General features: G+C 69.7%; 44 protein-coding genes. 33 read left to right on the forward strand and 11 right to left on the reverse strand.

Features of this window, described 5'->3' with window-relative positions:
• Positions 1-83: 83 nt before the first annotated feature.
• Positions 84-734, reverse strand: coding sequence for a TetR/AcrR family transcriptional regulator (locus tag E3T37_RS06295; protein ID WP_134365960.1), 651 nt, complete (start codon positions 732-734; stop codon positions 84-86).
• Between the two features lie 110 nt (positions 735-844).
• Here E3T37_RS06295 and E3T37_RS06300 point away from each other — a divergent pair, with 110 nt between their 5' ends.
• Genes E3T37_RS06300 through E3T37_RS06320 form a run of 5 tightly spaced genes read left to right on the forward strand, consistent with a single transcriptional unit; the run spans position 845 to position 7,113 of the window.
• Positions 845-2,446 carry a carboxyl transferase domain-containing protein gene (locus tag E3T37_RS06300; RefSeq protein ID WP_134365961.1) on the forward strand — a complete coding sequence of 534 codons (1,602 nt, stop codon included), beginning with the start codon at positions 845-847 and terminating at the stop codon, positions 2,444-2,446.
• 7 nt (positions 2,447-2,453) lie between these two features.
• On the forward strand, positions 2,454-4,535 hold the full coding sequence (locus E3T37_RS06305; protein ID WP_134365962.1) for a biotin carboxylase N-terminal domain-containing protein: 2,082 nt from the start codon (positions 2,454-2,456) through the stop codon (positions 4,533-4,535).
• Positions 4,532-5,698: an acyl-CoA dehydrogenase family protein gene (locus tag E3T37_RS06310; RefSeq protein WP_134365963.1), complete on the forward strand. Its 1,167-nt coding sequence runs from the start codon at positions 4,532-4,534 to the stop codon at positions 5,696-5,698. Before E3T37_RS06305 ends, E3T37_RS06310 begins: the two co-directional genes overlap by 4 nt.
• 9 nt (positions 5,699-5,707) lie before the next feature.
• On the forward strand, positions 5,708-6,268 hold the full coding sequence (locus E3T37_RS06315; RefSeq protein ID WP_134365964.1) for a MaoC family dehydratase: 561 nt from the start codon (positions 5,708-5,710) through the stop codon (positions 6,266-6,268).
• Positions 6,265-7,113: a CoA ester lyase gene (locus tag E3T37_RS06320; RefSeq protein ID WP_134365965.1), complete on the forward strand. Its 849-nt coding sequence runs from the start codon at positions 6,265-6,267 to the stop codon at positions 7,111-7,113. The genes E3T37_RS06315 and E3T37_RS06320 overlap by 4 nt, the downstream gene beginning before the upstream one ends.
• Positions 7,114-7,377: 264 nt before the next feature.
• Here E3T37_RS06320 and E3T37_RS06325 read toward each other — a convergent pair whose 3' ends face one another.
• Positions 7,378-7,881, reverse strand: coding sequence for a glutathione peroxidase (locus E3T37_RS06325; RefSeq protein ID WP_134365966.1), 504 nt, complete (start codon positions 7,879-7,881; stop codon positions 7,378-7,380).
• 281 nt (positions 7,882-8,162) lie between these two features.
• Between E3T37_RS06325 and E3T37_RS06330 the strand changes: the two genes are divergently transcribed.
• Both E3T37_RS06330 and E3T37_RS06335 read left to right on the forward strand, forming a co-directional pair.
• Entirely contained in the window at positions 8,163-9,851 is a 1,689-nt protein-coding gene (locus E3T37_RS06330; protein WP_198415989.1) for a ribonuclease J, read from the forward strand.
• Between the two features lie 89 nt (positions 9,852-9,940).
• Positions 9,941-12,064 (forward strand): transglycosylase domain-containing protein, encoded by a 2,124-nt coding sequence (locus tag E3T37_RS06335; protein ID WP_134365967.1) that lies wholly within the window; start codon positions 9,941-9,943, stop codon positions 12,062-12,064.
• Positions 12,065-12,348: 284 nt separating this feature from the next.
• On the opposite strand, the gene E3T37_RS06340 is transcribed toward E3T37_RS06335, so the two are convergent.
• Together E3T37_RS06340 and E3T37_RS06345 are read right to left on the reverse strand one after the other, a co-directional pair.
• Positions 12,349-13,968 (reverse strand): peptide chain release factor 3, encoded by a 1,620-nt coding sequence (locus E3T37_RS06340; protein WP_134365968.1) that lies wholly within the window; start codon positions 13,966-13,968, stop codon positions 12,349-12,351.
• A gap of 107 nt (positions 13,969-14,075) precedes the next feature.
• Positions 14,076-14,675, reverse strand: coding sequence for a GNAT family N-acetyltransferase (locus tag E3T37_RS06345; RefSeq protein WP_134365969.1), 600 nt, complete (start codon positions 14,673-14,675; stop codon positions 14,076-14,078).
• Between the two features lie 113 nt (positions 14,676-14,788).
• On the opposite strand from E3T37_RS06345, the gene E3T37_RS06350 reads away from it, so the two are divergent.
• From E3T37_RS06350 to E3T37_RS06360, 3 genes are all read left to right on the forward strand, one after another.
• Positions 14,789-15,898 (forward strand): aldo/keto reductase, encoded by a 1,110-nt coding sequence (locus tag E3T37_RS06350; protein WP_241975919.1) that lies wholly within the window; start codon positions 14,789-14,791, stop codon positions 15,896-15,898.
• Between the two features lie 112 nt (positions 15,899-16,010).
• Positions 16,011-17,366 carry a pitrilysin family protein gene (locus E3T37_RS06355; protein ID WP_134365970.1) on the forward strand — a complete coding sequence of 452 codons (1,356 nt, stop codon included), beginning with the start codon at positions 16,011-16,013 and terminating at the stop codon, positions 17,364-17,366.
• Between the two features lie 76 nt (positions 17,367-17,442).
• Positions 17,443-18,045 carry a histidine phosphatase family protein gene (locus tag E3T37_RS06360; protein ID WP_134365971.1) on the forward strand — a complete coding sequence of 201 codons (603 nt, stop codon included), beginning with the start codon at positions 17,443-17,445 and terminating at the stop codon, positions 18,043-18,045.
• A gap of 21 nt (positions 18,046-18,066) precedes the next feature.
• Here the strand turns inward: E3T37_RS06360 and E3T37_RS06365 are convergent, their stop codons facing one another.
• A complete protein-coding gene (locus E3T37_RS06365; protein ID WP_134365972.1) occupies positions 18,067-18,621 on the reverse strand; it encodes a GNAT family N-acetyltransferase in 555 nt (184 codons plus the stop codon).
• A gap of 65 nt (positions 18,622-18,686) precedes the next feature.
• Between E3T37_RS06365 and dapB the strand changes: the two genes are divergently transcribed.
• Entirely contained in the window at positions 18,687-19,553 is an 867-nt protein-coding gene (gene dapB, locus E3T37_RS06370) for a 4-hydroxy-tetrahydrodipicolinate reductase (RefSeq protein ID WP_134365973.1), read from the forward strand.
• Positions 19,550-20,020 (forward strand): hypothetical protein, encoded by a 471-nt coding sequence (locus E3T37_RS06375; RefSeq protein ID WP_134365974.1) that lies wholly within the window; start codon positions 19,550-19,552, stop codon positions 20,018-20,020. Before dapB ends, E3T37_RS06375 begins: the two co-directional genes overlap by 4 nt.
• Positions 20,021-20,203: 183 nt before the next feature.
• On the opposite strand, the gene E3T37_RS06380 is transcribed toward E3T37_RS06375, so the two are convergent.
• The 4 genes from E3T37_RS06380 to E3T37_RS06395 all read right to left on the reverse strand — a co-directional run bounded on the left by E3T37_RS06380 (position 20,204) and on the right by E3T37_RS06395 (position 22,567).
• Positions 20,204-21,094: a TIGR01777 family oxidoreductase gene (locus E3T37_RS06380; RefSeq protein ID WP_134365975.1), complete on the reverse strand. Its 891-nt coding sequence runs from the start codon at positions 21,092-21,094 to the stop codon at positions 20,204-20,206.
• 15 nt (positions 21,095-21,109) lie between these two features.
• Positions 21,110-21,535, reverse strand: a complete 426-nt coding sequence (locus tag E3T37_RS06385; RefSeq protein ID WP_134365976.1) for an OsmC family peroxiredoxin — start codon at positions 21,533-21,535, stop codon at positions 21,110-21,112.
• 89 nt (positions 21,536-21,624) lie between these two features.
• Positions 21,625-22,137, reverse strand: a complete 513-nt coding sequence (locus E3T37_RS06390; protein WP_134365977.1) for a DUF4395 family protein — start codon at positions 22,135-22,137, stop codon at positions 21,625-21,627.
• Entirely contained in the window at positions 22,118-22,567 is a 450-nt protein-coding gene (locus tag E3T37_RS06395) for a thioredoxin family protein (RefSeq protein ID WP_174776167.1), read from the reverse strand. The genes E3T37_RS06390 and E3T37_RS06395 overlap by 20 nt, the downstream gene beginning before the upstream one ends.
• 168 nt (positions 22,568-22,735) lie before the next feature.
• Here E3T37_RS06395 and thyX point away from each other — a divergent pair, with 168 nt between their 5' ends.
• The 13 genes from thyX (at position 22,736) to dapF (ending at position 37,246) form a co-directional block, all read left to right on the forward strand.
• Positions 22,736-23,473: an FAD-dependent thymidylate synthase gene (thyX, locus tag E3T37_RS06400; RefSeq protein ID WP_134365978.1), complete on the forward strand. Its 738-nt coding sequence runs from the start codon at positions 22,736-22,738 to the stop codon at positions 23,471-23,473.
• A gap of 181 nt (positions 23,474-23,654) precedes the next feature.
• Positions 23,655-24,632, forward strand: coding sequence for a 4-hydroxy-tetrahydrodipicolinate synthase (gene dapA / locus E3T37_RS06405; RefSeq protein ID WP_134365979.1), 978 nt, complete (start codon positions 23,655-23,657; stop codon positions 24,630-24,632).
• Positions 24,633-24,660: 28 nt separating this feature from the next.
• Positions 24,661-26,337, forward strand: a complete 1,677-nt coding sequence (locus tag E3T37_RS06410; protein WP_134365980.1) for a ribonuclease J — start codon at positions 24,661-24,663, stop codon at positions 26,335-26,337.
• Positions 26,338-26,471: 134 nt separating this feature from the next.
• On the forward strand, positions 26,472-29,363 hold the full coding sequence (locus E3T37_RS06415; protein WP_134365981.1) for a DNA translocase FtsK: 2,892 nt from the start codon (positions 26,472-26,474) through the stop codon (positions 29,361-29,363).
• 3 nt (positions 29,364-29,366) lie between these two features.
• Positions 29,367-29,981, forward strand: a complete 615-nt coding sequence (gene pgsA, locus E3T37_RS06420) for a CDP-diacylglycerol--glycerol-3-phosphate 3-phosphatidyltransferase (protein ID WP_134365982.1) — start codon at positions 29,367-29,369, stop codon at positions 29,979-29,981.
• Positions 29,974-30,537 (forward strand): CinA family protein, encoded by a 564-nt coding sequence (locus E3T37_RS06425; RefSeq protein ID WP_134365983.1) that lies wholly within the window; start codon positions 29,974-29,976, stop codon positions 30,535-30,537. The genes pgsA and E3T37_RS06425 overlap by 8 nt, the downstream gene beginning before the upstream one ends.
• Before the next feature lie 188 nt (positions 30,538-30,725).
• Positions 30,726-31,031, forward strand: coding sequence for a helix-turn-helix domain-containing protein (locus E3T37_RS06430; protein WP_134365984.1), 306 nt, complete (start codon positions 30,726-30,728; stop codon positions 31,029-31,031).
• A gap of 63 nt (positions 31,032-31,094) precedes the next feature.
• Entirely contained in the window at positions 31,095-31,316 is a 222-nt protein-coding gene (locus tag E3T37_RS06435; protein WP_134365985.1) for a DUF3046 domain-containing protein, read from the forward strand.
• Positions 31,317-31,620: 304 nt separating this feature from the next.
• Complete coding sequence (recA, locus tag E3T37_RS06440; protein WP_134365986.1) at positions 31,621-32,754, forward strand: recombinase RecA; 1,134 nt, start codon at positions 31,621-31,623, stop codon at positions 32,752-32,754.
• A gap of 4 nt (positions 32,755-32,758) precedes the next feature.
• Positions 32,759-33,574: a regulatory protein RecX gene (locus E3T37_RS06445; RefSeq protein ID WP_134365987.1), complete on the forward strand. Its 816-nt coding sequence runs from the start codon at positions 32,759-32,761 to the stop codon at positions 33,572-33,574.
• A gap of 102 nt (positions 33,575-33,676) precedes the next feature.
• Positions 33,677-35,296 (forward strand): tRNA (N6-isopentenyl adenosine(37)-C2)-methylthiotransferase MiaB, encoded by a 1,620-nt coding sequence (gene miaB, locus E3T37_RS06450; RefSeq protein WP_134366002.1) that lies wholly within the window; start codon positions 33,677-33,679, stop codon positions 35,294-35,296.
• 109 nt (positions 35,297-35,405) lie between these two features.
• Positions 35,406-36,353 carry a tRNA (adenosine(37)-N6)-dimethylallyltransferase MiaA gene (gene miaA / locus E3T37_RS06455; RefSeq protein ID WP_134366003.1) on the forward strand — a complete coding sequence of 316 codons (948 nt, stop codon included), beginning with the start codon at positions 35,406-35,408 and terminating at the stop codon, positions 36,351-36,353.
• Between the two features lie 11 nt (positions 36,354-36,364).
• On the forward strand, positions 36,365-37,246 hold the full coding sequence (gene dapF / locus E3T37_RS06460; RefSeq protein ID WP_134365988.1) for a diaminopimelate epimerase: 882 nt from the start codon (positions 36,365-36,367) through the stop codon (positions 37,244-37,246).
• Positions 37,247-37,276: 30 nt separating this feature from the next.
• Here the strand turns inward: dapF and E3T37_RS06465 are convergent, their stop codons facing one another.
• Positions 37,277-37,900, reverse strand: a complete 624-nt coding sequence (locus E3T37_RS06465; protein ID WP_134365989.1) for a class I SAM-dependent methyltransferase — start codon at positions 37,898-37,900, stop codon at positions 37,277-37,279.
• Positions 37,901-37,941: 41 nt separating this feature from the next.
• Here E3T37_RS06465 and hflX point away from each other — a divergent pair, with 41 nt between their 5' ends.
• Positions 37,942-39,480, forward strand: coding sequence for a GTPase HflX (gene hflX, locus E3T37_RS06470; protein ID WP_134365990.1), 1,539 nt, complete (start codon positions 37,942-37,944; stop codon positions 39,478-39,480).
• Between the two features lie 208 nt (positions 39,481-39,688).
• Positions 39,689-40,642 (forward strand): methylenetetrahydrofolate reductase, encoded by a 954-nt coding sequence (locus tag E3T37_RS06475; protein WP_134365991.1) that lies wholly within the window; start codon positions 39,689-39,691, stop codon positions 40,640-40,642.
• Here E3T37_RS06475 and lexA read toward each other — a convergent pair.
• Positions 40,639-41,262, reverse strand: a complete 624-nt coding sequence (gene lexA / locus E3T37_RS06480) for a transcriptional repressor LexA (RefSeq protein WP_241975788.1) — start codon at positions 41,260-41,262, stop codon at positions 40,639-40,641. The two genes, E3T37_RS06475 and lexA, sit on opposite strands and share 4 nt — an antisense overlap.
• Positions 41,263-41,628: 366 nt before the next feature.
• On the opposite strand from lexA, the gene E3T37_RS06485 reads away from it, so the two are divergent.
• The 6 genes from E3T37_RS06485 to E3T37_RS06510 all read left to right on the forward strand — a co-directional run bounded on the left by E3T37_RS06485 (position 41,629) and on the right by E3T37_RS06510 (position 46,088).
• Positions 41,629-42,054 (forward strand): LysM peptidoglycan-binding domain-containing protein, encoded by a 426-nt coding sequence (locus tag E3T37_RS06485; RefSeq protein WP_134365993.1) that lies wholly within the window; start codon positions 41,629-41,631, stop codon positions 42,052-42,054.
• A gap of 22 nt (positions 42,055-42,076) precedes the next feature.
• Entirely contained in the window at positions 42,077-43,156 is a 1,080-nt protein-coding gene (locus E3T37_RS06490; RefSeq protein WP_370292338.1) for a histidinol-phosphate transaminase, read from the forward strand.
• A gap of 27 nt (positions 43,157-43,183) precedes the next feature.
• Positions 43,184-43,807 (forward strand): imidazoleglycerol-phosphate dehydratase HisB, encoded by a 624-nt coding sequence (gene hisB, locus E3T37_RS06495; RefSeq protein ID WP_134365995.1) that lies wholly within the window; start codon positions 43,184-43,186, stop codon positions 43,805-43,807.
• Entirely contained in the window at positions 43,804-44,436 is a 633-nt protein-coding gene (hisH, locus tag E3T37_RS06500; protein ID WP_134365996.1) for an imidazole glycerol phosphate synthase subunit HisH, read from the forward strand. Before hisB ends, hisH begins: the two co-directional genes overlap by 4 nt.
• A 100-nt stretch (positions 44,437-44,536) precedes the next feature.
• Positions 44,537-45,283: a bifunctional 1-(5-phosphoribosyl)-5-((5-phosphoribosylamino)methylideneamino)imidazole-4-carboxamide isomerase/phosphoribosylanthranilate isomerase PriA gene (priA, locus tag E3T37_RS06505; RefSeq protein ID WP_134365997.1), complete on the forward strand. Its 747-nt coding sequence runs from the start codon at positions 44,537-44,539 to the stop codon at positions 45,281-45,283.
• Positions 45,267-46,088 (forward strand): SseB family protein, encoded by an 822-nt coding sequence (locus E3T37_RS06510; RefSeq protein WP_134365998.1) that lies wholly within the window; start codon positions 45,267-45,269, stop codon positions 46,086-46,088. The genes priA and E3T37_RS06510 overlap by 17 nt, the downstream gene beginning before the upstream one ends.
• The last annotated feature ends 70 nt before the right edge of the window (positions 46,089-46,158 follow it).

A 46,158-nucleotide genomic window follows, 5' to 3' on the forward strand; every position in this document is an offset into this window, starting at 1 on the left:
CGGCGTGACACGCGCGCAGCGGCGCAGCACCCGCGAAGCCCGCGGCCGAGCCCACGCGGCTGCGACGTGCGGGCGCGCGCCCCTCAGGACGCGCCCAGCGCCGCCAGCGCCATTTCCTCCAGCAGCGGCCGCACCGCGCCGCTCGGGGAGGCTGGCAGGGTGTGCGGGGTCGAATTGAGCAGACCGAAGGTCGCCTGGGCACGGATGCGCAACAGCGCGGCATCCACCCCCGGATGCACCTGCCCGAGCACCGACACCCACAGCTCCACGTAGGCGCGCTGCAGGGCCCGCACCCGGTGCCGGTCGCCGGTGGCCAGGCTGTCCAGATCCCGGTCCTGCACCCGGATCACGTCGGGGTTCGACAGGGCGAAGTCGGTGTGGAACCGCACCAGCTCGCGCAGGGCCGCCGCGGCATCCGGGGCGCGATCGATCACCTGCCGGCCGCCGGCGACGAGCGTCTCGCTGACCTCCACCAGGAGCGCGGCGAGCACGGCCGGCTTGCCGCTGAAGTGCCGGTACACGGCCGGGCCGCTCACCCCGACGGCCGCCCCGAGATCCTCGATCGAGACCCCGTTGTACCCCGACCGCGCGAACAGGGTCGCGGCCGCCCCCAGCAGCGCCTGCCGCCGGTCGGCCTTGGCGCGGCTGCGCGGCGTCGGCGCGGCTTCGGCTGCGGTCTGAAGCGCACCCTCCGGCGCCGCCTCGGCTCGGCCCTCGCTCGCAACCTCGGGCATCGGCGGTCCTTCCGGCGAACTCTGGACTTCTCAGTTACGAACGGCTAACCTGAATTTTCGGTTAGTAATCACTAACTGTAACGCTCGCACGCTCGAACGGGAAGCTGTCGATGGAGACACTCGTGAGTCGGATCGACGGCGCCGCCGCGGCCGAGAACGCCGCCGCCCAGCGGGAGCTCGTCGCCGACCTGCGCCGCCGCCTCGAGGTCGTGGCGCGCGGCGGCCCGGAGGCCTCCCGGCAGCGCCACCTCGCCCGCGGCAAGCTGCTCCCGCGCGAGCGCATCGACCGCCTCCTCGACGTGGGCAGCCCGTTCCTCGAACTCTGCCCGCTCGCCGCCACCGGCCTCTACGGCGACGAGAGCCCCGGGGCCGGGATCATCACCGGGATCGGCCTGATCCACGGCCGCCACGTGCTCGTCATCTCCAACGACGCCACCGTCAAGGGCGGAACCTACTACCCGATGACGGTCAAGAAGCACCTCCGCGCCCAGGAGGTCGCCTTCGAGAACCGGCTCCCGTGCGTCTACCTGGTCGACTCCGGCGGGGCCTTCCTGCCCCGACAGGACGAGGTCTTCCCAGACAAAGAGCACTTCGGCCGCATCTTCTTCAACCAGGCACGGATGTCCGCGGCCAAGATCCCGCAAATTGCCGCCGTGCTGGGCTCCTGCACCGCCGGCGGCGCCTATGTGCCGGCGATGAGCGACGAGACCGTGATCGTGCGGGGCCAGGGCACCATCTTCCTCGGCGGCCCGCCGCTCGTGAAGGCCGCGATCGGCGAGATCGTCACGGCCGAGGAACTCGGCGGGGGAGACCTGCACGCCCGCACCTCCGGCGTGACCGACCACCTCGCCGAGAACGACGAGCACGCCCTCCAGATCGTGCGCGACATCGTCGCCACCCTGCCTCGCCCGCTCGCCCCGGCCTGGGACATCCTCCCGTCGCGCGCCCCGGTCGCCGACGAGACCGAGCTCTACGCCGCCGTGCCGGTCGACGTGCAGGCCCGCTACGACGTGCACGAGGTGATCGCCCGGCTCGTCGACGGCAGCGAGTTCCACGAATTCAAGCGCGACTACGGCACCACCCTGATCACCGGCTTCGCGCACCTGCACGGGCACCCGGTGGGCATCGTCGCCAACAACGGCGTCCTGTTCTCCGAATCCGCCCTCAAGGGCGCCCACTTCATCGAACTCTGCGATCAGCGCGGCATCCCGCTGATCTTCCTGCAGAACATCTCCGGTTTCATGGTCGGCAAGGACTATGAGGCCGGCGGCATCGCCAAGCACGGCGCCAAGATGGTGACCGCCGTCGCCACCGCCCGGGTGCCCAAGCTCACGGTCGTGATCGGCGGCTCGTTCGGCGCCGGCAACTACTCCATGTGCGGCCGCGCCTACTCTCCGCGCTTCCTCTGGATGTGGCCGGGCAGCCGCATCTCCGTGATGGGCGGCCCGCAGGCCGCCTCCGTGCTCGCCACCGTGAAGCGGGAGCAGCTCGAGGGCGCCGGGCAGGAGTGGGCGGCCGCCGACGAGGCCGCGTTCCGGGCGCCGATCGCCGAGAAGTACGACCACCAGGGCAGTCCCTATTACTCGACCGCCCGGCTCTGGGACGACGGTGTGATCGACCCGGCGGACACCCGCACGGTGCTCGGCCTCGCCCTCGGCGTCGTGTCCCGCGCCCCCCTGCCCGAGACCGCCTTCGGTCTCTTCCGGATGTGAGGACACCATGACAGCCTTCGACACCGTGCTGGTGGCCAACCGCGGCGAAATCGCCTGCCGCATCATCCGCACGCTCCGCACCCTCGGCATCCGTTCGGTCGCCGTGTACAGCGACGCCGACCGCGGCGCCCGGCATGTGATGCTGGCGGATGCCGCGGTGCGGCTCGGTCCGGCCAGCGCCCGGCTGAGCTACCTCGACCAGGATGCCGTCCTGGCCGCCGCCCGGGCCACCGGCGCCCAGGCCATCCACCCCGGTTACGGTTTCCTGAGCGAGAACGTCTCATTCGCGGAGGCCTGCGCCGCGGCGGGCGTCGTGTTCATCGGGCCGAGCGCGCACGCCCTCCGCGTGATGGGCGACAAGATCCGGTCGAAGAACCACGTCGCCGCCTCCGGGGTCAGCGTCATCCCCGGCGTCTCCGTGCCCGGCCAGACCGACGAGCAGCTGATCGGCGCGGCCCCGGGGATCGGCTACCCGATGCTGATCAAACCGTCGGCCGGCGGCGGCGGCAAGGGCATGCACCTGGTCGAGCGCCCCGACGACCTGCCCGCGGCGCTCGTGGCCGCGAGACGGGTCGCGGCGAGCGCGTTCGGCGACGACACCCTCCTGATCGAGCGCTTCGTGCCTGCACCCCGGCACATCGAGGTGCAGGTGCTGGCGGACACGCACGGCCGGGTGATCCACCTCGGCGAGCGCGAGTGCTCGCTGCAGCGCCGGCACCAGAAGGTGATCGAGGAGGCGCCGTCGCCGTTGCTGGACCCGGGCACCCGGGCGCGGATCGGTGAGGCCGCCTGCGCGGCCGCCCGCAGCGTGGGGTACACCGGGGCCGGCACGGTCGAGTTCCTGGTCTCCGACGCGGCCCCGGAGGAGTTCTTCTTCATGGAGATGAACACCCGGCTGCAGGTGGAGCACCCGGTCACAGAGATGGTCACCGGGATCGACCTCGTCGAGTGGCAGCTGCGCGTGGCCGCGGGGGAGGCGCTCGCCCACGCCCAGGCCGACGTGGTGCTGGCCGGCCACGCGATCGAGGCCCGGGTGTACGCCGAGAACCCCGAGCGCGGCTTCCTGCCGGCGACCGGTTGCGTGCTCGCGCTGCGGGAGGCGACCGGCGAGGGCATCCGGGTGGACAGCGCGCTCGTCCCCGGCCTGCGGATCTCCGCCGACTACGACCCCATGCTGGCCAAGGTGATCGCCTGGGGAGCCGACCGGGCCCAGGCGCTCGCCCGGCTCGACCGGGCGCTCGCCGAGACCCTCGTGCTCGGCGTGAGCACCAACCTCGAATACCTGCGGCTGCTCGTGCAGGACCCGGACGTGCAGGCCGGGCGCCTCGACACCGGCCTGATCGAGCGCCGGCTGCCCGGCCTGCCCTTCCGCGGCGTCGACGACCACGTGCTGGTCGCCGCGGCGCTGGTCCTGCACGGGCAGGCCTGGGCGGCGGCGGAGTCGGACGCGATGCCGGCAGCCGACCCGGTCTGGTCCCGGCCGACCGGCTGGCGGATGGGCCCGTCCCGGCCGACCCACTACACCCTGGCCACGAGCGCGATCGACCGGGTCACCGTCGGCGTGCAGGGCTCGCCGAGCGCGGCATCCGTCGTGATCGGTGACCGGATGCCCGTGGCCGCGAGCCTCACCGACGCGAACCGGCCCGGGGCCGTCAGCGTCGAGGTCGACGGGGTGCTGCAGGTGCTCGACATCGTGTCCGACATGGCCCCGGATCTCGGGTCCGGCGGCCGCCGGCTGTGGATCGGCAGCTCGGGTTTCTCGGTCTCGCTTCTGCACCTGACCGGCGCCGAGCTCCAGGCCGAACGGCTGGCCGGCCGCGACCTGGCCCCGGGAGCGGTCAGCCCCGAGGTGCGCTCGCCCATGCCGGGAACCGTCGTCGCCGTGCACGCCGCGACGGGGGACCTCGTCGCCGTGGGGCAGGCCATCCTCACCGTGGAGGCCATGAAGATGGAACACCGCCTCACCGCGCTGATCGCGGGGCTGGTCACCGTCACCTTCAAACCCGGCGACCTGGTCAAGCTCGACCAGGTCGTCGCCACCATCATCAGCCCAGACACCGACAGCCCAGACAGGGGAGCATCATCGTGAGTTCCGAACTGACCCAGGACCAGCAGCGTCTCAGCAACGACGTGCGCGACTTCGCCGATACCGTCGTCGCGCCCGCCGCCTACGAATACGACACCAAACGGAGCCTGCCCTACGGCATCATCGCCCAGATGGGCGAGCTGGGCCTGTTCGGGCTGCCGTTCCCGGTGCAGTACGGCGGCCAGGGCAAGGACTACTTCTCGCTCTGCCTCGCCGTCGAGCAGCTCGCCCGCGTCGACCAGAGCATCGCGGTCACCCTCGAGGCCGGCGTCGGCCTGGGCATTATGCCCGTCTACCGCCGCGGCACCGAGGCGCAGAAGCAGGAATGGGTGCCGCAGCTGGCCGCGGGGCGCGCGCTCGCCGCGTTCGGCCTGACCGAGGCGGATGCCGGCTCCGACGCCGCGGGCACCAAGACCACGGCCGAGCTGGTCGGCGGGCAGTGGGTCATCAACGGTACCAAGCAGTTCATTACCAACTCCGGCTCCGAGATCACCCGGCTGGTCACGGTCACCGCCGTCACGGGGGAGTCCCGGCGGCCCGGCGGCTCGGTCAAGAAGGAGCTCACGGCCATCCTCGTGCCCACCCCGACGCCGGGCTTCACCGCGCTGCCCGCCTACGACAAGGTCGGCTGGCACACCTCCGACACGCACCCGCTCGTGTTCGAGGACGTGCGGGTGCCCGAGGCCAACCTGCTCGGCGAGCGCGGCCGCGGGTTCGCCAACTTCGTGCAGACCCTCGACGAGGGCCGCGTCGCCTTCGCCGCGCTCTGCACCGGTGCGGCGCAGGGCTGCCTGGAGGAGGCCATCCGTTACGCCAACAGCCGCAACGTCTTCGGCAAGTCGATCGGGTCCAACCAGCACATCGCGTTCAAGATCGCACGGATGCAGGCGCGCGTGCACACGGCCCGGCTCGCCTACTATGACGCCGCGCAGAAAATGGTGCACGGGCACCCCTTCAAAATGGAGGCGTCGATTGCCAAGATGGTGGGCAGCGAGGCCGCCATGGACAACGCGCGCGATGCGACGCAGATCTTCGGCGGCTACGGCTTCCTGAACGAGAACCCGGTGGCCCGGCACTACCGCGACTCCAAGGTTCTCGAGCTGGGCGAGGGCACCACCGAGGTGCAGCTGATGGTCATCTCCCGGGCCCTCGGCTTCACCGGATAGGAGGAGGGCATGAACGAGGACGGCTTCAGCGAGGGCGGCGTGCTCGCGGGCGGTGTCACCGACGCCGGCGACAACGACGACGGCCGCGCCGACGAACGGCGCACGATCGAGCAGCGCGGGTTGTACTACGAGGAGTTCGACCTGGCGGCGCGTTACCTGCACCGCCCGGGCCGCACGGTCACCGAGGCCGACAACGTGCTGTTCACCACCCTGACGATGAACACGCAGTCGCTGCACCTGGATGCCGCGTGGGCCGCCACCCAGCCGTTCGGCCGGCGCCTGGTCAACTCGATGTTCACCCTGTCGACCCTGGTCGGCAGTTCTGTGGCGCAGCTGACCCAGGGCACGATCGTCGCGAACCTCGGGTTCGGCGAGGTGACCTTCCCGCATCCGTTGTTCCACGGGGACACCCTCTATTCCGAGACGGTGGTGACCGGGCGGCGCCTGTCGGCGTCGCGGCCCGGGCAGGGCCTCGTCACGCTCAGCCACACCGGGCGCAACCAGCGCGGGGACGTGGTGGCCACGGCCGTGCGCACGGTGCTGGTCTGGTGTCAGGTGGCAGCGTCATGAGCTTCGACCTGGGGCCGGCGCTGCTCTTCTGCCCCGCCGACCGGCCCGACCGGTACCGCAAGGCCGCCGACCGGGCGGATGCCGTGATCCTCGACCTCGAGGACGCCCTCCTGCCCGCGAACCGGGCCAGGGCCCGCGGGCTGCTGGTCGGGCATCCGCTCGACCCGAACCGCACCATCGTGCGGGTCAACCCGGTCGGCACCCCCGACTTCGCCCTCGACCTCGACGCGCTCGACGAGACGATGTACCGCTACGTCATGGTGCCCAAGACCGTCAGCGCCGCCGAGCTCGAGGCGCTGGCCCGGTTCGAGGTGATCGCGCTCTGCGAGACCGCGACCGGGGTGCTCGCGGCCCCGTCGATCGCGGCCGCGCCGAACGTGGTCGCCCTGATGTGGGGCGCCGACGACCTGGTGGCCTCGCTCGGCGGCAGTTCCAGCCGGTTCGCGGACGGCAGCTACCGGGCCGTCGCCCGCCACGCCCGGTCCGCCGTGCTGCTGGCGGCCGGGGCGCACGGGAAGGCCGCGGTCGACGGCGTGTTCCTGGCCATCCCCGACCTGGCCGGGCTGACCGCCGAGGTCGACGATGCCGTGGCGAGCGGGTTCCGGGCCACGGCCTGCATCCACCCCAGCCAGGTGGGCGTCATCCGCGACGCCTACCGGCCCGCGCCCGCGGAGGTCGCGGCGGCCTGGGCGATCCTGGAGGCGGCGGCCGGTGAGGAGGGCGTGTTCGCCTACCAGGGCCGCATGGTCGACGCGCCGCTGCTCCGCCACGCGGAGGCCGTGCTGCGCCGCGCGGAAGTCATCCCGCCGGGCCTCGACCAGCCCCCGACCGAAGCCACCGACTAACGCCGCTCGCCGCCGCCCTCGCCGAGCGCCGCCCGCCACCGTCAGCAACGTTCGCCCGCCGTCCGCCGCCCTCGCCGAGCGAGCACTGCGCCGAACCAATTCGACGGAGATTTTGCGTTAAAACACGTTTTGAGGGCGTCCGGCACCGGTTTTGGGCAAAATCTCCGTCGAATTCGCACAGGCGGCTCGGGGATGTTGCGGCAGGCAGCGCCTCGGAACCGCGGGGGATCGTTCCCCATCGCCTACGGGCGTGGGGACATCCGTCTACGCGGCGTTGCTTTCGAGCGCCTTCTCGATCGCGCCGACGATCTCCTCGGATTCCGGCTCCACGGTCGAGGCGAACCGGTCGACGATCTCGCCCTGGGCGTTCACCAGGAACTTCTCGAAGTTCCACTTGATCAGGCCGGGAAGCAGGCCGGTCTTGAACTTCGTCAGCTGAGCGTAGAGCGGGTGCTGGTGCTTGCCGCGCACGTCGACCTTCACGGTCAGCGGGAAAGTGACGCCGAAGTTCAGCTGGCAGAACGACTCGATGTCCGAGTCGGTTCCGGGTTCCTGGCCCATGAACTGGTTGCAGGGGAGGCCCAGCACGACGAGTCCGTCGTCGTTGTACTTCTCGTAGAGCGCTTCCAGGCCCGCGTACTGCGGGGTGAACCCGCACTTGGAGGCGACGTTCACGACCAGAACCGTCTTGCCCCTGAACTGGCCGAACGTCGTTTCCGTGCCGTCGATGAGGGTGAGCGGGGTCGAGTAGAGCTCTGAAGCTGACATGCGTCGACCGTAGCGCGGGCTGCTTCGAGAAGGCTGGGCGGCGACCGGCGGGGGGTCGCATCCGGTTGCGGTAGAATGGGCAGTCATGAGCAGCATGCGTGCCCTCTCGACCCCAGTGTCGGTGACTGCACGACCCTGATGCCATTGCCTTCGGGCGCAGCCTGCCCGTGCGGGCACCCGAATCCCAACTTTGCACCACCCGTTCACAGGGCCGATGATCGGCCCAACTAGCGAGATGCCGCCTGACACGCGCGCAGTCTCACCCTGAGAAATGAGTTTCATTGACCAAGCACCAGCTTGACCTGTCCACGCCGCCGTCCCTTCCCCGTCGCGGCCTGCGCATCACCCCGCTCGGCGGACTGGGCGAAATCGGCCGCAACATGACGGTCTTCGAGCACAAGGGCAAGCTCCTGATCGTGGACTGCGGAGTGCTGTTCCCCGAGGAGACCCAGCCCGGCATCAACGTGATCCTGCCCGACTTCTCCTCCATCCGTGACCGCCTGCAGGACATCGAGGCGATCGTGCTCACGCACGGCCACGAGGACCACATCGGCGGGGTGCCGTACCTGCTCCGCGAGCGCAAGGACATCCCGATCATCGGCTCGAAGCTGACGCTCGCGTTCGTCACCGCCAAGCTGGAAGAACACCGCATCACACCCCGCCTGATCGAGGTCAAGGAAGGCCAGCGCCGCAAGGCCGGACCGTTCGACCTCGAGTTCCTCGCGGTGAACCACTCCATCCCCGACGGCCTCGCCGTCGCCATCCGCACCGAGGCCGGCCTCGTGCTCGTCACCGGCGACTTCAAGATGGACCAGTTCCCCCTCGACAACCGCCTCACCGACCTCCCCGGCTTCGCCCGGCTCGGTGAAGAGGGCGTCGACCTGTTCATGACCGACTCAACCAACGCCGAGGTTCCCGGATTCACGGTGACCGAGGAGGACATCCGTCCGGCCATCGACGCCGTCTTCCGCACCGCGCCGCGCCGCATCATCGTCTCGAGCTTCGCCAGCCACGTGCACCGCATCCAGCAGGTCATCGACGCCGCCGCCCGGCACAACCGCAAGGTGGCCTTCGTCGGCCGCTCGATGGTGCGCAACATGGGCATCGCCGAGAAGCTGGGCTTCCTCCAGGTGCCCAAGGGCCTGATCGTCGACGTCAAGGCGTTCGACCGGATGAAGGACGACAAGGTCGTTCTCATCTGCACCGGCTCGCAGGGTGAGCCGATGGCCGCCCTGGCCCGGATGGCGAACCGCGAGCACGTGATCAAGATCGGCGAGGGCGACACCGTGCTCCTGGCGAGCTCCCTGATCCCCGGCAACGAGAACTCGATCTACCGGGTCATCAACGGCCTCACCCGCTGGGGTGCCAACGTCGTGCACAAGGGCAACGCCAAGGTGCACGTCTCCGGCCACGCCTCCGCCGGCGAGCTCGTCTACTGCTACAACATCGTCAAGCCCAAGAACGTCATCCCGTACCACGGCGAATGGCGCCACCTCAAGGCCAACGCGGACCTCGCCATCCGCACCGGCATTCCCGAGGACCAGGTCCTCATCGTCGAAGACGGCGTCGTCGTGGACCTCGTCGACGGCCTCGCGAAGGTCACCGGCCGGGTCGCCGCGGAGCTCGTCTTCGTGCACGGCATGACCGTCGGCGGCGGCGGCTCGGAAGAGGCCCTCGCCGACCGCGTGCAGCTCGCCAACGACGGAGCCGTCACCATCCTCGGCATCCTCGACACCCGCACCGGCCTTCTCACCGAGCCGGTCGAGTTCATCGCCCGCGGCTTCGTTCAGGACAACGAGTGGATCCAGGGCGCGACCAAGTCCATCGATGACGCCCTGCGCGCCGCGAACAAGGTCAAGATCGTCAACGGCGCTGAGCTCGAGGACATCTTCACCCAGAGCCTGACCCGTTGGATGCAGCGCAAGTACCGTCGCATCCCGGTCATCACCTCGGTCGTCGTCGACGCCTAGCCGGATGCCGCCGGGCCGCCCGGCCCGGCGGCCCCCCTCTGTCGACGGAACCGGGCACGTGACCCGACCGGGAAGTGATTTGTCGCACCATGAGCACTGAGACCACGCCCTCAACCAGCCCCAGGTCAGCCAGCAGGAGAAGCGGTCGGCGATCGCGCCGCCGCACCCGCACCCTGATCGCGATGGGTGTCGTCGTCGCCATCGTCGGGGCGGTCGCGATCACAGTGATGGTGACCCTGCCCGACAATCTGTCGATCGGCCGGTTGTCGCAGAAGAGCAACGTCTACGCCACCGCGAACGACGGCAGTCCCGTGCTCCTCGCCTCGTTCTACGACCAGAACCGGGTCGAAGTGGCCTCGGCTGCGATCAGCCCGTTTGTGAAGGATGCGGCGACCTCCGGCGAGGATCCCGGCTTCTACGCTCACGGCGGCGTGGACATCTGGGGCAGCGTCACCGGTCTGGTGTCCACCCTGGTCACCGGGACGGCCCGCGGCGGGTCCTCCATCACCCAGCAGTACGTCAAGAACGTCCTGGTGCAGAAGTGCGAGACCCTCGCCGACCAGGCCAAGCGGACCGCGTGTTACGACGCGGCGACGGAGACGAGCGCCAGCCGCAAACTCACCGAGATGAGCCTCGCCATCGGGCTGGAGAAGAGATACTCCAAGGCCGACATCCTGCGCCAGTACCTGAACATCACCGGGTTCGGCGGCTCCATCTACGGCATCGAGTCGGCCGCCAACTACTACTTCAACACGACCGCGGCTGCGCTGACCCTGCCGCAGGCCGCCAGCCTCGTCGCGATCGTGAACAACCCGGTCAAGTTCCAGCTCGACAAACCGGACAGCGAGACCAACGGGGCAGCCAACGGATACGCCGCCAACAAGGACCGTCGGGACTACATCCTCGACGAGATGCTCGCGCACGAGAAGATCAGCAAGGCCGACCGCGACGCGGCGGTCGCCGCGCCGGTCGAACCCGCCATCACCGAACCGAGCACCGGTTGCCAGACCGCCGGCGGCAGCGCCTACTTCTGTGACCTGGTCGTGCAGACCCTGCGGGACGACCCGGCGTTCGGCAAGACGGCCGCCGAGCGCGCAGCCAACTTCCGGCTCGGCGGCTACAAGGTCTTCACGACCCTCGACCTCGACCTGCAGGCGACGGCCGAGGCCACCCTGGCGGAGAACGTGCCCAAGACGTTCGACGGCTGGGACGTCGGCGGTGTGATCTCGAGCGTCGCGGTCGGCACCGGCCGGGTGCTCGCCATGGCGCAGAACAAGGACTACAGCCAGGACCCGGCCGCCACCGGGGCGAACTTCACGGCCGTCAACTACAACACCGACCTCAACCGCGGCGGCTCCAACGGTTTCCAGCCCGGGTCGACCTACAAGGTGTTCACCCTCGCGGAGTGGCTGAAGGCCGGCAACACCCTGGGCGACACGGTCAACTCCCGGGAGCGCTCGGACTGGGGCGAGTTCCAGGACAGCTGCAACGGCCCGCAGGACTACGGCTACTCGTTCGCGCCCGGCAACGATTCCTCCAACGACAACGACTCGTACTACAGCGCGCTCGAATCTACCGTCGGCTCGATCAACACGGGCTACATCGGGATGGCCAAGGAACTCGACCTCTGCAACATCCGTAAGACCGCCGAGGCCTTCGGGATTCACCGAGCCGACGGCAATCCCCTGGAACAGGGTGCCTCCTCGGTGCTGGGCACGAACGAAATCGCGCCCCTGACCATGGCGGCCGCGTATGCGGGGATCGCGAACAACGGCGTCACCTGCACCCCGGTCGTGATCGACAAGATCGTCGGCCCGGACGGAACCGAGATCGCCGCGCCGAAGTCAGCCTGCACGGCCGCCGTCGCGCCCGAGATCGCCGCCGGGATGACCTATGCGATGCAGCGGGTGCTGACCGGTGGTACGGCGACCGCCTCCTACCGGGCCACCTCCCCGCGGGTGCCCATGATCGGTAAGACCGGCACCACCGACGACAACCTGGACACGTGGATGTCCGGGGCGAGCACCAAGGTCGCCACGGTCGTGGGCGTCGTGAACGTGTCGGGGGAGGGCGAGGATCAGCGGGAGACCTACTTCGACAATGGGCAGGCCGCCACCGCCCGGCACCGGATGTGGCCGGACATGATGAGCGTCGCCAATGAGAAATTCGGCGGGGACGCCTTCACCTTGCCCCCGCGGAGCATGACCCGCTGACCCGGCGGCCGACTGACGCGCCTCGTAGCCCGGCGCCTCGTAGCCCGGAGCCCCGCGCCCCGGCGGCATCCGTCTGTGCCCCGCCCCTAACGAATTCGACGGAGATTTTGCCAAAATCGGGCCAAAACACGCCGGAATCACGGTTTTTCGTCAAAATCTCCGTCGAATTGGTTCAGCACCGCACGCTGCGAGGGGCCGGGCGCGGGGAATCCGGGCCGGGCTGGGCCTGGCCTGGCCGGGGACGGTGCTGCCGCCTGGAGGAGTCCGGAGAAGGGCGGCTACAGCTAGTAGGCGGCCGGAACCGCGTTGCTCCCGGTGGCGAGGTCTTCCAGCATCAACTCGGGGTGGTCCCGCACCGTGTTGCGCAGCCGCCAGGGAGTGCTGAACAGGGCGAGCAGGGTGCCGTCGGAACGCATCAGCACCTCGACCTGGCGGTCGTGCCCGAGGATCTCGGCGCTCTCCCGGTCGGTGCGCCGGGCCAGCTGGTACGGCAGGGCCTCCGTGCGGATGGCGGCGCCGAAGTCGTGCGTCATCCGTTCTTCGACGACCTCGAACTGCATCGGCCCGACCGCGCCGAGCACCGGCGCCTGATCGCCGCGCAGCTCCGAGCGCAGCACCTGGATGACACCCTCGTGGTCGAGCTGGTCGATGCCGCGACGGAACTGCTTGTGCTTGCTGGAGTCCGCCGACCGCACCACCCGGAAGTGCTCGGGCGCGAACATCGGCAGCGGCGGGAACTCGACCGGTTCGGTCTCGAAGATCGTGTCGCCGACCCGCAGGGCCGAGGCGTTGACCAGGCCGACGATGTCGCCGGGCCAGGCCTCGTCGGCCACCTCGCGCTCGCGCCCGAACAGGTGCTGCGCGTACTTGGTCGCGAACGGCCGCCCGCTGGCGGCGTGGGTGACGATCATGCCGCGCCGGAACTGGCCGGAACAGACCCGAACGAAGGCGACGTGGTCCCGGTGCGAAGCATTCATGCCGGACTGCACCTTGAACACGAAGCCGGAGAAGGCGCTGCCCACGGGGCGGTGACCACCGGATGCGTCCTCCCGGGCTTCCGCCGCCGGAGCGAAGTCCACGAGCGTGTCCAGGATGTGCTGCACGCCGAAGTTGAGCACGGCCGCGGCGAAGAGCACGGGCGTGGTCTCGTTCTTGAGGAAGCGCGCCTCGTCGTGGTCCTGGTCCGACTCGGCGAGCAGCTCGGATTCCTCCGTCGCGGTGACCCACGCCGCCCCTTCGTCAGCGGCCGCGACGGCCGCGCTCAGGCGCTCGGGTTCGGCGGTCTTCGCGCCGCCGGCGGTGCGGGTGAAACGGATGAATTCGTCGGTCGACCGGTCGATCACGCCGCGGAAGTCCCCGGCGACCCCGACCGGCCAGGTCAGGGGAGTGGGCACGAGGCCCGTGCGCTGGCGGATCTCGTCCATCAGGTCCAGCGCCTCGGCGCCCGGGCGGTCCCACTTGTTGATGACGGTGATGACCGGGAGGCCGCGCTGACGGCAGACTTCGAACAGCTTCATGGTCTGCACCTCGAGGCCCTTGCTGGCGTCCACCAGCATGACCGCGGCGTCGACGGCGGAGAGCACCCGGAACGTGTCCTCGGAGAAGTCGGCGTGGCCGGGGGTGTCGACCAGGTTGATCACGGCGTCGCGGTACTCGAACTGGATGGCCGCGCTGGTGACGGAGATCCCGCGGGCCTGTTCCATCGCCATCCAGTCGGACACGGTGCCGCGCCGTCCTGCCTTGCCGTGGGTGGCGCCGGCCGTCGTGATCGCCCGGGCGTGCAGCAGCAGCGCCTCGGTCAGCGTCGACTTGCCGGCGTCGGGGTGCGAGATCACGGCGAAGGTGCGTCGCCGCAGCGCCTCGGTCAGGACCTCGGGCGTGGACATGCCGGATAGCTGCGTCATGGATCCTTCTTTCGCGGATGATTCGGGCAGGCGGGGGGCGATGCCTGGTGGCCGCTACTCAAGAATCGGTTCCCTCCAATTATAACTTGCCCCGCGAGCACCGCCTCCTACCGGTCCGCGCGGGAGCGCAGCTTGTGCGTCAGGCCCGTTTTCACGCTCAGCCACTCCGACTCGATCACCGAGAAGACCACCGTGTCGCGGAGCGCGCCGTCGGGCGATTGACGGTGGTTACGCAGGATGCCGTCCTGTTTGGCCCCGAGGCCGGCGATCGCCGCCCGGGACTGCTGGTTCATCCAGTGGGTGCGGAATTCGACCGCGATGCAGCGCAGGCTCTCGAAGGCATGCGTGAGGAGAAGAAGTTTGCTCTCGGTGTTGATTCCGGTGCGCTGGGCGCCGGCCGCCGTCCAGGTGGAGCCGATCTCCACCCGCCGGTTGTCCGCATCCGCGTCCATGAACGTCGTCATGCCGCAGATCAGGCCGGTGTCGGTGCGCCGCACCGTGAAGGGCAGCATGCTCTGCTCCCGCTGCAGGCGCAGCCGTCGGTCGATCTCCGCCCGCATCTCCTCGGGGCGCGGAACGGCGGTGTACCAGAGGTTCCAGAGCTCACCGTCGGCGCTGGCCGCCACCAGCCCGTCGTGGTGCTCGGCGGCGAGCGGTTCGAGGGTGACGAGGTTTCCCGCCAGGGTGACGGGGCTGAGAAAAGACATGCCAGAACGATAGCAAGGGGGCGCTCGTGCACATTTTGGTAACGGTCCTGGAGTGTCCTTTCCAACCGTGATCGCCGGGGATACTCTCGGCACAAACCGGAGGGAGACGACGGATGCCCCGTCCGAGCACGCACGGTACCGTTCCCCCGTCCGAAGCAGCCGGCACCGCACGGTCTGCGCCCTTGGGCCCCGTGACCATGCAGGGTCCGCCGGCCATCTCCACCGACATTCCGCTTCAGTCGCAAGCGCTGCAGCCGGCAGCGCTGGGCTCCGTCCCGGCTCCGCCCGCCCACCCCGCGCGGAGCCTGCGCCGCACGATCGCCGACACCGACCTGGTCGTGCACCCGCTCGCCCTGGGCGGCAGCGTGTTCGGCTGGACGGCCGACGGCGCCACGAGCACGAGCGTGCTCGACCGGCACCGGGAACTCGGCGGCAACTTCCTCGACACGGCCGACAGCTACACCTCCGGGCGTAGCGAAGTGATCATCGGGGCGTGGCTGCGCTCCCGCCGGGCCAGGGACAGCACCGTCATCGCCACCAAGATCGGCAAGAACCGGGACAACCCCGGCCTCTCCTCCCGCAGCATCATCGGGGCGGTGCACGCCTCCCTCGACCGGCTGGGCACCGACTACATCGACCTGCTGCACTTCCACTTCGACGACCCGACCGTTCCCCTGGAGGAAAGCCTCGGCGCCGTCGACGTGCTCATGCGCAGCGGCCAGGTGCGTTACCTCGCCGCCTCCAACTTCTCCGCCGAACGGCTGATGGAGGCGAGGGTGCTCGCCGCCAACGGCCTTCCCCGCTTCGTGGCCCTGCAGACGCAGTACAGCCTGCTGCACCGCACCCCGTTCGAGTCCTCACTGGCCCTGGTCACCGGTGCGCAGGGACTGGCGGTGCTGCCGTATTTCGCGCTCGCGCACGGCTTCCTCGCCGGCCGGTACCGTTCCAAGGCCGACCTGCAGAAGACCACCCGCGCCTCCCGGGCAGCCAAACATCTCAACCGCCACGGGTTCCGAGTGCTGGCCGTGCTCGACCGGATCGCCGAGGAACACGAGGTGGCGCCCGCGGCGATCGCGATCGCGTGGCTGATCGCGCGCAGCCCCGTGGTCGCCCCGGTGGCCAGTGCCAGCCACCCCGACCAGGTGGAGGCGCTGGTGGCCGCGGCCGGCATCCGTCTGACGCGCGGCGACATGGTGGACCTAGACCGGGTGTCTGCGCATTGAGTAGGCGCCCACGATCCGCTTCCCGACTGCCGCAGCCCTGACGAGCCGCCCGGCTCGTGCCCCGGTTGGCTTCCCGGTCGTGACGGTGCCGTGACGTAAGGTGGGTGATGTCATGAACGGTGCCGTCGAATTTCCTCTGGACCTGCCCGAACTCTCCTTCCACGCGGCCGGGGAGTCCCTTGTGCGACGCACCGTGCTGCCCAGCGGGGTGCGCATCGTGTCGGAGCACGTGCCCGGCAGTCGCAGCCTGACCATCGGCTACTGGGTCGCCGTCGGTTCCCGCGACGAGGCGCCCGGCCATTTCGGCTCCACCCACTTTCTCGAACACCTCCTGTTCAAGGGCACGAAACAGCGCACGGCGTTGGACATCGCGATCGCCTTCGACTCCGTCGGCGGCGAGCACAACGCGATGACCGCCAAGGAATACACCTGCTATTACGCCAAGGTGCAGGACCGGGACCTGCTCATGGCGGTCGAGGTGCTCACCGACATGATCACCTCGTCCCTGCTCGACCCGGTGGAGTTCGAGAACGAGCGCGGCGTCATCCTCGAAGAACTCGCCATGGCCGACGACGACCCGGCGGATGTCGCGAACGGGCGCTTCTTCGAGGCGATCATGGGCGACCACGCGCTCGGGCGGCCGATCGGCGGCAGCCCGGACACGATCCGGGCCGCGACCCACGCCGCGGTGCTGGAGCACTACCGGGCCAACTACCGGCCCCAGGATCTCGTCGTCACCGTTGCCGGGGCCGTCGACCACGATGTGCTCGTCGCCGCGGTGACCCGGTCCCTGGCCCTGGCGGGCTGGGACCTCAGCGTCTTCGCGCCTCCGGTGGGGCGGCGCAGCGGCAGCCCGGTCGCCCTCAGCCAGGGTGCACCGGTCACGATCGTTCAGCGGCCGCTCGAGCAGGCCAACATCCTGATGGGCTTCCCCGGGCTGCTCGCCACCGACGACCGCCGCGTGACCATGAGCGTGCTGAACTCCATCTTCGGTGGCGGCATGTCCTCCCGCCTGTTCCAGGAGGTGCGCGAGAAGCGCGGCCTGGCCTATTCCGTCTACTCCTTCGCCCCCGGCTACTCCGATGCCGGCCTGTTCGGCATGTATGCCGGCTGCACCCCGGCGAAGGCCGGCCAGGTGGCCGAGCTCATGCTCGGCGAGCTGCACCGCATCTCGGAGCACGGCGTCACGGCCGACGAGATGAAGCGGGCCGCGGGCCAGTTGTCCGGCGCATCCGCACTCGCCCTCGAAGACTCCGACACCCGGATGTCCCGGCTCGGCCGCGCCGAGATCACGCTCGGCGAGTTCATCGACCTCGACGAGGCCCTGCGCCGCCTCGCGCGGGTCACGGCCGAGGACGTGCGTGTCCTGGCCGCCGAGCTGTCCGCCGGGCCGCTCTCCATCGCCGCGGTCGGCGCCCTCGACCCGAACATCTTCGCGGCCGTCATGGCGACGTCCGTCCGCCCCTGAACGCACCCCTGCCCCACACCCCCGAGGCCGCAACACCGTCGTACGGCCTCCGCGCACCGAATTGAAAGAGAACCACGTGCCCCACTACATCTACCTTGTCCGCCACGGTGAGCAGCAGGATGCCGAACACGGGCTGCCCGACGGGCCACTGTCGGCCCGCGGCACGCGCCAGGCGCAGCTGATCGCCGAGCGCCTCGGCGGGGTTCCGTTCACGGATGCCTGGCACTCGCCGCTGCAGCGCGCCGCCGAGACCGCCCGGATCATCGCGCAGCGCCTGCCCGCCCTGACCCCGGTGCCGTCGCCGCTGCTCTTCGACTGCATCCCCTCCGGGATGGCGCCGCAGACCCCGGCCGCCTACGCGCCCTTCTTCGGCGCCGTCTCCGAGGCGGAGATCGAAGCCGGCAGCGCGCAGATGGAAGACGCCGTCGCCGAGTTCCTGCAGCCGCGCCGCGGCGACCGCCACGACCTCCTGATCACCCACAATTTCGTCATCGCCTGGTTCGTGCGGGAGGTTCTCGGCGCACCCGACTGGCGCTGGATCAGCATCAACCAGGCCAACTGCGGCCTCACCGTGCTGCACCAGAAGCCGGGGCGCCCCTGGACGATGGTGACCCACAACGACACCGGGCACCTGCCGGTGGAACTGCGCACGGGCCTGCCCGACCCGCTCCTCTTCTAGCGGTTCCGGCTTCGGGCGGCCTCAGCTCGGGGCGAGCCGCTTGCGGTACCAGTTCGTGGCATTCGGGTTGTCGTTGTACGGCTCGCAGGAGTCGTAACCGGAACGCGCATAGAGCGCACCGGCGGCCGTGAGGCTCGCGTTCGTGTCGAGCACGACCTCCGCCGCGCCGAACGCGCGGGCGCGCCGCTCCAGCTCGGTCAGCAGGCTTCGGCCCCAGCCGCGGCCCCGCACGTGCGGCTGCAGCCACAGGTGCTTGACCTCGTACCGCGTCTCGCCGGCCGCGGAATCCTCGATCCGGCGGATGCCCCCGCAGCCCACGAAGACGTGCTCGACTTGGGCCTGCTTGGCGTGGTCCTGCTTGGTGCCGGCCTGCTCGGTGCCCGCCTGCTCACCCACCAGCAGGAACACCCCGCGTGGCGGAATGAACTGGGCCGGGTCGGGGAACGTGGTGCGGTACCGGCCCTGCCGGGACGGGAAGCTTGACTCCCGGTCGCTGAAGTACTGGGTCAGCAGGGCGATCGAACCGGCATCCGTCACCGACACGTCGCTGAAGGCCGGGGCTGGGGAATCAGGCATGGCCCAAGGCTACTTCGATGCGCCCGGGCGGCAAGGGCTCGGGGTCCCTTGGTAGATTGGATGCCATGACAACACGGGTGGCCATCGTCGGCGTAACGGGCACGATGGGCCGTCTGGTCTCCGGGCTGGTCGAGCAGACCGACGGCTATGAACTCGTCGCCGGGCTGGATTCGCGGAGCGAGCTGTCCGAGATGCTAGGGGCGGAGGTCGTGATCGATCTGACCCTGCCGCGGGTCAGCCAGAGCGTGGTGGACTTCGCCGTGGACCACGGGCTGCGCGTGCTGGTGGGGACCTCCGGCTGGTCGCAGGGCCGGATCGACACCCTCGCCCACCGGATCGCCGGACGTGAGGACACCGGGGTCATCATCATCCCCAACTTCTCGATCGGGTCGGTCATCGCCACCGCCCTGTCCGCGATGGTGGCCCGTTTCTACGACTCGATCGAGATCGTCGAGGCCCACCAGGCCGGCAAAGTGGACTCGCCATCCGGCACGGCCGTGCGCACCGCCGAGCTGATCGGGCGAGCCAGGGCCGACATCGGCCCGGTCGCCGCGCCGCACACCGACCAACGCGCCCGCGGCCAGCAGGTCTCGAGCGTGCCCGTGCACAGCCTGCGACTCGAGGGGATGCTGGCCCGTCAGGACGTCATCTTCGGCGGAGCCGGGGAGACCCTCACCATCAGCCACAACACCCTGTCGGCGGCCGCCTACGAACGCGGCATCCTGCTGGCCCTCGCGGCTGCGCGCACGGCCACGGGCGTCACCGTCGGGCTCGACCAGATCATCGACCTCGGGCTGGGGGAGCGGGGTGCGCCGTCGAGCGGCCCGGCTGCGACCGAACCGGCGCCGACGGATCCGGCTGCGACCGGTCCGGCGCCGACGGACCCGGCGCCGACGGATCCGGCCGCGACGGGTGCGGAGGTGCGGGCATGAAGGGCCGCGTCGCCGCCGGCCTGATGGCCCTGCTGCTCGCCTTCTACCTGGTCCTCGTCGGCTGGCGCGCGATCCTGTTCCTGCAGAGCGGCGAACCGGTCGGCATCGTGATCGGGGTGGCGCTGCTCGTGCTCCCCCTGATCGGGACCTGGGCACTGGCGGCCGAGGTCCGGTTCGGTCGCAACTCCGAGCGGCTCGTTCACCGACTCGAGGCCGAGGGCGGGCTTCCCGTCGAGGACCTGCCGATCCGGCCGAGCGGACGCCCGATGCGGGCTGCAGCGGATGCCGAGTTCCCGGTGTTCCGGGCGGCCGTCGACGCCGCCCCGGAGGACTGGCGCGCCTGGTTCCGGCTGGGCCTGGCCTACGACGCGTCCGGGGACCGTCGCCGGGCTCGCGGCGCCATCCGTACCGCTATCGCCCTGGAGCGCGCCGACGCCACGGCCGCTGCCCCGCCCGCAGCCCCCTAGCCCGCCCGCAGCCCCAACCCGCCGGCAGCCCCCGCGCGGGTCCGAGGCGCCCCACAACCGCTCCGGCCCGAACGAATTCGACGGAGATTTTGCCCGGATCGGCCCGGAATGGCCGAAATGCGTGTTTTTACAGCCGAATCTCCGTCGAATTGGTTGGACGCTGGGGGGCTGCTGCTGCCGGGGTCAGGGCCGGCGGAGCATCGCGGCGACGGCCTCGGCCACCGTGCGGTGGGCGAACACGAAGCCGTCGCGTTCCAGGCGTGACGCCGAGACCTGCTGGTCGGCGAGCAGGAGCTGACGGGCGGCGTCCTGCAATGCCAGGGTGAGCACGAATTCGGGGACCGGCAGGAGAAACGGCCGGTGCAGCGCGTCGGCCACGGCCCGGATCACGGCGTTGGCCGTGGCCGGCGTCGGCCCCACCACGTTCACCGGGCCGGACAGGGGAGACGTGAGCAGGTGCACGATCGCGGCAGCCTCGTCGTGCAGGCTCACCCACGGCCAGCCCTGCGTGCCCTTGCCGAGCGGCCCGGCCAGGCCGACTTTCGCCAGCGGCAGCAGCGGCTTGAGGGCCCCGCCCCGGGCGATGACCAGCCCGGTGCGGAAGGTGACGACCCGGGTCTGCTCGGGTGCGCGGGACGCCTCGGACTCCCACACCGACACGACCTTGGCCAGGAAGTCGCTGCCCGGGGCGGAATCCTCGGTCAGGACCTCGTGCGGGCGGTTGCCGTAGATGCCGACGGCCGACGCGTTCAGCAACACCGACGGTGGGGTCGTGCGGCGACGCATCGCATCCGTCAGCGTGCGCGTGGCCTGCACGCGGGAATCGAGGATCTCCCGGCGGTAGCCCGCCGTCCACGGCAAACGCGCGAGGGAGGCGCCCGACAGGTTGATCACCGCGTCGACGCCGTCGAGCGCGGCCGCATCCATGCTCAGGGCGGCCGGATCCCACCGGAATTCGGTGCTGCCGCGCGGTTCACGGCGCACCAGCCGGGCGACCGTGTGCCCGGATGCGCCCAGCTGGGTGCGGAGTTCCGTGCCGATGAGTCCGGATGCGCCGGAGACCAGTACTCGCATGGCGGTGAGTCGGCTCTAGGCCAGTTCGGCTTCGATCGTGATCGGGATGCCGGCCAGCGCCTTCGAGATCGGGCAGTTCGCCTTGGCGTCCTCGGCGAAGGCCACGAACTCTTCCTCGGTCAGCCCGGGGATCTTCGCGCTGACCAGGAGGTGGCTGCCGACGACGCCGACACCGGCCTCGAACGTGATCGCCGCGGTGGTCTGGATGCTGTCGGGGACGTGGCCCGCGGCGCTGAGGCCGTTGGCGAGTGCCATCGAGAAGCAGGCCGAGTGCGCGGCGCCGAGCAGCTCCTCCGGGTTGGTGGTGTTCGGGGTGCCGACCGCGCGGGCCTGCCAGGTGACCGGGAACTCGGCGGCGGTGGAGGAATCGAGGGTGACGTTCCCGGTGCCGGACTTCAGGTCGCCGGTCCAGACGGTTGTTGCTTCGCTGGTGAGTGCCATGGTGTTACCTCCTGGAAGTGAAGCTCCAGCCTAACCGGCGGCCCGGCCCGGATGAAGGAATATCCCAGCCGATGTTCAGCTAAACGGATTCACCGGCCGGCCTCGGCCCGACCGGCGCCGCCGAGCGCCCCGGCGCGCAGCAGGAGCAGGTACAACTGGCAGCCCAGGCAGTAGTCGAACACGGCGTTCAGAAACGCGGCGACGAAGGCGGCCGCGGCGGCCACCCCGACGGCCGGGTCGATCCCGGCGACGCCCAGGACGACCCCGACGAGGGTGACCACCAGGCCCACCCCCTGGGCGAACGTCGGCGGGGCGGGGTTCTCCAGGGCGGCCGGGGGCGCCAGCCGTGGTCGGACGAGCTTCTTGAAGACGATGCCGTACGGGTGACGGCCGGCCCCGGCGAACGCGCCCCACGCGAACAGACCGGCGAGCCCGGCCAGCAGCAGCAGGGCGGCCACGGATGCCCCGGTCAGCGAAAGGAACACCACCACGAGCAGCAGCACGGCGGTGATCGCGGCGCCGAAGCGCGGCCCCCGCGGGTCGAGGTCCGGGCGGGCGGTTCGGGGTTTCACGGATCGCGGTTCAGCGGGCGAGACGGACATGGGCGCTCCCGGTGAGGTCGTCGAGGTGCTCCAGGATGCCGGCCCGGTTCGGGGCCCCGCCGATGCGGGCGCGCACCCGGCCCGTCTCGTCCAGGATCAGCGTGGTGGGGGTCTGCATGATCCCGAACCGGTTGGCCAGGTCGCGCCGGTGGGTGATGTCGATGTCGACGTGGGCGACCCCGGGACGGGACTCCGCCAGCCGGGTCAGCAGCGCGTGCGTGCCGGGGCAGCGGGCGCAGTGGTCGGTGGAGAACTGGAGCAGCGTGCCGAGTGCTCCGAAGGACACGGGGCTGCCGACATCCGCCGGGGTGAGCGGCGCGTCCGCCCTGACCGGTGCGGTGCGCCCCTGCCGGGCCCGCCAGAGCAGCCCGAGCACGGTGGCGCCCGCGACGAGGGCGAGGAGGAGGCTCAGGGCCGGGATCGGGTTCATGCTGCGACGGTACGCGTTCGGCCGGGCCGGCGGGGCAGTATGACGACACGTTACGGGCGCGGGGCCGGCGGGGACAGGCGAGGTCGAGGCGCGCGCGAAGCGCGGGTGAGGCGACGCATCCGGCGAGCCAGCGCATCCGTCGGCCGGCGACCGGGTATCGTGTGAGCCGTGCCTGAGATTGAGTTTCGCTCCGATGTGACCGTTGAGCTGGTTCGTGCCAGCGCCCACGACTCCGATGTGCTGTTCGCCGCACGGGTGTCGACGCAGGGGGAGCAGACCCTCGCGAAGGCCCGGCTGGAGGAGTCCGACGCCGAGGCCTCGAGCAAGGGCGACAGCGGTCTGATCAACTACCTGATGCGCGACCGTCACGGCTCGCCGTTCGAGCACAACTCGATGACCTTCTACGTGCAGGCGCCCATTTTCGTCTTCCGCGAGTTCATGCGGCACCGCATCGCCTCCTACAACGAGGAATCGGGCCGCTACCGCGAGCTGAACCCGGTCTTCTACCTGCCCGCCGCCACGCGCAACCTGGTGCAGGTCGGCAAGCCCGGCGCCTACGACTTCCTGCCCGGCACCGCCGAGCAGTCCGCGCTGGTCGACCAGCTGACCCGCGAGGCGTCCGCGCACGCCTACGCGTCGTACCAACGGATGCTCGAGGCCGGCGTCGCCCGCGAAGTCGCCCGCATCGTGCTGCCGCTGAACATCTTCTCCTCGATGTACGTGACCATGAACGCCCGGTCGCTGATGAACTTCCTCAGCCTGCGCACCAAGCGCGAGGGAACTCATTTCCCGTCGTTCCCGCAGCGCGAGATCGAGATGTGCGCCGAGAAGATGGAAGACCACTTCGCGGCACTCATGCCGCTCACCTACGCCGCCTTCAACAAGAACGGCCGCGTCGCCCCGTAACGCCCCGCGTAGCCCCGTAACCTCAGCCCAGCCCCGGTCCCCGCCCCTGACGAATTCGACGGAGATATTGCCGCAAAAAGCCGTTTTGGCGCCGTAACGGCGCGATTCGGCCAAAATCTCCGTCGAATTCGCACCGGCTGGGGCTGCGTGCGCTGCGACGCTGACCGGTAACCTGTCTCTCGTGTCTATGTCTCAGAATCCCTTTGGCCAGGTCCTCGTCGCCCTGGTGACTCCGTTCACCGCCGATGGCGAGGTCGACTGGCCGGGGGTGGCGAAGCACATCGACGACGTCATCAACGCCGGCGCCGACGGCATCGTCGTCACCGGCACCACCGGCGAGACGTCCACCCTGACCGACGCGGAGAAGATCCGTCTGGTCGAGGTCGGCAAGGACGTCTCGGGCGGGCGCGCCAAGATCATCACCGGCGGCGGGTCCAACGAGACCGCCCACGCCATGCAGCTCGCCAAGCAGAGCGAGAAAGCCGGCGCCGACGGCAACATGATCGTCACGCCCTATTACAACAAGCCCACCCAGGCGGGTGTGCTCACCCACTTCCGCATGATCGCGGATGCCACGGACCTCCCGGTGATCCTCTACGACATCCCCGGCCGCACCGGCATCCCGATCGAATACCAGACGATCCTGCGGGCCGCGAAGCACCCGAACATCCTGGCCGTCAAGGATGCCAAGGGCGACCTGGCCCAGGTCAGCCGGGTGCTGAACCAGACCGACCTGATGTATTTCTCCGGCGACGACCCCAACGTGCTGCCGCACCTTTCGATCGGCGCGACCGGCCTGATCGGCGTCACCGCCAATATCGCGGCGACGCCCTACCGGCAGATGGTGGACGCCGTCAACGCGGGCGACCTCAAGGCCGCGACAGCCGCGCACCAGCAGCTGGAACCGCTGGTGCGGGCCTGCATGACCCACGTGCCCGGCACGGTCGCCGTCAAGTACATCCTGCACGGCCTCGGCCGGATCAAGAGCCCCCGCGTGCGCCTGCCCCTGGTCGGCCCCGAGGAGTGGGAAGCTGCCCAGATCGAAGACGAAATCGACCTGGTCAAGAACATCCCCGGAGTCGACTTCTCGAACTTCCGTCCCGACCGCAACGCCGCAGCCGGCGGCGCACTGCCGAAGGTCGCGGGAACCACACGCTGAACGCCACACCGACTCCCTAGGAGGGCCCATGCCCATCGACGTGTACGACCCGGCCGCGCTCGAACCGGGCACCCTGCGCATCATCCCGATCGGCGGCCTCGGCGAGATCGGTCGCAACATGACCTCCTTCGAGATCGACGGCAAGATCCTGATCGTGGACTGCGGCGTGCTGTTCCCCGAAGAACACCAGCCCGGGGTCGACCTGATCCTGCCCGACTTCGGCCCCATCCGTGACCGTCTCGACGACATCCTCGGCGTGGTGCTCACGCACGGCCACGAGGACCACATCGGGGCCGTGCCCTACCTGCTCCGGCTGCGGCAGGACATCCCGCTGATCGGCTCCGGGCTGACCCTCGCGTTTATCGAGGCCAAGCTCAAGGAACACAAGATTACGCCGTACACGTTGCAGGTCAAGGAGGGACAGAAGGAGCGGCTCGGCCCGTTCAACCTCGAATTCGTCGCCGTCAACCACTCCATCCCCGACGCCCTGGCCGTGGCCATCAAGACCGCCGGCGGCACGGTGCTGCACACCGGCGACTTCAAGATGGACCAGCTGCCGCTCGATGGCCGCCTGACCGACCTGCGCGAATTCGCGCGGCTCGGCACCGAGGGCGTCGACCTGTTCCTGGTCGATTCCACCAACGCGGATGTCCCGGGCTTCACCCCCACGGAACGCTCCATCGGTCCCGTGCTGGACGACGTCATCGCAAGGGCTCCCCGCCGGGTGATCGTGGCCAGCTTCTCCAGCCACGTGCACCGGGTGCAGCAGGTGCTCGACGCCGCCCACGCGAACGGCCGCCGGGTCGCGCTCCTCGGCCGGTCCATGGTGCGCAACATGACCATCGCCGCGGACCTCGGCTACCTCACCGTGCCGGACGGCGTGCTGGTCGACTTCAAGAAGGCCGGCAACATCCCGGACGACAAGATCGTCTACATGTCCACCGGCTCGCAGGGCGAACCGATGGCCGTGCTCAGCCGGATGGTCAACCAGGACCACCAGGTCGAGGTCGGCCACGGCGACACCGTCATCCTGGCGTCCAGCCTGATCCCGGGCAACGAGAACGCGGTCTACCGCATCATCGACGGCCTGACCAAGCTCGGCGCCGCGGTCGTGCACAAGGGCAACGCCAAGGTGCACGTCTCCGGGCACGCCGCCGCGGGCGAACTGACCTACTGCTACAACATCCTCAAGCCCAAAAACGTGCTCCCCGTGCACGGCGAATACCGGCACCTGGTCGCCAACGCGAAGCTCGCCGTGGAGACCGGGGTCCCCGAGGCGAACGTGCTGCTGGCCGAGGACGGCACGGTGATCGACCTGCGGGACGGCGTGGCCCGCAAGGTCGGGCAGCTCGACATCGGCTACGTCTACGTCGACGGGTCCACCGTGGGCGAGATCACCGAGGCCGACCTCAAGGACCGGCGCACCCTCGCCGAGGAGGGCTTCATCTCGATCATCATCGTGGTGGACGCCCAGACCGGCAAGGTCATCGTCGGCCCGGAGATCCACGCCAAGGGCTTCGCCGAAGACGACTCCGTGTTCGACGCGGTGCGGCCCAGGATCGTGGCCGCCCTGGCCGAGGCCGCCGAGAACGGGGTGCGCGACTCGTTCGCCCTGCAGCAGATCGTGCGCCGCACGGTCGGCCGCTGGGTGAACACCGCCTTCCGCCGCCGGCCGATGATCGTTCCGCTGGTGATCGAGGCCTGACCCCGTTCACGACACGGATGCCGCCGCCCGCCCCGGTGGGCCGCGGCATCCGGGTCAGGGTGAAGGGGCGTCTCTCCCAGACACCCGCCGTCGCCTAACCCCCAATGTCAGGGGTGGGAAGTACCGTTGACGGTATGGCTACGAGCACTAAGTCGAACGGCCGCGCCCGGAGCACCCCCGCGCGCGGCACCCCGGCGCGCAAGCCCGTCAGCAGGACCGCGACCCAGAAAACGGTCAAGTTCACCGCGGTGGACACCAGGCCGAGTGCTTTCGTGCGGTCCTGGATGGCGCTCGCCCACGTCACCGGCGGCGCCGCCCGCGCCCTCGGTCCCGAGCAGCTCTCCAAGGAGGAACGCCGCGACGGGCTGCCCTTCTTCCTGGTCCTCCTGGCCATCGCCGGCGCGGTGATCGAGTGGTTCCTGATCAACGAGCCCGTCGCGCAGACCCTCGACGCCTGGTCCTTCGGCGGGCTGTTCGGGCGGGTCGCGTTCGCCCTGCCGGTCATCATGCTGCTCTTCGCGGTCTGGCTCTTCCGCAAACCCAGCTCGGTGCACGACAACGGGCGCATCGGCATCGGCCTCTCGCTCCTGCTCGTATCGGTGTCCGGGCTGTGCCACATCTTCGGCGGCCAGCCGGCTCCCAGTGACGGCATGGAAACCCTCGCCCTGTCCGGCGGCGTCATCGGCTGGATGGTCGCGGCGCCCCTGATCTACCTGACCACCGCCATCGGCGGCACCATCGTCGTCATCCTGCTGCTCACCCTCAGCCTTTTCATCATCACCAAGACCCCGCCGAACCGGGTGGGGGAGCGCAGCCGCGAACTGTACGCGTGGCTGTTCGGGGCGCAGCTCCCCGACGCCGACGAGCGGGCGGCCGCCCGCGAAGCCAGCCGGGAGGCCAAAGCGGAGAAGTCCGTGCAGGTCGAGCTCGACGGGGTCGACGACGACGTCAGCACCCTGCCGTGGTGGCGCCGCAACACCAGCAACCGCGAGGAAGACCCCGACTTCGGCAGCGCGATCAGCACGGAGCACGCAGCCGGCCAGGCCGCCGCGGACCCGCTCAGCACCCTGCTCGGCGGCGACAAGCGAGGCAGTTTCGACACCGCGCTGGAGAAGGTCCCCGAGGTCCCCGCCCACGAAGTCCCCGCCCACGTGGTCCCCAGCCTCAACCAGGAGCACTACGGCACCGAGGTGCTCCAAGACCTGCTCCGGGCCGAGGACGCCCTCAAACGCTTCACCGGCGAGATCGACCTCGCGCGCGGCTCGGCCACCGGCCTCCAGCCCGACGAGCAGACCGGGCTGACCGAGGTGCTGCCCGGCTTCGACGAGCTCGACCTCGCGGCGGCGGCGAGCGGCCCCGCCCAGGTCCCGGGCCCGGGCGCCGACGAACCCAAGGCCCCCTACGTGCTGCCGTCGGACACCACGCTGATTCAGGGCCCGCCGGCGAAGGCGCGCTCGGCCGCCAACGACGAGATCGTCAAGTCCATCACCGAGGTGCTGCGCCAATTCCAGGTGGATGCGAAGGTCACCGGGTTCTCCCGCGGCCCGACTGTGACCCAGTACGAGATCGAACTCGGCCCGGGCGTCAAGGTGGAGCGGGTCACCGCGCTGAGCAAGAACCTGTCCTACGCCGTCGCCTCCAACGAGGTGCGGATCCTCTCGCCCATCCCCGGCAAGAGCGCCATCGGCATCGAGATCCCGAACACGGACCGCGAGATCGTCACCCTCGGCGACGTGCTCCGCTCCGCCACGGCCACCAACAGCACCCACCCGATGACCATCGGCGTCGGCAAAGACGTCGGCGGCGGCTTCGTCGTGGCCAACCTGGCCAAGATGCCCCACCTCCTCGTGGCCGGCTCGACCGGGTCGGGCAAGTCCAGCTTCGTGAACTCCATGATCACGAGCCTGCTGATGCGCGCCAAGCCGAGCGAGGTGCGCATGGTGCTGATCGACCCGAAGCGGGTCGAACTGGCCGCCTACGCCGGCGTGCCGCACCTGATCACCCCCATCATCACCAGCCCGAAAAAGGCCGCCGAGGCGCTGCAGTGGGTGGTGAAGGAGATGGACATGCGGTACGACGACCTGGCCAGCTTCGGCTTCCGCCACATCGACGACTTCAACAAGGCCGTCGTCAACAACGAACTCGTGCTTCCGGCCGGCAGCATGCGCACCCTCAAGCCCTACCCCTACCTCCTGGTCGTCGTCGACGAGCTCGCCGACCTGATGATGGTCGCCCCGCGTGACGTCGAGGACTCGATCGTGCGCATCACGCAGCTGGCGCGCGCCTCCGGCATCCATCTGGTCCTCGCCACCCAGCGCCCGAGCGTCGACGTCGTCACCGGCCTGATCAAGGCCAATGTGCCTTCCCGCCTGGCGTTCGCCGTGACCAGCGTCACCGACTCCCGGGTCATCCTCGACCAGCCGGGGGCGGACAAGCTGATCGGGCAGGGCGACGCCCTGTTCCTGCCGATGGGGGCCTCCAAGGCCATCCGGGTGCAGGGCGCCTGGGTCAACGAGGCCGAGATCGAACGCGTCGTCAAGCACGTCACCCTGCAGGCCCGGCCCGACTACCGGCCGGATGTCTCCATGGTCGCCCCGCGCAAGGAAATCGACTCCGACATCGGCGACGACCTCGAGGTGCTTCTCGCCGCGGCGGAACTGGTGGTGTCGACCCAGTTCGGATCCACCTCGATGCTGCAGCGCAAGCTCCGGGTCGGCTTCGCCAAGGCGGGACGCCTGATGGACCTGCTCGAGTCCCGCGAGATCGTCGGCCCCTCCGAGGGATCAAAGGCTCGCGACGTGCTCGTCAGCGTCGAGCAACTGCCCGGCGTGCTCGCGCTGCTGCGCGGCTCCGACGCCGAACACCACGCCGCCTCCGCGAATGCCCAGGCGTCCGCCTCCCACCAGGCCGATGTGAGGCCCGACCCCCGCTACGCCGGCGACCCGGTCGCGAAGATGTCGGAGGGATACCCTGAAGAAGAGGCATCCCCCGATGAAGACGCCTGGCAACTGACCGACAGGGAGTGACCCATGGCCACCGCATCAACGCCCGGAAAATCAACGCCCGCCGCCCGGCCCAGTAACTGGAACCTGCCCAACCTGATCACGGTCGTGCGGATCCTGCTCGCCCCGCTGTTCATCTGGATGCTCCTCGCCGACGCCGGGCAGGACGGCGCGCTCCGCTGGTGGGCCGCTCTGCTCTTCATCGTCGCGATCGCGACCGACGGGATCGACGGGGCCATCGCCCGCCGGCACAACCTGGTCACCGACCTGGGCAAGATCCTCGACCCCATCGCCGACAAGGTGCTCACCGGCGGGGCGCTGGTGTGCCTGTCCATCCTGGGCGAGCTGTGGTGGTGGGTGACCATCGTCATCCTCGTTCGTGAAATCGGCATCACGGTGTTCCGGTTCGTGATGCTGAAAGACCGGGTGATCCCGGCGTCGCGGGGCGGCAAACTCAAGACCGTCATGCAGTCCGTGGCCATCTCCCTGGCCCTCGTGCCGTTGTGGCTGGTGCTGGGCGACTGGATCTACTGGGTCAACTGGACCGCGATGGCCCTGGCCCTGATCCTCACGGTCGTCACCGGCATCGACTACCTCGTCGCCGCGCGTCGGGAGAACCGCAGTTCACGGTCGCATGCCTGACGAGCCGTCGCTGTCTGCGCCGCCGCTGCCTGAGCCGCTGCTGTCTCAACCGTCGGCGGCGACGGATGCCACGGCGCTGCTGATCGCCGACCTCACCAGGCTGCACCTGACCCTGGCCGTGGCCGAGTCCCTGACCGGCGGCGCACTGGCGGCCGAACTGATCCGCATCCCCGGCGCATCCGTCGTCGTGAACGGGGCCGTGGTGGCGTACCAGACCGAGCTCAAGCACAGCCTGCTCGGCGTGGACAGAGCCCTGCTGGCCGAGCACGGACCCGTGCACCCGGACGTGGCCCGCCAGATGGCGGCCGGCGCGCGCACACGGCTCGCGGTCGGGGGCCGGGACGCGGACATCGGCGTCGCCACCACCGGGGTCGCCAGCCCCGACGCCCAGAGCGGACACGCCCCCGGCACAGTGTTCCTCGGCCTCTCCCGGGGCTCCGAATCGTGGGCCGTCGAGCTGCGGCTCGACGGCGATCGCGCCGGGATCCGCGCCGGAACCGTCGCCCGTGCGGTGGAAGCTGTGCGCCAGCTGTTAGCCCGGGAAACAGTGGAATAGTTCCCCGGATCCGCCGGTTACACCGAGCAGATTCACAAGAAAAGTCCAGTCGTCATCGGTAGTGTCGGGGTATTCAAGGTTGTAGTACTCTTGCGATCCAATACACGAAACCAACCGGTCGAGTGGGCGCCAGTAATATCAATCAGTACTTGATCAGCACCAGTAATCAGTACGAGAAGGAGGTTCCGATGATTCTTGTTAGACAGGAAATCGGCGATGTGCTCAGGGACTTCCGCCTGCAGAAGGGGCGCACACTCCGCCAGGTTGCGAGCAAGGCCAGCGTGGCTCTCGGCTATCTGAGCGAGGTCGAGCGTGGACAGAAGGAAGCGTCTTCCGAGATTCTGGCCTCCGTTGCAGATGCGTTGGAGACCCCGATCTCGGTCATCATGCGGGAGGTCGGCGAGCGACTGGCGGTCATCGAGGGAATCGACAGGTTCCCCGACACCGTTCCGGACGAACTCGTGGCCACCTACGACGGCATGATGGTGCGCTAGTTCACACTGTCATTCCAGCCCATTCCCATGTTCGCTTCAGTTCCCAAGTTCGGTTGAGCGACCATGCGTCTCAGTGAATTCCGCCAAGCGTTGAAGGATGAATTCGGTGACGCCTATTCGCGAGTCCTCACCCGCGACCTGATCCTCACCCCGTTCGGATGCACCGCCGACCAGGCCCTGGCCGGCGGTGCTTCTGCGCGCGACGTGTGGCTGGCTCTCTGCGACGAGACGGATGTCCCGCAGAGCCGCCGCCACGGCGCCGGCCTTCCGGCCGCTCGCCTCTGACCCTTCGGCCCGGGACTCCGTTCGGCCCGGGCCTTCGCGTGGCGTGTTTCGACGACACGCCATGAAAACTGTGCCAATTCTCGAATACGTGTTCGCATCTTGGTAGGCTCCTCAACAGCAGACGACGCAAGCGAACCATCCACTTACGCGGCAGCACCCGACCCGGTGTCGGAGGCGCCACGTACAGTCGGGTTTCGTCAGCGGCAGACAGCACTTGCCTTGTTGAGAGTGGGCACCGGGGTCTTCCCGGTGGTCGGGTTCGACAGCCTATAGGCGCCACAACGCACGACCGAAGGAGACCATTATGGCATCAGCAGCAGATCGCGAAAAGGCACTCGACATCGCCCTCGCGGCAATCGACCGCCAGTTCGGCAAGGGTTCGGTCATGCGTTTGGGCAGCGACGAGCGCGCACCCGTCGACACCATCTCCACGGGGTCGATCGCGCTGGACGTGGCCCTCGGCATAGGCGGCCTGCCCCGCGGCCGCATCGTGGAGATCTACGGCCCGGAGTCCTCGGGTAAGACCACCCTGACCCTGCACGCCATCGCCAACGCGCAGAAGAACGGCGGCATCGCCGCGTTCATCGACGCGGAGCACGCCCTCGACCCCGAATACGCCAAGAAGCTCGGCGTGGACATCGACGCCCTCCTCGTCTCGCAGCCCGACACCGGTGAGCAGGCGCTGGAGATCGCCGACATGCTGGTGCGAAGCGGGTCCATCGACCTGATCGTCATCGACTCCGTGGCCGCGCTCGTGCCCCGCGCCGAGATCGAGGGTGAGATGGGTGACTCGCACGTCGGCCTGCAGGCCCGGCTGATGTCGCAGGCGCTGCGCAAGCTCACCGGCGGGCTGAGCCAGACCAACACCACCATGATCTTCATCAACCAGCTGCGCGAGAAGATCGGTGTCTTCTTCGGCAGTCCCGAGACCACCTCGGGCGGTAAGGCGCTGAAGTTCTATGCGTCGGTGCGCCTCGACATCCGCCGGATCGAGACCCTGAAAGACGGCACAGAGGCCGTCGGTAACCGCACCAGGGTCAAGGTCGTCAAGAACAAGATGGCGCCGCCTTTCAAGCAGGCCGAATTCGACATCATCTACGGCATCGGAATCTCCCGCGAGGGCAGCCTGATCGACTTCGGTGTCGACCAGGGCATCGTCAAGAAGTCCGGCGCCTGGTACACGTACGACGGCGACCAGCTCGGCCAGGGCAAGGAGAACTCGCGCAACTTCCTGCTGCGCAACCCGGACATGGCCAACGAGATCGAGAAGAAGATCCTCTTCAAGCTCGGCGTCGGTCCGGAAGGTGCCGCAGCCAAGAAGGCCGAGAAGGACGCGGCGGCAATCGCTGCCGCCGCAGCCGCGGAGACCGCCAAGGTAGCCGCCGCCGCCAAGGCCGAGTCGATCCAGACGAAGCTCGCCGCACGCAAGGGAGCGTAGCGCCGTGGTTCACTTCGAACCCGCCGACGAGGTGATCTCGCTCAGCGCCGCACGGCGCAAGAGCGCGGCACGCACTGCCCCGCAGCCTTCCGTCCCCGCTCCGGCCGTCGGCCGCGACTCGGACGCGGACGACGATGCGCTCGCTCCGGTCAGCTACCTGCGCGGTCAGGCCGGAAACCGGTTCGCAGAGGCCGGTGACGGCGCTGACGCCGGGGACGATGCCCCGCTCGGCGCCTCGGTCGGTGCTGGGGCCGGCGTCGGGGACGGCGCCGGGCCGGAGGATGGAGACGATGACGAGGCAGCCGCGCCGGTGTTCGACGCGGCCGCGGAACGGGCGCACGCCGAACAGGTGCTGCTGCAGCGCCTGCGCGGGCGTTCGCTGTCCATCGCGGAGGCCCGCACGGTGCTGTCCTCGACGGACGTCGAGGACGCGGACGCCGAGGAGATCATCGAGCGCTTCATCGAGCTGGCGTACATCGACGAAAGCCGGTTGTCCGACCAGATCCTGCACAGCCACCACGAGCGCAAGGGACTGGGGCGCACCGGTGTGCAGGCCGAGATGCGCCGACGCGGCCTCGACCACGACCTGATCCTGGCCAAGCTCGAGGAAATGCCCGACGACGAGACCGAACGGGCCATCGAGGTGGCCGTCAAACGGGTGGGGCAACTCGGCCGGCTCGACGACCAGACCATCGACCGCCGGCTGAATGCGTTCCTGATGCGCAAGGGCTACCCGTCCTCCATCGTGCGGGTCGCCGTGAAGGCGGCGCTGGATTCCCGCGGTGGTTCGTCGGGCTCGTCGAGCGTCAGGTTCCGCTAGGTCGCAGGCATTTCCGGCGGGCGTGAGCCGGGGCTCTGGCCCCGGCTCGGCATCCTCAGGTCCCGCGCGTAAGCTATATCCACTATGACCAGCAGCACCGCTATGCCCCAATTCTCCAGCGCCGAGACGCTGAGCACGCCGACCCTGATCCTGCCGTCCGTGGCGGCCCACGACGCGGAGGGCCGCGCCCGCACCTACGAGGTGCGCACCTTCGGCTGCCAGATGAACGTGCATGACTCCGAGCGGCTGAGCGGTTCGCTCGAGGCGGCCGGCTACGTGCCCGCGAACGGCGACGAAGCCGACATCGTGGTACTCAACACCTGCGCCGTGCGGGAGAACGCCGACAACAAGCTCTACGGCAACCTCGGTCACCTGGCCTCCGTCAAGCGCCGCCACGAGGGCATGCAGATCGCGGTCGGCGGATGCCTGGCCCAGAAGGACAAGGACGTCATCCTCAAGAAGGCGCCCTGGGTCGATGTGGTCTTCGGCACCCACAACATGGGGTCGCTGCCGAGCATGCTCGAGCGCGCCCGACACAACGGCGAGGCTCAGCTCGAGATCCTCGACGCACTGGAGACGTTCCCGTCCACCCTGCCCACCAAGCGCGACTCGAGCTACAGCGGCTGGGTGTCGATCTCGGTCGGCTGCAACAACACCTGCACGTTCTGCATCGTCCCCGCCCTGCGCGGCAAGGAGAAGGACCGCCGGCCGGGCGAGATCCTCGCCGAGATCCAGGCCCTCGTCGACGACGGCGCGATCGAGGTGACCCTGCTCGGCCAGAACGTCAACTCCTACGGGGTTGAATTCGGCGATCGCCTCGCGTTCGGCAAACTACTGCGCGCGGCCGGCAAGATCGAGGGGCTGGAACGCATCCGTTTCACCAGCCCCCACCCGGCCGCCTTCACCGACGACGTGATCGACGCCATGGCCGAGACGCCGGCGGTCATGCCGCAGCTGCACATGCCCCTGCAGTCCGGGTCGGACCGGGTGCTGAAGGCCATGCGACGGTCCTACCGCTCCGCGCGGTTCCTCGGCATCCTCGACCGGGTGCGTGCGCAAATGCCGCACGCCGCCATCAGCACGGACATCATCGTGGGCTTCCCCGGGGAGACCGAGGAAGACTTCCAGGAGACCCTGCGGGTCGTGGAACTGGCCCGGTTCGCCACCGCGTTCACCTTCCAGTACTCGATCCGCCCCGGCACGCCGGCCGCGACCATGGCCGAGCAGGTTCCCAAGGAGGTCGTGCAGGACCGGTACGAGCGTCTGGCCGCCCTGCAGGAGCGCATCTCGTGGGAAGAGAACCAGGCCCAGATCGGCCGTGAGGTCGAGCTGCTCGTGGCCAACGGCGAAGGCCGCAAGGACTCCGACACCCACCGGCTGAGCGGGCGCGCCCCCGACAGCCGCCTGGTGCACTTCGACGTGCCGGACGGATCGGAACTGCCGCGCCCGGGCGACCTCGTCACCGTGACGGTGACCCAGGCCGCGCCGTTCCACCTGATCGCGGACTCCAGCGACGGCGCGCCGCTGCGCATCCGCCGCACCATCGCCGGCGACGCCTGGGACCGCATTCAGGCCGAGGCCTGCGGCGTGCCCAGCCACGGCGGGGCCTCCGGCGGGGCCGGCGCGGTCTCCCTCGGGCTGCCCACCCTGCGGGTGGGCTCGCCCGCGGCCACCGGGTCCAGCACCACGCCCATCTACGACGTCACCGACGGGGAGCGCTAGGCGGGTGCCGGGCCCGAAGCCCGGAACCGTCACCGGTCCAGCCGTCACCGACGCAGCCGGCGCCGACCCGGCCGGCACGGGCACGGCGCCCGCCGTCGACCCGACGCTCATCGTCATCGTCGGCCCCACCGGCACGGGCAAGTCCGAGTTGTCCCTCGACCTCGCCGCGCGACTGGCCGAGACCGGGCGGCCCGCGGAGATCGTGAACGCCGACGCCATGCAGCTCTACCGCGGCATGGACATCGGCACCGCGAAACTGCCGGTGGCCGACCGTCGCGGCATCCCGCACCACCTGCTCGACGTTCTCGCGGTGACCGACGAGGCCACCGTGGCCCGGTACCAGACCGAAGCCCGCGCCGCGATCACCGACATCGTGGGGCGCGGTCGGGTGCCCATCCTGGTCGGCGGATCGGGCCTCTACGTGTCGAGCGTGGTCTACGACTTCCGATTCCCCGGAACCGATTCCGAGCTGCGGGCCCGGTTCGAGGCCGAACTCACCGCGCAGGGACCCGGGGCCCTCTACACCCGGCTGAAGGCCGTCGACCCGGATGCCGCGGCCCGGATCGGCGCCAGCAACGGGCGGCGCCTCGTTCGTGCGCTCGAGGTAGTCGAAATCACCGGGGCCCCGCACACCGCGGCGCTGCCCGACGCCCCCGTGTACTGGATGCCCGCGCTCACACTCGGGCTGCGCGCACCCCGGGCCGAACTCACCCCGCGGCTCGACGCGCGGGTCGAACGGATGTGGGCGGACGGGCTCGTCGACGAGGTCGAGGGCCTGATCCCGGCCGGGATCGAAACCGGCGTGACCGCCAGCCGCGCCATCGGCTACGCGCAGGCGCTCGGCCAGCTCACCGGCACCCTCACCCGGTCGGAGGCCATCGAGACGACCCAGCAGATCACCCGCCGGTACGCCCGTCGCCAGGTGTCCTGGTTCAAGCGGTCCCCGCAGACGCACTGGATCGACGCGTCGGCCCCCGATCGGCTGGACCGCGCGCTCGCGCGCCTGGCCGACCCGGCCCGGCCCGCCGAGCACTGGGCCGCGGACTCGCCGTCGTAAACTTGGTTCCCATGGGAACTGATCTGAACTTCACCAAGGGCCACGGCACCGGGAACGACTTCGTGCTCTTCGCCGACCCCGACGGGCAGATCGAGCTCACCCCGGACCAAATCCGGGCCGTCTGCGACCGCCGTTTCGGGATCGGCGGCGACGGCATCATCCGTGCCGTGCGCTCCCGCAGCCTGCCCGCCGGGGCGGCGGCCCTCGCCGAGGACGACCAGGCGGAATGGTTCATGGACTACTGGAACGCCGACGGCACGGTCTCGGAGATGTGCGGCAACGGCATCCGGGTCTACACCCGGTTCCTGGTCGAGCAGGGTCTGGCCGTTCTCGAACGCGGTGAGACGCTCAGCATCGGCACCCGCGGGGGCGTGCGCGATGTGCAGCGCGGCGCCGCCGGCTATCAGGTTGACCTCGGCCGGTGGCGGCTCGACGGTGGAGAGCCGCTCGTTCGAGCCAGGAACCTTCCCGTCGCCCGGCCCGGCCTGGGCATCAACGTGGGCAACCCGCACGTCGTCGTCGCCCTCGCGGACGAAGACGAGCTGCTGGGCGCCGACCTGACCGTCGTGCCCCAGCTCGATCCCGCCCCGGCCGCCGGAGCGAACGTCGAATTCGTGCTGCCCGGCGACCCGCTCGTCGTGAACGGGGTCGGACGCATCCGGATGCGCGTGCACGAGCGCGGCAGCGGCGAGACGCTGTCCTGCGGCACGGGCGCCGCGGCCGCCGCCCTGGCCACCCGGCACTGGGCCGGCGCCGGGGCCCCCCACCAGTGGCAGATCGAGGTCACCGGGGGAGTGCTGGGCGTGCGCATGTTCCCGACCGAAGACGGCGAGCACGTCTCCCTGTCGGGCCCCGCGGAGCTCGTCTTCGACGGGGTCTTCCGCCTGAACTGAGTCGCCGCCTGAACTGACCTGCGCGGCGCGCTAGCGGGGCTGCTCGGCCTGCCGCTGGACCCGAAGCACGCGGAAGCCCTTGCTGATGGCCCGGCGAGACGTGGTGAATTCCGAAGGAAGGTCGCCGTCGAGCCAGCGCTGCAGGGAATCGGAGCCGAGGTTGCGCTGCACGACCAGCCAGGCATCCGAGTCCGGCTCCAAACGCGGCAACCAGGTGCGCAGCATCGAGTGCAGCTCGGTCTTGCCGACCCGGATCGGCGGGTTGGACCAGATGGTGCGGAAACTGACGTGGGCGGGAACCTGCTCGGGCAGGACCGCCGTGACGTTGGTGAGGCCCAGCTTCTCGGCGTTCAGGCGCACCAGGTCGAGCGCGCGTTCGTTCACGTCGACGGCCCAGATCGTGGCGCGGGGCGAGGCGAGAGCCAGGTGCAGGCTGATCGGGCCCCAGCCGCAGCCCAGGTCGAGGAAGTCGCCCCCGGGCGGCGGGGTGGGCGCGTTGTTCAGCAGAACCTGGGTGCCGGTGTCGATGTGGTCGGGGCTGAAGACGGAATTGGCGGTGGTCAGCTCGCGTTCCTGGCCTCCCAGTTGTACGCTCACCTGACGGAGTTTGAGGGTGCTGTCGGGTGCCGGGGTGAAATAGTGGTCGGAAGGCATAAAGGGAACTTATCCTGCTTCGAGGAACTAATGTTAAAGCAATGACTGAGTCAAACTTGCCAGGCGACACCGACGACGTGGTCGCACGCGTCCTCGCCAGCGCCGACAGCAAAGCCGCCGGATACTCACTGTTCCGCAGCGGCAGCGCGCAGGCCCTGCAGGCCGAATCCGCCGAGTCGCACGACGGTGAGGGCCACGACGGCGCGCAGCTCGACCGGGAAGACCGCAACGCCCTGCGCCGGGTGCCCAGCCTCTCCACCGAGCTCGAGGACGTCACCGAGGTCGAATACCGCCAGCTGCGGCTGGAGAACGTGGTGCTGATCGGGCTGTACACCCACGGCACCGTCGCCGACGCCGAGAACTCGATGCGGGAACTCGCTGCGCTGGCCGAAACCGCCGGCGCGACCGTGCTCGACGGCCTGATGCAGCGCCGGTCCAAGCCGGACGCCAGCACCTACCTCGGCAAGGGCAAGGCCGAAGAGGTGGCCGGCATCGTCAAGGCGATGGGCGCCGACACAGTCATCGCCGACACCGAGCTCGCGCCCAGCCAGCGCCGCGCGCTCGAGGACGTCGTCAAGGTCAAGGTCATCGACCGCACCGCCGTGATCCTCGACATTTTCAGCCAGCACGCGAAGAGCCGTGAGGGCAAGGCACAGGTCGAACTGGCCCAGCTCGAATACCTCCTGCCGCGCCTGCGCGGCTGGGGCGACTCCATGTCCCGCCAGGCCGGTGGACAGGTCGGCGGCGCGGGCGCCGGCATGGGCTCGCGCGGCCCCGGTGAGACCAAGATCGAACTCGACCGCCGCCGCATCCACACCCGGATGTCCCGGCTGCGCAAGCAGATCCTCGAGATGAAACCCGCCCGCGAAGCCAAGCGGGCCAACCGCAAGCGCAACGCCGTGCCATCCGTTGCCATCGTCGGCTACACGAACGCCGGCAAGTCGAGCCTGCTCAACCGCATCACCCGGGCGGGCGTGCTCGTCGAAAACTCCCTCTTCGCCACCCTGGACGCCACCGTGCGCAAGTCCACGACGGCCGACGGGCGCCTGTACACCCTGACCGACACCGTCGGTTTCGTGCGCAACCTGCCCCACCAGCTGGTGGAGGCGTTCCGGTCCACTCTCGAAGAGGTCGCCGACGCCGACGTCATCGTGCACGTCGTCGACGGTTCACACCCGGACCCGTCGAGCCAGCTGTCGACGGTGCGCGAGGTGATCGGCGAGGTCGGCGCACGGGAGATCCCCGAAGTGGTGGTCTTCAACAAGAGCGACCTGATCAGCGACGACGACCGGCTCGTGCTGCGCGGCCTCTGGCCCCAGGGCATCTTCGTGTCGGCGCGGAGCGGCGAGGGCATCGAGGAACTGCTCGCCGAGATCTCCGACCTGCTTCCTCGACCCGGCATCCGGCTGGACCTGCTCATCCCCTACGAGCACGGCGACCTGATCGCCCTGCTGCACGACCAGGGGCAGGTGCTCGCGACCGAGTACGCCGAGACGGGCACCCGGGTCACGGCCCTCGTGACGGCCGAGATCCAGCCGCAGTTCGCGGATTTCGTCGTGCTGCCCGCCGTCACCGACTGACCGCGTCACAATCCGTCACCGACTGGCGACGTCCCGCGCGGCGTTGTTAGAGTGTCTCCAATCGTTGCCGCCGAGGTCTGTCCTCGGTGGCATGGAGCGACAGCCGAGCCCGGCGCCCGCCCGCGAACACCCGCCAGGCGCGCCCGGCGGTCCGCGGCCGCCCGGCCAGCCCAGTGCCTGGCACTGGCTTCTGTCGAATGAGGAACACATGTCCACCACTTCGGAGCCCGACTGCGGGAGGATCCCGTTCTCTTTCGAGCTGTATCCACCGAGATCGGATGCCGCCGCAACCGCCCTGCACGCGACCATCGCCACCATGGCCTCGGCCGGGCCGGACTTCATCTCGGTGACCTATGGGGCGAACGGGTCCTCCCGCAGCTCCTCGCTCGAGGTGCTCACCCACATCCTGAAGACCACGACGGTCGATCCGATGGCCCACCTCACCTGCGTGGGCTCGTCCAGCCTGGAGGCGAGCCGGCTGATCCGCGAATTCCTGGATGCCGGCGTGCGCAGCTTCCTCGCCCTGCGCGGGGACCCGCCCGAGGGCGCCGGCGAGGGCGAGGCGTTCCTCGGCGACCTGGGCAGCGCGGCGGAACTGGTGCAGCTGATCCACCGGGTGCAGGCGGAGCGGGTGCCCTATCGGGAGACGGTCATCCCCGGCATCCCGGGCGCCCGGGCGGTGAAGACCGAACGGGAGAAGGTGCGTATCGCCGTCGCCGCGTTCCCGAATGGTCACCCGCGGTCACGGTCCACCTCGCAGGACATCGACACCCTGCTGGCCAAGCAGGCCGCCGGGGCGAACCTCGCCATCACCCAGCTGTTCTTCCACGCCGACAACTATCTGAGCTTCATCCAGCGGGCCCGGACGGCCGGGGTCGAATTCCCCATCCTGCCCGGGATCATGCCGGTCACCAGTCCGGCCCGGCTGCGCCGCATCCTCGAGCTCTCCGGCGAGGAGCTGCCCTCCGAGCTGGCCATCCAGCTCGAAGTGGAGCCGACCCGGGAGGGACAGCGGGAGATCGGCACCCGTCACGCCACCGACCTCGCCCGTGAGCTGATCGCGGGCGGCGCCCCCGGCCTCCACCTGTATGCCTTCAACCAGGCCGACACCGTTCTCGCCGTTCTGGCCGGGGCCGGTCTGATCAAACCCGTCCTCGGTTAGACGGAGCGCAGGACGGCGACGACCTTGCCGAGGATCTCGGCGTGGTCGCCGACGATAGGTTCGAAATTGGAGTTCCGCGGGAGCAGCCAGGTGTGACCATCGCGCTGGCGGAAGACCTTGACGGTGGCTTCGTTGTCGAGCATGGCGGCGACGATCTCGCCGTTCTCCGCCGTCTTCTGCTGACGCACCACGACCCAGTCGCCGTCCATGATGGCCGCGTCGATCATGGATTCGCCCGCGACCTTGAGCATGAACAGCTCGCCCTTGCCCACCAGCTGGCGGGGGAGCGGGAAGATCTCGTCGATCTGCTGTTCCGCGGTGATCGGGATGCCGGCGGCGATGCGCCCGACGAGGGGGACCATCGCGGCGTCGCCCACCTGGGCGCCCGAGTGGAAGCTTTCCGTGCTGCTTGACGAGGCATCCTCGGGCGACTGCGGAATCTCGATCAGCACCTCGAGGGCGCGGGGGCGATTGGGGTCCCGGCGGAGGTACCCGCTCAGCTCGAGCTGGTTGAGCTGGTGCGTGACGCTTGAGAGCGAGGACAGGCCGACGGCGTCGCCGATCTCGCGCATGCTCGGCGGGTAGCCGCGCTGGCTGACCGAGCGCTGAATGACGTCCATGATCGCGAGCTGTTTCTCGCTCAGGCTCTTGCGCCGTCTCGTCCCGCTTTTTTCGCGGGGGCCGCTGGGGTCTTGGGCCACGATTGTCGCTCCTCGTCTCGGGCTGCGCGCGGCCCCGGTAGGCGGTGATCACCGGGCCGCGAGCGAATGTCGGGGGTGCCTGATTGTGTTGCAACCAGACACTCGAAACTGTATCCACCTCCGCGCGGATAGACAAACATTCATTCGAGTGTGTCGCAAGTTTTTTTGAGGAATTTCTTCAAAAGGGCTTGATTGTTCGAATAATCGAATATACATTCGGAACATAGGTTCGCATCCGGCTCTCCCGGCCGAGAGCCGGATGCGACTTAACACAGGAGGTTCGACATGAGCACTGCATTCACCATGAGTTCTGCCCTCGGTCTGAGCGGCGCACTCGATCTGAGCACCGCACCCGACGCGAGCGCCGCCCAGGGGCTGCGCGTCGCCACCGGGCGCAGCACCCTGCGCATCACCCGGCGCGGACGCATCGTCCTGACCATGCTGGTTTCGGTTCCGCTCGTCGCCACGGCACTGGCCGTCGCCCTCAACGGGGGCATCGCCGTCGCCGAGAATTCGAACGTGGGCGGTCGTGTCGCCACGGCCTTCGAGTACGTGACCGTCCAGTCCGGGCAGTCCCTGTGGGAGCTGGCCGAGACCGTCGCCCCGACCTCGGACCCGCGTGAGGTGATCGCGGAGATCGTCAGCCTCAATCAGCTGCCGTCCGACAGCGTGCAGCCCGGTCAGCGTCTCGCCCTGCCGAACGAGTACTGACCTTTTCAGTAATATGGGGGGAGTGACCAGTCTCAACGACCTGCCCCTCCGTGACAATCTGCGCGGACTCACTCCCTACGGGGCGCCCCAGCTTCATGTTCCGGTGGCCTTGAACGTGAACGAGAACACGCACGGCATCCCCGCCGCGGTGGCCGACGACATCGCCGCGGCCCTCGCCGTGGCCATCCGCACGGTCAACCGGTACCCGGACCGCGAGTTCACCGAACTGCGGGACTCCCTGGCCCGCTACCTCGGGCACGGGTTGACCCGGAACAACATCTGGGCGGCCAACGGCTCCAACGAGGTGCTGCAGCAGGTGCTGCAGGCGTTCGGCGGCCCCGGCCGCTCCGTTCTGGGCTTCGCGCCGACCTACTCGATGTATTCCCTGCTCGCCTCCGGCACCGGAACCCGCTGGATCGCCGGCGGTCGCGACGCTGACTTCGAACTGTCCCCGGCCACGGCCGTCGAATGGGTCGACCGGGTGGCACCGGACCTCGTCTTCCTGTGCTCCCCGAACAACCCCACCGGCACCCCCCTCTCCCTGGAGACGATCGAGGCCGTCTACAACGCGACCGACGGAATCGTCGTGGTCGACGAGGCCTACGCCGAGTTCGGTCCGGATGGCTCGCCCAGCGCGATGAGCCTGCTGCCCGGGCGCGAGCGTCTGCTCGTGTCCCGCACCATGAGCAAGGCCTTCGCCTTCGCCGGGGCCCGCGTCGGCTACCTCGCGGCCGACCCGGCTGTGACGGATGCCCTGCGCCTGGTTCGCCTGCCGTACCACCTGTCTGCGCTCACCCAGGCGGCCGCGGTGGCCGCCCTGGCGCACTCGCCGGAGATGCTCGCCATGGTCGACGACATCCGTGGCCAGCGGGACCGGCTCGTCAGCGAACTCGCCCGCCTCGGCTACACCCCCCTCCGCAGCTCGAGCAACTTCGTTCTCTTCGGCGGCGTGGAGGACCCGCGGGCGACCTTCGAGGCGCTCCTGGCCCTGGGCATCCTCGTGCGCGACATCGGGATCAGCGGTCACCTCCGCGTCACGGCGGGCACCGAGGCCGAGACCACGGCCTTCCTCGAGGCCCTCGAGGGCCTCGGACGGCAGTGAACACCCCGGGCCAATAAACTAAACGGCATGAGCTTCTCTTCAGCGTCCACCTCGCCCCGCTTCGCCCACCTGCAGCGTGAGACGAGCGAGTCCAGCATCGACCTGTCGCTCAACCTCGACGGCACCGGTGAATCCGACATCCAGACATCCGTGCCGTTCTACGACCATCTGCTCACCGCGTTCGCCAAGCACTCCCTGACCGACCTCACCGTGCGCGCCCGCGGCGACATCGACATCGACGTGCACCACACGGTGGAGGACGTCGGTATCCTGCTGGGCCAGGCCATCAAGCAGGCCCTCGGTGACAAATCCGGCATCTCCCGCTACGGCGACGCCCTCGTGCCCCTCGACGAGGCCCTCGTGCAGGCGGTCGTCGACATCTCCGGCCGCCCCTACCTTGTGCACACGGGAGAGCCGGACGGCTTCGAGTACCACCTGATCGGCGGCCACTTCACCGGGTCGATGGTGCGTCACGTGTTCGAGGCGATCGCCTTCAACGCCGGCCTGACCGTGCACGTGACCGTGCAGGGCGGCCGCGACCCGCACCACATCGCCGAGGCCGAGTTCAAGGCCTTCGCCCGCGCCTTCCGGCAGGCCAAGGCACTCGACCCGCTCGTCTCCGGCATCCCGTCGACCAAGGGTGCGCTGTGACCAGCGTCGTCGTCTTCGACTACGGCACGGGCAATGTGCACTCCGCCGTGAAGGCGCTCGAACTGGCCGGGGCCGACGTCACCCTGACCCGCGACCGCAAGCAGGCGCTCGAAGCCGACGGGCTGGTCGTTCCCGGCGTCGGCGCGTTCAGCGCGGTCATGGACGCCCTCAGGGAGGTCAGGGGCGACGAGATCATCGACCGCAGGATCGCCGGCAGCCGGCCGGTCCTGGGCATCTGCGTGGGCATGCAGGTCTTGTTCGAGCACGGCGTCGAACGCGGCGTCGACACCGAGGGTCTGGGCGAGTGGCCCGGCACCGTCACCCAGCTGCGCGCGCCGGTGCTGCCGCACATGGGCTGGAACACCGTCACGCCCGACCCGGACTCCGTCCTGTTCCGGGGGCTCGAGGGTGAGCGCTTCTACTTCGTGCACTCCTACGCCGCGCAGGAGTGGACCCTGGAGGTCATGCCTCCCTTCCCGAAGCCGCGCCTGACCTGGGCCGAGCACGGGGGCCCGTTCCTGGCCGCGGTCGAGAACGGACCGCTCGTGGCCACCCAGTTCCACCCGGAGAAATCCGGGGAGGCGGGCATCCGTCTGCTCTCGAACTGGCTCGGCTCCCTGCACGACTAGCCGGCCGGCGCTGCTGCCCCGTCTCATCCGGTCAGCGCCCCGCCGTGACCGGCCCCAACCCGCGACCATCCGCACCGATTCCCCCGAACTGAGGACCACCATGACTCCGAACACCCCCGCTCCGCGTCTCGTTCTGCTGCCGGCCGTCGATGTGGCCGACGGCAAAGCCGTGCGCCTGACCCAGGGTGAGGCCGGCACCGAGACCAACTACGGCGACCCCGTCGACGCGGCCCTGGACTGGGCTCGCCAGGGCGCAGAGTGGATCCACCTGGTCGACCTGGACGCCGCCTTCGGCCGCGGCACCAACACCGCGGTGATCCGCGACGTCATCCGTGAGGTCACCGGGGTCAAGATCGAGCTCTCCGGCGGCATCCGCGACGACGCGTCGCTGGACGCGGCCCTGAACGCGGGCGTGAGCCGGATCAACCTCGGCACCGCGGCGCTGGAGAACCCGGAGTGGGCGGCGCAGGTCATCGCCCGTCACGGCGACGCCGTCGCCGTCGGCCTCGACGTGCGCGGCACCACCCTCGCGGCCCGCGGCTGGACCAAGGAGGGCGGCGACCTCTGGCAGGTCCTGGCCCGCTTGGAGGAGGCCGGCTGCTCCCGCTACGTCGTCACCGACGTGACCAAGGACGGCACCCTGCAGGGCCCCAACATCGACCTGCTCCGCCAGGTGATGGAGCGCACCGACAAGCCGGTCGTCGCCTCCGGCGGCATCTCCAGCCTGGACGACCTCCGCGCGCTGCGCGAGCTCGTGCCCCTCGGCCTCGAAGGCGCGATCGTGGGCAAGGCCCTGTACGCGGGGGCGTTTACCCTGGGCGAGGCGCTGGATGTCGCGGGCGCGTAACCTCGGCTCGACCGGCCTGCCCGGCGGACCTGGCGGAGCGGGCGGACCCGGGGGGCCTGGTGACTCCGCCGGGCAGCCGTGGGCCGGCCGGGAATTCGAGACCAACGAGCATGCCGAGGACGACGGCCTTGCCCCGGCTCCGCTGCTGGCGGCACTGCGACTTTTCCGCGACCGGGAGGCCGGCGAGGAAGCGGTGATCGACGCCATCCGTGACTCGCGGCTGCTCGTGCCCCTGGTGACCCGGCTCGGCGACTCGGCCACGACTTCGGCCGGGCTGCTCATCGACAAAACGCAGGAACTCTCGATCATCACCGTGGCGGGGCCCGACGGCCGCACGGTGCTGCCCGTGTTCTCCTCGACCGCCGCGATGGCGGCCTGGAACGCGGATGCCCGACCCGTGCCGTCCGACGGCATCCGGGTCGCCCTGGCCGCGGCGCAGGAGAACACCGACCTCGTCGTGCTCGACCCCACCGCGGACACCGAGTTCGTCGTGCGCCGGCCGGCGCTGTGGGCCATCGCCCAGTCGAAGCCGTGGACGCCCAGCTACGCCAGCCGCGAGGTCGCGGATGCCTTCACCGCCTCGGTCGGCACGGAGCTGAGCGTGCTCGGCGTGCATCTGGCCGCGGGCGACCCGACCGGTCGCCTGGCCGGACCCGAGCTGCTCGTGCGCCTCGAACTGGTCGACGGGCTGACCCAGGCCGAGCTCGACGCCACGCTCGCCCGGCTCGCCGCCCGCTGGTCGGCCAGCGACGTGATCGCGACCCAGGTGGATTCACTCAAGGTGCAGCTCGCCGCGTCGGCGTAGCTCGGCTGCTCGCTCGCCCGCCCGCCCGCTCGCCGGCCCGCTCGCCCGCCGGCCCGCTCGCTCGCCCGCC

It is taken from the genome of Cryobacterium sp. TMT2-10 (assembly GCF_004403075.1).
Classification (GTDB): domain Bacteria; phylum Actinomycetota; class Actinomycetes; order Actinomycetales; family Microbacteriaceae; genus Cryobacterium; species Cryobacterium shii.

Bases quoted from the DNA above. Each gene is read 5' to 3' on its own strand.
- E3T37_RS06485 (WP_134365993.1), top strand. From the start codon at position 41,629: ATGAGCACTGCATTCACCATGAGTTCTGCCCTCGGTCTGAGCGGCGCA.
- E3T37_RS06410 (WP_134365980.1), top strand. From the start codon at position 24,661: ATGCCCATCGACGTGTACGACCCGGCCGCGCTCGAACCGGGCACCCTG.
- miaB (WP_134366002.1), top strand. From the start codon at position 33,677: ATGCCCCAATTCTCCAGCGCCGAGACGCTGAGCACGCCGACCCTGATC.
- lexA (WP_241975788.1), bottom strand. From the start codon at position 41,262: ATGGACGTCATTCAGCGCTCGGTCAGCCAGCGCGGCTACCCGCCGAGC.
- E3T37_RS06390 (WP_134365977.1), bottom strand. From the start codon at position 22,137: ATGTCCGTCTCGCCCGCTGAACCGCGATCCGTGAAACCCCGAACCGCC.
- dapB (WP_134365973.1), top strand. From the start codon at position 18,687: ATGACAACACGGGTGGCCATCGTCGGCGTAACGGGCACGATGGGCCGT.
- E3T37_RS06435 (WP_134365985.1), top strand. From the start codon at position 31,095: ATGCGTCTCAGTGAATTCCGCCAAGCGTTGAAGGATGAATTCGGTGAC.
- E3T37_RS06350 (WP_241975919.1), top strand. From the start codon at position 14,789: ATGCCCCGTCCGAGCACGCACGGTACCGTTCCCCCGTCCGAAGCAGCC.
- E3T37_RS06305 (WP_134365962.1), top strand. From the start codon at position 2,454: ATGACAGCCTTCGACACCGTGCTGGTGGCCAACCGCGGCGAAATCGCC.
- E3T37_RS06375 (WP_134365974.1), top strand. From the start codon at position 19,550: ATGAAGGGCCGCGTCGCCGCCGGCCTGATGGCCCTGCTGCTCGCCTTC.
- E3T37_RS06355 (WP_134365970.1), top strand. From the start codon at position 16,011: ATGAACGGTGCCGTCGAATTTCCTCTGGACCTGCCCGAACTCTCCTTC.
- E3T37_RS06380 (WP_134365975.1), bottom strand. From the start codon at position 21,094: ATGCGAGTACTGGTCTCCGGCGCATCCGGACTCATCGGCACGGAACTC.
- E3T37_RS06385 (WP_134365976.1), bottom strand. From the start codon at position 21,535: ATGGCACTCACCAGCGAAGCAACAACCGTCTGGACCGGCGACCTGAAG.
- E3T37_RS06415 (WP_134365981.1), top strand. From the start codon at position 26,472: ATGGCTACGAGCACTAAGTCGAACGGCCGCGCCCGGAGCACCCCCGCG.
- E3T37_RS06325 (WP_134365966.1), bottom strand. From the start codon at position 7,881: ATGTCAGCTTCAGAGCTCTACTCGACCCCGCTCACCCTCATCGACGGC.
- E3T37_RS06425 (WP_134365983.1), top strand. From the start codon at position 29,974: ATGCCTGACGAGCCGTCGCTGTCTGCGCCGCCGCTGCCTGAGCCGCTG.
- hflX (WP_134365990.1), top strand. From the start codon at position 37,942: ATGACTGAGTCAAACTTGCCAGGCGACACCGACGACGTGGTCGCACGC.
- E3T37_RS06315 (WP_134365964.1), top strand. From the start codon at position 5,708: ATGAACGAGGACGGCTTCAGCGAGGGCGGCGTGCTCGCGGGCGGTGTC.
- hisB (WP_134365995.1), top strand. From the start codon at position 43,184: ATGAGCTTCTCTTCAGCGTCCACCTCGCCCCGCTTCGCCCACCTGCAG.
- E3T37_RS06430 (WP_134365984.1), top strand. From the start codon at position 30,726: ATGATTCTTGTTAGACAGGAAATCGGCGATGTGCTCAGGGACTTCCGC.
- E3T37_RS06340 (WP_134365968.1), bottom strand. From the start codon at position 13,968: ATGACGCAGCTATCCGGCATGTCCACGCCCGAGGTCCTGACCGAGGCG.
- E3T37_RS06395 (WP_174776167.1), bottom strand. From the start codon at position 22,567: ATGAACCCGATCCCGGCCCTGAGCCTCCTCCTCGCCCTCGTCGCGGGC.
- dapF (WP_134365988.1), top strand. From the start codon at position 36,365: ATGGGAACTGATCTGAACTTCACCAAGGGCCACGGCACCGGGAACGAC.
- E3T37_RS06335 (WP_134365967.1), top strand. From the start codon at position 9,941: ATGAGCACTGAGACCACGCCCTCAACCAGCCCCAGGTCAGCCAGCAGG.
- E3T37_RS06295 (WP_134365960.1), bottom strand. From the start codon at position 734: ATGCCCGAGGTTGCGAGCGAGGGCCGAGCCGAGGCGGCGCCGGAGGGT.
- E3T37_RS06475 (WP_134365991.1), top strand. From the start codon at position 39,689: ATGTCCACCACTTCGGAGCCCGACTGCGGGAGGATCCCGTTCTCTTTC.
- pgsA (WP_134365982.1), top strand. From the start codon at position 29,367: ATGGCCACCGCATCAACGCCCGGAAAATCAACGCCCGCCGCCCGGCCC.
- priA (WP_134365997.1), top strand. From the start codon at position 44,537: ATGACTCCGAACACCCCCGCTCCGCGTCTCGTTCTGCTGCCGGCCGTC.
- E3T37_RS06300 (WP_134365961.1), top strand. From the start codon at position 845: ATGGAGACACTCGTGAGTCGGATCGACGGCGCCGCCGCGGCCGAGAAC.
- E3T37_RS06365 (WP_134365972.1), bottom strand. From the start codon at position 18,621: ATGCCTGATTCCCCAGCCCCGGCCTTCAGCGACGTGTCGGTGACGGAT.
- E3T37_RS06345 (WP_134365969.1), bottom strand. From the start codon at position 14,675: ATGTCTTTTCTCAGCCCCGTCACCCTGGCGGGAAACCTCGTCACCCTC.
- E3T37_RS06510 (WP_134365998.1), top strand. From the start codon at position 45,267: ATGTCGCGGGCGCGTAACCTCGGCTCGACCGGCCTGCCCGGCGGACCT.
- recA (WP_134365986.1), top strand. From the start codon at position 31,621: ATGGCATCAGCAGCAGATCGCGAAAAGGCACTCGACATCGCCCTCGCG.
- E3T37_RS06465 (WP_134365989.1), bottom strand. From the start codon at position 37,900: ATGCCTTCCGACCACTATTTCACCCCGGCACCCGACAGCACCCTCAAA.
- E3T37_RS06320 (WP_134365965.1), top strand. From the start codon at position 6,265: ATGAGCTTCGACCTGGGGCCGGCGCTGCTCTTCTGCCCCGCCGACCGG.